46 protein-coding genes and 1 pseudogene (1 of these 47 running past the window's edge) are annotated in these 57,671 nt (G+C 47.0%); 23 read left to right on the forward strand and 24 right to left on the reverse strand.

The annotated features are described in order from the left end of the window. A pseudogene (locus tag H6H02_RS27225) lies at nt 1–299 on the forward strand (hypothetical protein); the annotation flags it as partial. Nucleotides 300–418: 119 nt separating this feature from the next. On the opposite strand, the gene H6H02_RS17875 reads toward H6H02_RS27225, so the two are convergent. Continuing rightward, the gene (locus tag H6H02_RS17875; protein WP_190820186.1) at nt 419–1,264 is read right to left on the reverse strand and encodes a prephenate/arogenate dehydrogenase; all 846 of its coding nucleotides are present in this window, start codon (nt 1,262–1,264) and stop codon (nt 419–421) included. A 646-nt stretch (nt 1,265–1,910) separates the two neighbouring features. Between H6H02_RS17875 and H6H02_RS17880 the strand changes: the two genes are divergently transcribed. The 7 genes from H6H02_RS17880 (at nt 1,911) to H6H02_RS17910 (ending at nt 10,119) form a co-directional block, all read left to right on the forward strand. Then, complete coding sequence (locus H6H02_RS17880; RefSeq protein WP_190820188.1) at nt 1,911–3,491, forward strand: pentapeptide repeat-containing protein; 1,581 nt, start codon at nt 1,911–1,913, stop codon at nt 3,489–3,491. Between the two features lie 98 nt (nt 3,492–3,589). Next, the gene (locus H6H02_RS17885) at nt 3,590–5,218 is read left to right on the forward strand and encodes an ATP-dependent DNA helicase (protein ID WP_190820190.1); all 1,629 of its coding nucleotides are present in this window, start codon (nt 3,590–3,592) and stop codon (nt 5,216–5,218) included. 124 nt (nt 5,219–5,342) lie between these two features. Then, nucleotides 5,343–5,555: a DUF2839 domain-containing protein gene (locus tag H6H02_RS17890; protein ID WP_190820192.1), complete on the forward strand. Its 213-nt coding sequence runs from the start codon at nt 5,343–5,345 to the stop codon at nt 5,553–5,555. Between the two features lie 458 nt (nt 5,556–6,013). Beyond that, nucleotides 6,014–6,358, forward strand: coding sequence for a DUF1815 family protein (locus H6H02_RS17895; RefSeq protein ID WP_190820194.1), 345 nt, complete (start codon nt 6,014–6,016; stop codon nt 6,356–6,358). Nucleotides 6,359–6,473: 115 nt separating this feature from the next. Further along, a complete protein-coding gene (locus tag H6H02_RS17900; protein ID WP_190820315.1) occupies nt 6,474–7,385 on the forward strand; it encodes an alpha/beta hydrolase in 912 nt (303 codons plus the stop codon). A gap of 591 nt (nt 7,386–7,976) precedes the next feature. Beyond that, complete coding sequence (locus H6H02_RS17905) at nt 7,977–8,858, forward strand: Npun_R2479 family HD domain-containing metalloprotein (RefSeq protein ID WP_190820196.1); 882 nt, start codon at nt 7,977–7,979, stop codon at nt 8,856–8,858. Between the two features lie 115 nt (nt 8,859–8,973). Continuing rightward, nucleotides 8,974–10,119 (forward strand): ABC transporter permease, encoded by a 1,146-nt coding sequence (locus H6H02_RS17910; protein WP_190820198.1) that lies wholly within the window; start codon nt 8,974–8,976, stop codon nt 10,117–10,119. Nucleotides 10,120–10,718: 599 nt separating this feature from the next. On the opposite strand, the gene H6H02_RS17915 is transcribed toward H6H02_RS17910, so the two are convergent. The 4 genes from H6H02_RS17915 to H6H02_RS17930 all read right to left on the reverse strand — a co-directional run bounded on the left by H6H02_RS17915 (nt 10,719) and on the right by H6H02_RS17930 (nt 12,893). Continuing rightward, entirely contained in the window at nt 10,719–10,859 is a 141-nt protein-coding gene (locus H6H02_RS17915) for a hypothetical protein (RefSeq protein ID WP_190820200.1), read from the reverse strand. Nucleotides 10,860–10,868: 9 nt separating this feature from the next. Continuing rightward, complete coding sequence (gene tsaB, locus H6H02_RS17920) at nt 10,869–11,567, reverse strand: tRNA (adenosine(37)-N6)-threonylcarbamoyltransferase complex dimerization subunit type 1 TsaB (RefSeq protein ID WP_190820203.1); 699 nt, start codon at nt 11,565–11,567, stop codon at nt 10,869–10,871. A gap of 77 nt (nt 11,568–11,644) precedes the next feature. After that, nucleotides 11,645–12,343 (reverse strand): hypothetical protein, encoded by a 699-nt coding sequence (locus H6H02_RS17925; RefSeq protein ID WP_190820205.1) that lies wholly within the window; start codon nt 12,341–12,343, stop codon nt 11,645–11,647. After that, nucleotides 12,336–12,893 (reverse strand): Npun_F5560 family protein, encoded by a 558-nt coding sequence (locus H6H02_RS17930; protein ID WP_190820206.1) that lies wholly within the window; start codon nt 12,891–12,893, stop codon nt 12,336–12,338. Before H6H02_RS17930 ends, H6H02_RS17925 begins: the two co-directional genes overlap by 8 nt. 292 nt (nt 12,894–13,185) lie before the next feature. On the opposite strand from H6H02_RS17930, the gene H6H02_RS17935 reads away from it, so the two are divergent. Further along, nucleotides 13,186–14,625 carry a phosphoglucomutase/phosphomannomutase family protein gene (locus tag H6H02_RS17935; protein ID WP_190820208.1) on the forward strand — a complete coding sequence of 480 codons (1,440 nt, stop codon included), beginning with the start codon at nt 13,186–13,188 and terminating at the stop codon, nt 14,623–14,625. A gap of 22 nt (nt 14,626–14,647) precedes the next feature. Continuing rightward, the gene (locus H6H02_RS17940; RefSeq protein WP_242040764.1) at nt 14,648–14,965 is read left to right on the forward strand and encodes a LapA family protein; all 318 of its coding nucleotides are present in this window, start codon (nt 14,648–14,650) and stop codon (nt 14,963–14,965) included. 36 nt (nt 14,966–15,001) lie between these two features. Here H6H02_RS17940 and H6H02_RS17945 read toward each other — a convergent pair whose 3' ends face one another. The 4 genes from H6H02_RS17945 to H6H02_RS17960 form a co-directional block, all read right to left on the reverse strand. Further along, a complete protein-coding gene (locus H6H02_RS17945; protein ID WP_190820210.1) occupies nt 15,002–15,574 on the reverse strand; it encodes a thermonuclease family protein in 573 nt (190 codons plus the stop codon). A 289-nt stretch (nt 15,575–15,863) separates the two neighbouring features. Next, nucleotides 15,864–16,793, reverse strand: a complete 930-nt coding sequence (locus H6H02_RS17950; protein ID WP_190820212.1) for a DUF4351 domain-containing protein — start codon at nt 16,791–16,793, stop codon at nt 15,864–15,866. Between the two features lie 24 nt (nt 16,794–16,817). Further along, entirely contained in the window at nt 16,818–19,781 is a 2,964-nt protein-coding gene (gene polA / locus H6H02_RS17955; RefSeq protein WP_190820214.1) for a DNA polymerase I, read from the reverse strand. 283 nt (nt 19,782–20,064) lie between these two features. Continuing rightward, nucleotides 20,065–20,910, reverse strand: coding sequence for a DUF4114 domain-containing protein (locus tag H6H02_RS17960; protein ID WP_190820216.1), 846 nt, complete (start codon nt 20,908–20,910; stop codon nt 20,065–20,067). A gap of 543 nt (nt 20,911–21,453) precedes the next feature. Here H6H02_RS17960 and H6H02_RS17965 point away from each other — a divergent pair. The 3 genes from H6H02_RS17965 to H6H02_RS17975 all read left to right on the forward strand — a co-directional run bounded on the left by H6H02_RS17965 (nt 21,454) and on the right by H6H02_RS17975 (nt 22,581). After that, the gene (locus H6H02_RS17965) at nt 21,454–21,708 is read left to right on the forward strand and encodes a hypothetical protein (RefSeq protein WP_190820218.1); all 255 of its coding nucleotides are present in this window, start codon (nt 21,454–21,456) and stop codon (nt 21,706–21,708) included. Between the two features lie 35 nt (nt 21,709–21,743). Further along, nucleotides 21,744–21,968, forward strand: coding sequence for a hypothetical protein (locus tag H6H02_RS17970; RefSeq protein ID WP_190820220.1), 225 nt, complete (start codon nt 21,744–21,746; stop codon nt 21,966–21,968). Between the two features lie 319 nt (nt 21,969–22,287). Then, complete coding sequence (locus H6H02_RS17975; protein WP_190820222.1) at nt 22,288–22,581, forward strand: WGxxGxxG family protein; 294 nt, start codon at nt 22,288–22,290, stop codon at nt 22,579–22,581. Between the two features lie 285 nt (nt 22,582–22,866). Here the strand turns inward: H6H02_RS17975 and H6H02_RS17980 are convergent, their stop codons facing one another. The 5 genes from H6H02_RS17980 to H6H02_RS18000 form a co-directional block, all read right to left on the reverse strand. Next, nucleotides 22,867–24,285: an IctB family putative bicarbonate transporter gene (locus H6H02_RS17980; protein ID WP_190820224.1), complete on the reverse strand. Its 1,419-nt coding sequence runs from the start codon at nt 24,283–24,285 to the stop codon at nt 22,867–22,869. Nucleotides 24,286–24,434: 149 nt separating this feature from the next. Next, the gene (locus H6H02_RS17985) at nt 24,435–26,036 is read right to left on the reverse strand and encodes a GAF domain-containing sensor histidine kinase (protein WP_190820227.1); all 1,602 of its coding nucleotides are present in this window, start codon (nt 26,034–26,036) and stop codon (nt 24,435–24,437) included. Nucleotides 26,037–26,499: 463 nt separating this feature from the next. Further along, nucleotides 26,500–27,222, reverse strand: coding sequence for a GUN4 domain-containing protein (locus H6H02_RS17990; protein ID WP_190820229.1), 723 nt, complete (start codon nt 27,220–27,222; stop codon nt 26,500–26,502). Between the two features lie 120 nt (nt 27,223–27,342). Beyond that, entirely contained in the window at nt 27,343–27,837 is a 495-nt protein-coding gene (locus H6H02_RS17995) for an adenylyltransferase/cytidyltransferase family protein (RefSeq protein ID WP_190820231.1), read from the reverse strand. Nucleotides 27,838–27,952: 115 nt separating this feature from the next. Beyond that, a complete protein-coding gene (locus H6H02_RS18000; protein ID WP_190820233.1) occupies nt 27,953–28,636 on the reverse strand; it encodes a response regulator transcription factor in 684 nt (227 codons plus the stop codon). Between the two features lie 637 nt (nt 28,637–29,273). Here H6H02_RS18000 and H6H02_RS18005 point away from each other — a divergent pair. Continuing rightward, nucleotides 29,274–30,704, forward strand: coding sequence for an NADP-dependent isocitrate dehydrogenase (locus H6H02_RS18005; RefSeq protein WP_190820235.1), 1,431 nt, complete (start codon nt 29,274–29,276; stop codon nt 30,702–30,704). A gap of 46 nt (nt 30,705–30,750) precedes the next feature. On the opposite strand, the gene H6H02_RS18010 is transcribed toward H6H02_RS18005, so the two are convergent. The 7 genes from H6H02_RS18010 to H6H02_RS18040 all read right to left on the reverse strand — a co-directional run bounded on the left by H6H02_RS18010 (nt 30,751) and on the right by H6H02_RS18040 (nt 37,577). Next, nucleotides 30,751–31,902 carry a hypothetical protein gene (locus tag H6H02_RS18010; RefSeq protein ID WP_190820237.1) on the reverse strand — a complete coding sequence of 384 codons (1,152 nt, stop codon included), beginning with the start codon at nt 31,900–31,902 and terminating at the stop codon, nt 30,751–30,753. 352 nt (nt 31,903–32,254) lie between these two features. Further along, complete coding sequence (locus H6H02_RS18015; protein ID WP_242040765.1) at nt 32,255–33,418, reverse strand: LptF/LptG family permease; 1,164 nt, start codon at nt 33,416–33,418, stop codon at nt 32,255–32,257. A gap of 187 nt (nt 33,419–33,605) precedes the next feature. Continuing rightward, a complete protein-coding gene (gene lptB, locus H6H02_RS18020) occupies nt 33,606–34,334 on the reverse strand; it encodes an LPS export ABC transporter ATP-binding protein (protein ID WP_190820319.1) in 729 nt (242 codons plus the stop codon). A 103-nt stretch (nt 34,335–34,437) separates the two neighbouring features. Continuing rightward, the gene (locus H6H02_RS18025; protein WP_190820239.1) at nt 34,438–34,950 is read right to left on the reverse strand and encodes an LptA/OstA family protein; all 513 of its coding nucleotides are present in this window, start codon (nt 34,948–34,950) and stop codon (nt 34,438–34,440) included. A 132-nt stretch (nt 34,951–35,082) separates the two neighbouring features. Then, on the reverse strand, nt 35,083–35,484 hold the full coding sequence (locus H6H02_RS18030) for a DUF309 domain-containing protein (protein WP_190820241.1): 402 nt from the start codon (nt 35,482–35,484) through the stop codon (nt 35,083–35,085). A 477-nt stretch (nt 35,485–35,961) separates the two neighbouring features. Beyond that, nucleotides 35,962–36,324 (reverse strand): ferredoxin thioredoxin reductase catalytic beta subunit, encoded by a 363-nt coding sequence (locus H6H02_RS18035; protein WP_190413052.1) that lies wholly within the window; start codon nt 36,322–36,324, stop codon nt 35,962–35,964. A gap of 95 nt (nt 36,325–36,419) precedes the next feature. Next, nucleotides 36,420–37,577, reverse strand: coding sequence for a DUF58 domain-containing protein (locus H6H02_RS18040; RefSeq protein ID WP_190820243.1), 1,158 nt, complete (start codon nt 37,575–37,577; stop codon nt 36,420–36,422). Nucleotides 37,578–37,789: 212 nt separating this feature from the next. On the opposite strand from H6H02_RS18040, the gene H6H02_RS18045 reads away from it, so the two are divergent. After that, nucleotides 37,790–39,010, forward strand: coding sequence for a type IV pilus twitching motility protein PilT (locus H6H02_RS18045; RefSeq protein ID WP_190820245.1), 1,221 nt, complete (start codon nt 37,790–37,792; stop codon nt 39,008–39,010). A 111-nt stretch (nt 39,011–39,121) separates the two neighbouring features. Here the strand turns inward: H6H02_RS18045 and typA are convergent, their stop codons facing one another. Continuing rightward, nucleotides 39,122–40,912, reverse strand: a complete 1,791-nt coding sequence (gene typA, locus H6H02_RS18050; RefSeq protein WP_190820247.1) for a translational GTPase TypA — start codon at nt 40,910–40,912, stop codon at nt 39,122–39,124. Between the two features lie 368 nt (nt 40,913–41,280). Between typA and H6H02_RS18055 the strand changes: the two genes are divergently transcribed. The 8 genes from H6H02_RS18055 to H6H02_RS18090 all read left to right on the forward strand — a co-directional run bounded on the left by H6H02_RS18055 (nt 41,281) and on the right by H6H02_RS18090 (nt 53,968). Continuing rightward, entirely contained in the window at nt 41,281–43,713 is a 2,433-nt protein-coding gene (locus H6H02_RS18055) for a PAS domain S-box protein (RefSeq protein WP_190820248.1), read from the forward strand. 40 nt (nt 43,714–43,753) lie between these two features. Beyond that, nucleotides 43,754–44,203, forward strand: coding sequence for a response regulator (locus H6H02_RS18060; protein ID WP_190820251.1), 450 nt, complete (start codon nt 43,754–43,756; stop codon nt 44,201–44,203). Next, nucleotides 44,200–45,744 carry an ATP-binding protein gene (locus tag H6H02_RS18065; protein WP_190820253.1) on the forward strand — a complete coding sequence of 515 codons (1,545 nt, stop codon included), beginning with the start codon at nt 44,200–44,202 and terminating at the stop codon, nt 45,742–45,744. The genes H6H02_RS18060 and H6H02_RS18065 overlap by 4 nt, the downstream gene beginning before the upstream one ends. Before the next feature lie 193 nt (nt 45,745–45,937). Then, complete coding sequence (locus tag H6H02_RS18070) at nt 45,938–46,960, forward strand: serine/threonine-protein kinase (protein WP_190820255.1); 1,023 nt, start codon at nt 45,938–45,940, stop codon at nt 46,958–46,960. 303 nt (nt 46,961–47,263) lie between these two features. Further along, nucleotides 47,264–47,920: a hypothetical protein gene (locus H6H02_RS18075; RefSeq protein ID WP_242040766.1), complete on the forward strand. Its 657-nt coding sequence runs from the start codon at nt 47,264–47,266 to the stop codon at nt 47,918–47,920. A 110-nt stretch (nt 47,921–48,030) separates the two neighbouring features. Beyond that, nucleotides 48,031–48,615 carry an HD domain-containing protein gene (locus tag H6H02_RS18080; RefSeq protein ID WP_190820257.1) on the forward strand — a complete coding sequence of 195 codons (585 nt, stop codon included), beginning with the start codon at nt 48,031–48,033 and terminating at the stop codon, nt 48,613–48,615. A 368-nt stretch (nt 48,616–48,983) separates the two neighbouring features. Then, complete coding sequence (locus H6H02_RS18085; RefSeq protein WP_190820259.1) at nt 48,984–50,402, forward strand: AAA-like domain-containing protein; 1,419 nt, start codon at nt 48,984–48,986, stop codon at nt 50,400–50,402. Between the two features lie 23 nt (nt 50,403–50,425). Next, the gene (locus H6H02_RS18090; protein WP_190820261.1) at nt 50,426–53,968 is read left to right on the forward strand and encodes an AAA-like domain-containing protein; all 3,543 of its coding nucleotides are present in this window, start codon (nt 50,426–50,428) and stop codon (nt 53,966–53,968) included. Between the two features lie 38 nt (nt 53,969–54,006). Here the strand turns inward: H6H02_RS18090 and H6H02_RS18095 are convergent, their stop codons facing one another. Together H6H02_RS18095 and H6H02_RS18100 are read right to left on the reverse strand one after the other, a co-directional pair. Then, nucleotides 54,007–56,148 carry an EAL domain-containing protein gene (locus H6H02_RS18095; RefSeq protein ID WP_190820263.1) on the reverse strand — a complete coding sequence of 714 codons (2,142 nt, stop codon included), beginning with the start codon at nt 56,146–56,148 and terminating at the stop codon, nt 54,007–54,009. Between the two features lie 149 nt (nt 56,149–56,297). After that, nucleotides 56,298–57,671, reverse strand: the 3' portion of a protein-coding gene (locus H6H02_RS18100) for a PAS domain S-box protein (protein WP_190820265.1). 1,134 nt of this gene lie beyond the right edge of the window; the window shows 1,374 of its 2,508 coding nt (coding positions 1,135–2,508); its start codon lies beyond the right edge, outside the window; it ends in the stop codon at nt 56,298–56,300.

The raw sequence follows: 57,671 nt of genomic DNA on the forward strand, positions 1-57,671 counted from the left end.
CTTGGGGATGTGATTCGATTATTACTAAAGGACTTGTCATTGCTAGCCAGCTCAATATTTTATTATTACTTCATCATTTAACTAAGTTAATATTAAGGATAGGTCTATATAGTTTCATTTTATGGCACACCCTAACCGGCGGACTCAGACGCAGGTGGGCAAATAAACCTTTGAACACTTTTACTGAAGCCTTAGAGGCATTTCGTACAGCGATGTCTTGTCGTTTCATTGAGTGGTTGAACCACAACTGGGACGTATTTATCGCTTATAAAGAGAGTTTAGGCTTTGTTTGGGCTTGATATTTGTTTAAGTCCCACTAATAGATGCCCTGTAAAAGAGAGAAGAAATCAAAATCTTTCTCTTTTCTGGACAAAGGAAAAGTTAGGAAATCCGTCACTTAGGGATTTTTGCCAGAAATCTATTCTGGATTCAAAAACTTCGGTCGTGTCTGCTGGTTGATGGAAAGTTTTTCCTGCAATGAGTTCCAGTCTTCTTGCTCAATTTGAGAAATAATTTGATCGAGGCTGTGGCGATATTGTTGAAGGCTTCGCAGTAATTCCTCGCGATTGTACCGCGCCATCATCACACCTAATTCTGGATTGCCTCCGCCAACGCGACTGGTATCCCGAAAGCCAGAACTCGCTAATTGTTGCGCTAACTCTAGAACGGCTGGATCGGTTTCGTTGATGCAGGCATTAATTAAACCAGCACTGACCATTACCGGCAAGTGAGAAATCCAAGCTACCGCGCGATCGTGGTCTTCTGGACGGCACTGATAGATTTTAGCTTTGAGCGATCGCGCGATTTCCTCGACAATATTCACGGCTGCGGGGGGCGTTGTTTTCACCGGCGTCAGCACATAAGCTTTCCCGGCAAATAGCTGAGTTTGAGCGGCTTCTAAACCACTTTCTGCCGTCCCAGCCATCGGGTGCCCCCCCACAAAGTTCGTCCAAATCGGTTCTAGCGCTTCCACCACCGGCTTCTTGACCGAACCCACATCTGTGATGATGGCGTTGGCAGACAAATGGGGAATGAGCTGCTGTACAGTTGGTGCGATCGCACGAATGGGCGTACACACGAATACCACATCGGCAGATGCTAAGAGTGCCAGATCCACACTTGCATCATCCACAACCCCACGCGCGATCGCATCAACACACGTTTGTTCTCGACGCGCGATTCCTAAAACCTGATAGCCAGCCGCTCGTAAGTCCAAACCCAGCGAGCCGCCAATTAGCCCCAACCCTACAATCCCAATATTCATTGTTCTGTCTAAATACTATTTCACAGTAAGGTTGCCACAAATAACTTGCTGGAAATGGCTACTGGCGCAGACGCGAACTGACAAGTCAGCGCTTCGCTATCGCCGTAAATCTTCTACAATCCAAAATGGTATAAACCTCTTGTTTCTCCCAAAAATGGGGGAAACAAGAGCAATTTGGTTTTCTTCCCGAAACCAGGAGGGCTGGAGACGGTTTCTCTCTGGGACTACTGTACCGATGTTCTAGCATGATGTTCTAGCATACAGTGCCGACTTACCCCACAATCCAATCAGCCACTACTGAGGTTTCAGTCAAAATGCGCTGTACAACATTTTCCTCAGGAAAGCCCTTCCATAACAGCTGAGGTAGGCAGCATAATAGATTTCTTCATTCATCCTTCATCATTTTGAGGATGCCTCACAGAACTTACTTCTAAGATTTACATGAGGGGCACGCTAGATTAGTGCTTGTACAACTTTGTACAACTTTAGATAGATGCCGGGGAAAATCCCGGCTCAACGCAAGCAAAGCCAGGGTTCATCTGCTGCAAACTCACCCAGCCACTCAAAACGACAAATGAACCTCAAGGCTTGCTGGTAGCGCCCTCCTCCTAACCATAAAATGAGAATGCTGGCAAGGTGGCTCGAAATGAATGTCGATGAACTGATAGTAAGATATGCAGCCGGTGCGCGAAACTTCGCGGCAATTGACCTGAGTGAGGCAAACTTGAGTGGCATCAACCTCAGCGGCGCTAATTTGACAGGTGCTAATTTAAGCGTGGCAAATCTCAGCGGTGCCAATCTCGAAGCCGCTAACTTGACTCAAGCCAAACTGAATGTCGCTAGGCTCAGTGGAGCCAATCTTAGCAATGCCATCTTAAACCAGGCAAACTTCAACGTTGCTAACCTGATTCGAGCGGATATGGGGGGAGCGCAGCTCATCCAAGCCGTCTTAATTCGAGCCGAGCTAATTCGCGCGGATCTAAGTGGGTGCAATCTCAAATCAGCGAACCTCAGCGGTGCCGATTTGCGTGAAGCAACCCTCAGAGAAGCCAATCTCAGTCGCGCCAGTTTGAATGAAGCCAACCTCCGGGGTGCCTTTTTGACGGGAGCCAACTTGGAGCAGGCAAACTTAAATGGCACTGACTTAAGCCGCACCGATTTGAGCGGTGCTAATTTCCGAGAGACAGAACTCAGGCAAGCCAATCTCAGCCGTGCCAATCTCAGTGGGGCAGACCTAAGCGGTGCAAATCTGCGTTGGGCAGACTTAAGCGGCGCAAATCTGCGTTGGGCAGATTTAAGCGGCGCAAAATTAAGCGGAGCTAACTTAATCGGCGCAGACCTTAGCAATGCCAATTTACTCAATGCCAGCTTAGTTCACGCCGATCTCACCCAGGCTCGATTGATTAAAGCCGATTGGATTGGAGCTGACTTGACTGGGGCGATTTTAACCGGGGCAAAACTGTATGCAGTCTCCCGTTTCGGTCTGAAAACTGAAGGAGTAACCTGCGAGTGGGTTGACTTGAGTCCAGATGGCGATCGCAGTGAAATTTTTCGTCTCACCACTGAAGAATCAAAAAAGTTCTTCAACGAAACGCTGCCAACTGTCCGAATTATCGTGGACGCACCGTTAGATTTAGAGGCAAATTTAGCGCTAGCCACTACTTATCATCACCTCTCCAAGCATTATCCGGGGATCGTCCATCCTCCCAGTTTGGAAGTCAGCGCTCGAAAAACCATTCTCACTTTCAGAATTGATAGCAACGATCAATTATTTCCCCTTGCTTACGTCGCTATTTTTCCCTTCAACGATGCAGTAGCAACTCAGAGAAATATCAGCGCCCTAGTTAACTTACTTCAATCTCAAAATCAATCATCACTAGGGCATAAAGATGCTCAGCGAATTAGGCAACTAACTGCCGCCCTTACTAAAACTATCAATCAAGTCGGCAGTCTTGATATTTTCAAAATGGTTCCTGAATTGAAAAGAAATTTAAACTTTTTCCAGGCTCCAACCCAGACAGTGTTAAATAATTCTACAGATCAAACCTTGAATGTTTATCATCACCCAGTTTTTGGTAAGCGATTTATGAATCAAAGTCAATCTAATTCCAGCGGTTTGCCGAAAAACAACTCGGTGGAAGCGCAAGGCTCGATTCTCCCTCCCGTAGGTACATTGATCGAATTTGTCAAGGAATTTGATTATTTAGAAAAATTACAGCAAAGTTGAAAAAAAGGTTAGCAGGCAAAAGACAAAAAAAAAGAGAAAATATGTAAAGCAAGTTTTTTTACTTTTTGCTTTCCTAACTCCAAAGTCTCAAATTTAAAGTGATAGAGGTAGAAGTTCATTCCTCACTACGTGCATTCCTTCGGGAGCAGGAGAATCGTTCTTGGCCTCATCATCTGACAATGGCGAGGCTAGTGGCGCGGGCTTTACGATTGGGGCGTTCTGCCCTGATTCAAACGGGGATTTCTTCGCACGGTACGGGGAAGTATCGCCTGAGTTACTTAGCGCCAGCACTGCTATGGAGGAAACCCGTCATCCTGGTGGCTCCGGAATCAGTGCAGCAAAGCTTGTTAGAGGTGGAAATTCCCCAGATGCGACAGTGGATGGGAACGGAAAAAGCTATCCTGACAGGCGATGCATGGCCTGACGCTGACTTTCAGGGACTGCTGTTAATCTCTCCAGAGGTTTGGTTGGCTGACCGCCTCAAAGGGCTGGGTGGGATACCTTTTGGCATTCCAACGATTTTTGATGGTGCCGATGACTTGGAAGAGTGGGCACGCGACCAACTGACTGCTGGCTTGCAACCTAGTGATTGGGACGATTTGATGCTGGCTTTTCCCCGCAAGATAAAGGCAATCCGGGATGCGCGGGTACAGCTAACAAAAGCCGTCTTTCAGCATCCAGCCAATCCTTACGAGTGCTGTCTGATTTCACCTGCTGAGCAAGACATCTTGAGACAGCTCTACGCGATCTTAGGGAATGTAATAGGAGTCGAAGGCAGGGAGAACCTTGTCGAGACAAGAATGGTTCCCTCTGGAGAGGGAGGGAGTGGGAGAGGGGGAGAATTTACTTTCTCACCGAATTTACCTCCGGCTTGGAGAATTTTTTGGCATCGATTGCAAGCAGAAGACCAACTCATGTGGGCAGAAATTGCTCGGAGTCAGGGTCAATTTTCTTTGTATTGCGGTCCTGTTGAGGTGGCAACGGCTTTAGCAAAAATCTGGCACCACGAGCCGGTGGTATTGATTGGTGCGGCACTGGATTTAGAGACAGAAGCGATCGCCTATCGTCAGCGGGTAGGATTGGGCAACTTAACGTGTCTGAAGTTTTCTCCAGATAGGCAGAACGAACTGATTCAGCTATATCTCCCCGATCGGTTGCCCATGCCAAATACACCCCAATTTCAGGGAGTTCTGATTCAAGAAGTCCAGAAGCTAGTTGAGACGATGGATTGGTCGCTGGCAGAGAATCCCAACATTCAAAGACTAGCGGTGATCTTGGTCGAGGATACGCCATTAAAAGCCCAGGTGGCATCTGTGATGGCCGCGGAGTTCGGCTCCCGCGTACAAGTGGAAAAAACCAGTTTGTCAAACAATGGCATTCTGGTTACGGGATGGGAATTCTGGCGGCATCATCAGGAGGTGTTGCCTGCGCCCCAGTTGCTAGTGATGGCAACATTGCCGATCCCTTCTCTAGAAAATCCCCTGGTAGCGGGTCGGGTAGCCCATTACAAGGAACAGCGGAAAGATTGGTTTCGCTTGTATCTGTTGCCGGTAGCTTTGAGTGAATTGCAGCGAGCGATCGCCCCCGTGCGAGAATGCCGAGGCGTCGTTGCTCTCCTCGATGGTCGCGTTAATAACCGCAGCTACGGCTCACAGGTGCTAGAAGCGCTGAGTCCTTTGGCTCGGATCAACTATTTGGACAGCAACTGGTTTACTAGCGATCGCTAGCTTCTCCCAAACCCCTCACCGATCGTCCCTTTGCCTCAATCTTGTAATTTAATGAATAAAATTCAGCGGCGACTTCCACGCCAGCGTTATGATAAACAAATGTCTAAAGGCATGACCAAAAGCGATGGGTGAATCCAAGCGTCGGAAAGAAGCACTCAAAGAGAAGTATGGTCAAGATACCTACATCCTTCCTTGGGTGCCGATTACCAAAACTCAGGCACAACAGTTTGTGAAAGTCTCCGGTCAGGGAGCTTGGTACGGTATCGGCTTCCTGATCCTGTTTTGGGTAACTATCCGCTTCATCGGACCTTCCTTTGGTTGGTGGCAGGTCAACTAGACCTTCCTAAACATCTGGTTGGGTGAAGTGCTTAGAGACGAAGTATTTGATAGATTTGTCTTGCCGATAGGCATTCCCAAAGCCATCAAATGCTTTGTCTCAAACTCTATAAGTAGGCTTCGCCCATAGGACTAGATTGAATTGATTATTCTTATCCTTAGCGATCGCTCCCCTTATACGCAGCAATAATTTTACCCCTCGCAACACTTTGCTGCTAAGTCCGTCTTTAGCTAGAAGCAACCTTTAACATTGCTCTCTAGGATGCAGGAGTATCACACAAACTGTTATGGTTGATACTTGGCTTTTCTAATATAGTCAAGTTAACCTGGTGCAAATCAGGGAGTCGTCTAGCTCTAAATTTTCCAAGCTCCTCAATTAATTTACCGTCATCCTTGGGGAGCAAAATCTTAAGAAAGTATAAAAGGTTTAAACTTAGGTGTGGTGGTTGGAGGACAACCGTGTTTCTACGACTTGCAGAGCAACACCGTCAATTTGTACAGGATCTAGTGATGAACCTTCAAGCTCTGGCGATCGTGCTAGAGCAGCGAGGCTATTTGGCTTCTTGCTATACCTGCGGAGGCCAAATGAATAGCGCATCATTTATGGTTAGTCTCGCTGACAACCATCTAATTCGCTTTTTAGTCTCGGATTATGGGATCACCTGGACAGAAATGCGGGATGACCGTGAATTAATGAAGCTAGAGGGGGCTGAAGCGATTTGTCAGCTACAAGACCTAGCGAATCTAGTCAAATATCAAATCAAACCTTCTGAGTATCGTCCTGCCGTGCCCCAGCGAGGCTAATGGAGTTAGCGTAGCAAGGTTTCGCCACTCTCTTTAGACAGATTAGCTCCTAGGACTGCTAATCTGAAAAGTGAGAAACCTACGTGCTAACCCCTGGCGACGGATGCCGGAAGAGATGTCTATGACTGCCCTTGATTGTGCATGGCAACACCATTTTATTGAGACCAACAACATTCGCTTACATTGTGTCACCCAAGGAGAGGGAGAGCTAGTTATCCTGTTGCACGGGTTTCCAGAGTTTTGGTATTCCTGGCGGCATCAGATCCCAGCACTGGCTCGCCATTTTAAGGTGGTGGTTCCCGATTTACGGGGCTACAACGATTCGGATAAGCCCCTCAGTGGTTATGACCTAGATACTCTTAGCGCCGATATTCGGGGTCTGATTGAGAATTTAGGGTATGTTCGGGCACATATTGTTGGTCACGATTGGGGCGGATTGATCGCATGGCATCTAGCCCAGAAGTTTCCAGACGTTCTGAATCGTCTGGCTATTTTGAATGCGCCACACCCGTACAGGTTTTGGCAGGAATTGACGGGAAACCTGGATCACCTGCGTCGCAGCTGGTACGTTCTTGCGTTTCAAATTCCTGGTTTGCCAGAGTGGCTGATTCAGCAAAATTTAAAAGATTTTGTTAATAACGTGTTTCGCGGACAGGCAGTTCGCAAAGGCGCGTTTTCTGCCGAGGATGCCCAAGTGTATCAGGCAGCATTGGCAAAGCCTGGGGTTCTGGCGGCGGCGATTAACTACTATCGTTCCTCTTTGTCGCCTCAAAATTGGCTGCATCACTGGGGGCGATCGCCCGATCCCGTCACCGTGCCCACTTTGATTTTATGGAGCGAAGAAGATGCCTTTTTGAATCGAAAACTTACCGAAGGCATGGAACGCTTGATCTCGGCTCCTTTTAACCTAAAATTTATCAGTCACTGCGGTCACTGGATGCAGCAAGAAGTTCCCCATACCGTCAATCGAGAACTCTTAAACTTTTTCCGATCCCCAGTGTTAACTGGCAGGAAAAAAAGCTTCTAAATCTCCTGGTGAATCTCTACTGAGAAACTGCTGCCAGTGCGGGGAGGTTGAAATCTGACAACATCTCTCGTGTCAACAATCTTTAACAAAACGCTGGATAGTGCCAAATTAATTGGCGCTATCCAGCGTTTTTGAATGTTAGCTTAGCAAAAGCGAAAGGAAACGAATTGACCCAGAATAGCTCAAAAGCCTTGTAGCCTCGGATTCTTGGGCTACAGAGTTGTCGGCGATCGCGTTGAGACTCACTTTCCTCAAGACACTCGGTGCTGGCGTTAATTTTTCAACAAACTCAGGTCATCAGGCAATATCAAACCCTCGTTTGGCGGTCAAAGAGGGGATTGTGATGAAAAACACAGAGCAACCATGACAGTTGACAACCCCAGTCGCCAAATTTTGTTGCATCCTGGAAGAGTAGGGGTTGTATCTATTTCGTTCGACAGAGGACAAGGTTGTATCCTCGGATTAACGCGATTTATGGCGTAGCGCCACCAGCAAAATGATTGGGTACCGTGAGAGCGATCGCCTCATGCTCAATCATTTCCCAATTCAGCAACGCCCCCTCACTGCACTCAGTACCAGCGAGAACTAAGGATGTTTAACGCTACAGAAATTCTAATTGACTCTTTTGTTCAAAAGATTCGTGAAGGCTACCGACGCACTTACGGCGGCTACAAGCCCGACTACGAAGATATTATTGCCTGGGCGGGGGGTATGGCTCTGGAAAACATTGCCAATAGCGATGCCCTCTATCACAATGTCGAACACTCGATTTTAGTCGCTCTGGTCGGGCAAGAAATCTTGCGGGGTAGACACATCCGCGAGGGTGGGGTGTCCTGCGAAGACTGGTTGCACTTTATTCTCTCCTTGGTTTGCCATGATATTGGCTACGTGAAGGGCGTGTGTCGCCTAGATAGAGACTACGAAAGACTGTATGCGACGGGGCAAGATGCAGAAATGGTTTCCGTGCCTCGCGGATCTTCAGATGCCAGCTTGACACCGTATCACGTAGATCGAGCCAAACTCTTTATTGAAGAGCGCTTTGGTGGTCATAAACTGATTGATGCGGAATTGATCAAGCGCAATATTGAACTAACTCGTTTCCCAGTCCCAAAAGCAGAGGATCATCAAGATACGGTTAATTATCCGGGCTTGGTTCGGGCCTCTGATTTGATTGGTCAGTTAAGCGATCCCCGCTACCTGAAGAAAATTGGGGCGCTGTACTACGAGTTTGAGGAAACTGGCGTCAATCAAGCCTTAGGTTATCGGCATCCTGGAGACTTGCGGCGGAACTATCCCAAATTTTATTGGCATGGGGTATTTCCGTATATTCAAGATGCGCTGCGCTACCTGTCGCTAACTCAGCAAGGTAAACAAATCATTGCCAACCTCTACTCGAATGTGTTTGTTGTGGAACACGAAAGTGCCGAGGATGAGCGGAGGCAACTGGAAGAACAGTTAGTAGTTGGAACTTAGACAGGTGAAAACTCGAGAGTTAGGAGTTAAGAATCAAAATCAGCTTGGAAATACTGAATTCTAGCTTATGATTTAACTTAAAACTCCTAACTCATAATTCCTAACTACTAACTTTATGAACTGGTGGCAAAAACTTAAAAACAATCCCTTAGCTCGTTTTGGCGCTTTAATCCTGTTAATTTTTTACCTTAGCGTCATTGCAGCCGATTTTGTTGCCCCTTATCGTCCGTGTGACTCTTATGACCTGTCGCGTGGTCTGTGTGATGTGCAGCCAAATACATCTCTTCTGCCACCAACTCAGATTTACTGGCGCAACCGAGAGGGACAATTTATTGGACCACACGTTTATCCGACGACTCAGGGACCGACAGATTTAGAGACGGGGGATCGCAAAGTCATTGTAGATTTCCAAAAACCTTCACCCGTTCGCCTGTTTGTCCAGGGACCCAAATACCAACTGTTTCAGCTTCGCCTGCCGCTGCCACCCAAATTTGATGAAGTGGAAATTATTCGCGGTATTCCCTTTAATTGGCACCTCTTCGGCACTCTTGGGGAAGGCAAACTGAATGTGTTAGGCACCGACGAACAGGGGCGCGACCAGTTCAGCCGTCTGCTGCATGGGGGCAGAATCAGCCTCAGCATTGGTCTAGTGGGAATTGCCATATCTTTCCCTTTAGGTTTGTTGGTTGGGGGGATTTCTGGCTTTTTTGGAGGCACAACCGACAGCATCTTAATGCGCTTTGTGGAAGTGCTGATGACGATTCCCAGCCTTTATCTTTTGGTTGCCCTTGCCGCAGTGCTACCACCAGGACTGACAAGTGCCCAGCGATTCTTATTAATTGTACTGATTACCTCATTCGTCGGCTGGGCTGGGTTAGCACGGGTGATTCGGGGACAGGTGCTGTCCATTAAAGAGCGGGAATTTGTGCAAGCAGCACGCGCAATGGGTGCGAAACCGCTTTACATTATCATTCGTCATGTATTGCCTCAGACCGCTACCTACGTGATTATCTCGGCAACTTTGGCAATCCCTGGTTTTATCGTTGCGGAATCAGTGCTGAGTTTGATTGGGCTAGGAATTCAGCAGCCAGATCCTTCTTGGGGGAATATGCTATCGCTAGCAACAAATGCATCAATTTTGGTATTACAACCTTGGTTAATCTGGCCGCCAGCGCTGTTGATTATCCTTACCGTGTTAGCTTTTAACTTACTAGGTGATGGGCTGCGGGATGCTCTCGATCCCCGGAGTTTGCGGCGGTAATTTTAAAAGTTTTTTGCGAATTTGTGTGACATACTTAGCAGAGTTGGTTCTATTTGTGAACGACTCTGCTAAATTTTTTGTTGATCTGGTTAAGCAAATATAGTGAGTGGCAATTACAAGAATCTCTAATTGTTATTTTTTGCTCTTTAATCAACCTCAATAGAAATTGTAAGTTTTGCTGTATTTGTGTACCCTTGAAAACATTTACGGCAGAAAAACTTATGGGGTGGTTTAAAAATCTGTAATTACTGACAGATACAGATTATTTTTCCTTATGCAAAAAATACTTTATTTGTTTGAAGTAAGTTGAGTCAAAGTGACTAAATTTATTTTTTCTTTGCTAGTTTTATTTTAACTGAAAGCTCTGTTTTGATTGCGGCTAATTCTCAAGCTCAAACTGTTATTCCTTTAGAAACTAACATTGTTGATACTATTGGCTCAAGCTCCTCTGAACAGACCCCAGCGTGGAATACAAGTGTTAAATCTGACGTTGGTAATGCTGTCGCTAATTCTACTAATGCTGAGCAAGTTGTTGTCTCTGAATCTGGACTTAAAGCTACTGATTCTAGCTCGCCTGTAGCAGACAGTACAGCCACTAATCAACGAATTCCCATGTCAAGCAGAATTTTTGATGTATCTTCCATGCGGCAGTAGCGCCAAGTGGTAATACATGGAAATTTTTGAGATAGCGTCGAAATTATTGTAGACGTTGCCTGCTTGATATCTTTTAGCGATCGCATCCGCTTATTCTACCCAGATGTTTTCTCCTCAACGGGGTGTTGACCATAAAAGGGTAGCACTTCTGACCAATGGGGACGCCTTCCCTGTTGCCAATCTAGATAGGCTAGTTCTAGTACGCTCGAAACGGTTCCTCCTAGCCCAGCTCCAGCGGCGATATCAATTAGCTGATAGGGATGCCAACTGTCCAGCTTTTGTTGCCATACTGCCGGTGTCATTACGCTATCTAGTAACATCTGAGTGAGTCTCGAATCGGATGGCGATACTTGATAAATGGCGGTAAATAATTGACCCCGTTGAGCTGGTAATTGGACAGCGATCGCATTGTTGAGTGAAGATTCTTCACTGTTTCCGTTGCCTTGTTGTTTACTTTTATCGGCTTCTGACCAAGCCACAGATGCCAGTGTAGAGACGGAAAACAGGGGAATATTCAGCTGTTGCGCCAGTGTCCGTGCTGTAACAACGCCGATGCGAGTCCCTGTAAAGCTGCCTGGACCGATTGCTACACAGATAAATTCCAAATCAGCCCACGTCTGCGGCTGAATAAACTCAGCCAGATGATGGTGTAAATGGGTGGATAAATCGCGTCCTAAATCCCAAATTTGGAAGCGCGAATCTCCAGCAAAGTTGTTTAGTGCGAGACCTAGTTCAGGACTGCTGGTATGCAGTGCTAGTCCATATTTTGTTGGATCGAGCTTCACGGAATTCATGCTCAGTTCAAGGGATCGATAGCCGAGACAGGGAGACACCATAAATCGGCGACCTATACGTGCGTAGCCGCGATTTCTTAATTATTAATGGCGTTGATTTGGATGTCAGAAATTGCTTGACCCGTCAAGCAGTGCCAGTGGCAGGTGAATAAATCTGGCTCTTGGACGCTGATGCTAGCGATCGCGGGTTCCCCCGGAAAAGGCAAAAGTCGGTCAAAAACAATTTCTTGCTCTTGAAAGCCGAACTGCAATAAATAAACAGCCGGTGGCGCTGATAAAAATTGGAGTAATTGATGACTTAGTTGGTACAGTGGCTGACGCCAGATATCCGATAGATGCACCGGCTGACGATAACATTTAAAAGCCGGTTCTGAACGCCTACTTTCATCGTCCTCAACCATACCAATTACCTCGCCGTAGAGTGGCCCCTTTGCCGTGAGAACGATTGGCAACCAGAAATCACCCACACCCGTCAGATGTCCTAATTGCTCTACCGACTGGCGTAAACCTGTCACGTCGCGGCAAGCCTGATAGAGGGATTGGGCTGGAAATTCCAAGTTTTCCGGCAAATTTAGCGTTAAAGGACACCAAAGGATTTCCGCTTGGTTTTGCCAGTCCGCGCAGACAGAGGCGATAAATCGCGTCTCTACAACTTGTATCGCTGTCGATACTGGAGAATTGAGCGCGGTTTGCTTGAGGGCAGACACCATTTTGGCTGTTGTGGGCGATGCCGCAAGCTCATCAGCAGCATCAACCACAATCAGAACTTTACGCATGACCAAAGGTTGGAATCGGGCTATTACGAACACCTGCACGGGGGAAACTGGGCAGATCGAGTCCGGTCGTCGTGCGACGGGTTCTGACAGCTAGACGGTAACTCACACTTTGCAACTCAGCATGGAGTTGACGATTTTCCCGTTGCAGCATCGCTACTTTCTCCCGCACGGGTGCCATGCGTTCGGCAAATTTCTGGCGATAAATCTGTGGCAACTCCTGCACCACTTGCTCTAGCATCCGGCTGCGGTCGGTCAATTCCTGTACAGACTGCCGCAATTGATAAATTTCGGTGTCGCGGGTCGTAATCTGTTCCTGATAGAACGTTACCTGCTGCTCGACCTCTTGCAGTTGTTCTCGCAGCGCTCTCATCTGAGCCATGTGCCGCTCAGACACTTCCGGTCTGGGCATAAAGTTGGCATTGCCCTTAACCAGCCGGAATAGTTCTTGAGACAACTGTTGAACCAGTTGGTCTCGCATCTGCAACTCTTCGCGCAGGCGAGTTGCGTCAGATTGAAGCGTTTGTAGGTTTGGCGTGTCGGTCTGGCTCACAATGGCTTATGGCTCCTCTTGAAATGATTTTCCTGATGGCAGGCGCGAGGCAAGAGCGGATTGCTCATATTGCTTTTGCAGCTAATTTACCATTTGCAACAGGAATTAACACCTGATTGGTACTCTTGTTTGCAATTAAGGATTGGGTCTATCGTATCCTCAGATTCAGCTAGATTTTCTGCCGGTGCGAACAAGTCGTTCGGTTTTTACAAGCCATTTGTTCGTCAGCAGCGAGATTGAAAGGGATAGGCGTCTTGTAGTATTTAGGTGGAATCAAGAGGAAGTGGTTAAGATGAGTGCAGCCAGCAGTTCAAACAAGATTAAATTTGGCACCGATGGATGGCGGGGGATTATCGCCGATGACTTTACCTTCGCTAATGTGTGTAAAGTAACGCGGGCGATCGCAAGTTATCTCGAAAATGCCTATTCCAAAGACCGTCCCGTCTTAGTAGCTTACGATACCCGTTTTTTAGCCGACCAATTCGCCCGGACTGCCGCTGAAGTTTTGGTAGATGCCGGGTGGACGGTGAAAATTGTCGATCGAGATTGCCCGACACCAGTCATTGCTTACAACGCTAAGCTTCTCAACTCTGCTGGGGCACTGATGTTCACCGCCAGTCATAACCCGGCTCCCTATTGCGGCATCAAATACATCCCCGATTACGCAGGACCGGCTACGCCGGAAATTACGGATACAATCGTAGCAAATATTGAAAGTGCTACGGATGAACCGCCGAGTGGCAACAATGCCAATAAGATTTCCACCTTTGATCCCAAGCCAGATTATCTCCAGTTTATTTACACCCTGCTGGATGTAGAGCGAATCAAGAGCGCAGGGCTAAAAGTGAAGTATGACGCTCTCTACTCGACTTCTCGCGGCTACCTGGATACTGTCTTAGAGCGCTGTGGTTGCGATACAGAGTCATTCCACACCTACCGCGATGTTCTCTTTGGTGGTGGAATGCCAGAACCGAAGGGAGAGGAATTGATTGGACTCGTCGAAGCAGTGAAAAAAGACGGGGCAGATTTAGGTTTGGCGACGGATGGAGATAGCGATCGCTTCGGCATTGTTGACGAACAAGGAAACGTGCTGACGCCGAACACGGTGCTGCTGTTGCTGGCGCGTCACCTAGTCAAGAACAAAGGTAAAACTGGTGCAATTGTCCGCACCGTTGCCACCACCCATCTGCTGGATAACCTCGCCGCTAAGTACGGCTTGGAAATCTACGAAACAGCAGTAGGTTTCAAATACATCGGCGAGAAAATGCGCGAGACGCAGGTATTGATCGGCGGTGAAGAATCAGGCGGATTGAGCATTATCGGGCATATTCCTGAAAAAGACGGGATTTTAGCCGATATGCTAGTTGCAGAAGCGATCGCTTACGAAGGCAAGCCTTTAAGTCAGCTAGTAGAAGAAGTAATCGCAGAAGCCGATGGTCCTCTGTACAACAAACGTCTCGATTTGCACTTAAATGACGCCCACAAAGCCGCTGTCATCGATGATTTCACCAAAAATCCCCCAGCAGAAGTGGCAGGAATTAAAGTGAAAGAAGTAGGGCGCAAAGACGGGATTAAACTCTACTTAGAAGAAGGCAGTTGGATACTCCTGCGTCCTTCGGGAACAGAACCGCTAATGCGGGTTTATCTGGAAACGAACACTCCAGAAAAAATGACCCAAATTGCCCAGCAAATGGAACAAACTATTAACCAACTGGAACCCGTCACAGTCTAAATGATCGGTAGGAGCAAGGGCATTGCCTTGCTCCTACTTGGTAGCAGGAACTTACTTAGTCGCCATTATCAACATGAAAGCCCTTACCAACCTGCTCACCTCGCTGATTTTAGCCAGTTCCATCGCAGCGATCGCACTCTTGTCCATTCAAAACATCACGCCGGTATCGGTGAAATTTCTGACTTCCCAGTCGATCCGGATGCCGGTTGGCGTCGTACTGGCGTTTAGTGCTGGCGCAGGAGCGATTGGGAGTGCGATCGTGCCCATTGTTTGGGGATCGCCTTCTAGTAATCAGTCTCAATCAGAAGATGCCAGTGAGTATGCTGACGAAGACTTTTAATGGTTATTGTTCATTGCAATTAACCATGAGCCTTTGCTACTTACTCTCACTGCGATACTCCCACGGCGGCAGAAATTTGGAGTCACGCCAAATGCCGCGCCGACTCTTTTTCGCCTCAGCTTCTGCTTGCTCAACGATAGCAGCGCTAGGGCAATCTTTTAGATATTGACGATACACCAGAACCAGTCCCTCTTTTGCCAACACTTCCTGAATAAAAGTGCCATCGGGCAGGCGCACTTCGCTAACTTTGCGCCCATATCTGTCAGTATCGGTTACAGTTAAGCGAACGCGATCGCCTCCTTGCTGTACCAATTCTTGTAATCGCTGCTGGGTTTTTATTCCCCACTTGAATTGGTTTTGATCTGCTGCTTTTTTGCTTGCCTTTTCCTTACTGGAATGGGGAACTTCCGGAGCATCCACACAAGCAAAGCGCACGTTGATGTTTTTCCCACTGCGATCCGTCACGGCAAGAGTATCTCCATCGCTGACTCGCTTAACCGGGTAAGTAGGAGAACCAAAAATAGCTTCACATCCCACCAATCCAAGGATGAGAACAACTGCACCAGTCCAGACGAGAGAGTTTTGGATAAGTTTGCGAGTGCCGGTCATTATAAATATTTACTACAAAAGAAAAGTCCATTAGGACAGACGTTTCCATTGTCCAATAGTTTCGGAGTCTGTTACTAGCTTTTAGCAGTGGGGATGGTGAAGGAAGATGCGATCGCGCTTTTAACCAACGCTTTGCTTGTTTCAACTACCAGCTTTTCTTTCACCATACTGAGTTACCCGTCGAAACATTTTTAACCCATACTCCAGCAACTCCCGCAGCATTTCTATCTAATCATCTCTCCAAATTGGCTCGTAATGCTTCCCTAGAGGTGTCAATACTGGCAGCTTATTATCCTTGAGATAACTCCGATGACGCTTGATGTAACCAAGCTTCTAAATCCGCCGAAGATGAAAAATCTAAAAGCGCCTCTGCTAAATCCTCTAACTGAGTCAGCGGTAATTGCTGAATGCGATGTTGTAACTCAGGAGGAACTGCACCAATTCGCCGTGGTAGCTGCCGCATAACCAGCGACAGTGTTGCTTCCTGCTTTCCTTGTTCAATGCCTTCTTCCATCCAGCTAGTGACAATTCGCATAATGACCTCCTGCTCAGTTGGCTCTATCCTAGCAATGTCAGCTCGTAGAAGCCTTTCTTCTTCTGAACTTAAGCGTAGATAAGTGTCAATAAAACCGGAAATTAATTGCATTTTGGCGGGGTCTAGCCTCAAAGTAGCCAAAAGACGCAGACACTCAAATTTTACCCGGCGGCGATCGCTTGGCTCTATATTCATTTTTGCCATTAGCGCACTAGCAACTGGATTGGGTTGCTGCACAAAATCCCGCCAATTCAGCTGATTTAACTGAATGACATCATAGTTGAACTGCAAAACAACTTTATTGGGAAAAGCCACCTGATAAACGTTAGGTTCTGGAGTTTTGGGACTGTTATAAGAAAACACCACCACAGGATACACAGGCAGATCGAATTTTTCAGACAAACGGGAGAAATAGCGGAACATCCGCTTGCCAAAGTCAGTTTGATATTGTGCTTGGTTCTCTACATGAATTAGGAAGAAAGATTCCTGACCTCGAAATTCAGCCTTGACGATTAAATCAGCTTCATAACGTTCGCCAGCAGTAACATCTGTAAAGACTTCTTTATCTAAAAATTCTATGGAGTCGCGTTCCAGATAAGTTGCTACTTCTGGCAAAAATAACTCTATGAACTCCCCAAAAAAGGTAGTGAGGAGTTCCTTAAATAAGCGGTCATGGTCGCTCATCCGCGTTTTTGAAGTTACGATTCTTTACTTCGTTTCCATCCAATTCTGCCCTGCACGCACATCAACGACTAAAGGCACACTTAAAGAAACCGCATTTTCCATTGTGGAACGAATTTTAAGCTGTAATTCTTCCCATTCAGAGGGAGGAACTTCAAGCACTAATTCATCGTGAACTTGCAATAGCAAACGCGCCTGATAATTCTGCAAAACTGCGTGCAGTTTATCCATTGCAATCTTGATGATATCGGCGCTAGAACCTTGGATTGGAGCATTAGCGGCGGCGCGTAGCGAACCGGCGTCAGCTTGTCCCAAATTACGGAGTTTGTCAAGGTTAATTTCATCAGGATTGCTACCTTGGAGCTTGCGGAGACTGCCGCCCTCAAAGTTAAAGTAACGGCGGCGTCCTAGAATAGTCTCGACATAACCGTGAGCGATCGCTTCCCGCTTCACCCGCTCCAAATATTCAAATACCTTACGGTAGCGCTCGTTAAACCGATCGATAAACAATCTGCCTTCGGTTGCCTTCACCCCAGCTTCCCGCGCAAATCGCTGCGCCCCCATCCCATAAATGACGCCGAAGTTGATAATCTTCCCCAATCGGCGCTCTTCAGATGTCACCGTATCCTTCTCCAACAACAGCCGAGCGGTGACACTGTGAATATCTTCATTTTGCTGGTATGCCTCAATCAGCACCGGCTCTTGGCTCAAGTGAGCCAAAATCCGCAACTCAATTTGCGAATAGTCAGCAGCAACCAGTAGCCAGCCAGTTTCTGGCACAAATCCTTTGCGAATCCGCCGACTAAAAGCTGTGCGGATGGGAATATTTTGTAAATTGGGATTAGAAGAAGACAATCGCCCTGTTGTCGTACCTGTCTGATTAAAATTCGTATGCACCCGCTGGGTATCTGGACGTATCAACAACGGTAAAGCGTCCACGTAAGTAGACTTCAGCTTAGAGAGGGTACGATACTCTAAAATGGCATCGACCAGTGGATGATCGCCTTGCAGTTTTTCCAACGTTGCCGCATCTGTAGAATAACCCGATTGAATTTTACGAGACTTTTTAGTATCTAACTTGAGTTTGTCGAATAAGATTTGGCTCAGTTGTTTCGGTGAACCCAAGCTAAATTTTTCCCCGGCTTCCTGATAAGCTTTCTGCTCAATCGCAGCTAAATCCTTTTCCAGTTCTTGCGATAGTGTCTGGAGATAAGCTGGATCGATGCGAATGCCCACATATTCCATCTGAGCTAAAACTGGCTCTAAGGGTTGTTCTACTTCCCGTAACAGCCGGTGAAGAGCTGGGACTTCCTCTAATTTTTCTCGTAGCTTTAGTACCAACTGGAATGTGGCATAGACTTGCATCCCGCAGTAATAGGCTACCGTCTGAATATCCATATCGGCAATCGTTTTGCCTTTAGGCACCACCTCCGTATAATTGCTGATACTTAGCTCCAGATGCCGCAGGACTAAGTCGCTGAGGTTGTGGCTGTTTTCTGGATTTAGCACGTAACTGGCAAGCATCGTGTCAAACACCACCCCAGCCAAGTTAATTCCCTGACAGCGCAACACCAGCCGGTCAAACTTGGCGTTCTGCAACGATTTGGGATAGTCAGCACTTTCCAGAATCGGACGCAACGCTTCTAAGACAGCCGTTTTATCCAGATTTTCACCAGTTTTGTGACCCGTGGGAATATAAGCAACTTCAGACGGATCGATTCCCCAGCAGCAGCCAATCCCCACAAGTTGAGCGTCTCGTGGCTCTAGGGAATCCGTTTCCGTATCCCAAGCTACTGGGTTGTCAGGGTTGGTGCAACTTTGCAGCTGCTTTATCAGTTCTGTCAGTTTTTCTGGAGTATCAATAATTTGGGCGCTAATCTTACTCGCAGCATTTGTGTCTGCCTTGCTAGCCGCTTCGGTGTCAGCGGCACTGAAAAACCAGGAATCGCCATCATCAAAAGTGATTTGTTCAAGTTCTTCTTTAGATTCAACGGGTTTAGCTTCCTCTGCCACACCGCCAAATGCCTGCTGCAACTGCTTGATTCGGCTCAAATAAGTCCTAAACTCTAACTTTTCTAGCAGCGGTTCTAGCTCGGCGTTATCAAATCCCTTCAACGGGCAGTCTTCTAAACTAACGTCTAGAGGGACATCAAGAACGATCCTTGCCAAGTGCTGGGAACGGTATGCCTCTTCTTTCCCGGCTTCCAGCTTCTGTTTGACCGCTCCTTTAATCTCATCCAATGAGGCATAAATCCCATCCAGGGAGCCGTACTCTGTCAGCAACTTCACGGCTGTTTTGTCGCCAATGCCCTTAACACCAGGGATATTGTCGGAGGCGTCGCCACACAGAGCTTTGTAATCGACAACCTGCTCTGGTGTAATGCCCTTTAGTTTCTCTTTAACTTCCTCTGGCCCAAATTCTACTGGCCCTGTATTACTGCCACGTTGCCAGAAGGTTTGACCAAGATAAAGAACGCTAATTCCCTGTGCAGTGTTAACCAGTTGAAATAAATCTCTGTCACCCGTAACAATCTTTACCCGATACCCGGCGGCACTCGCCTTTTGTGATAGCGTTCCCAAGACATCATCTGCCTCATACCCCGGTGCCGTCACAATTGGCAGATTGAAGGCATCTAAAAGGTCGTGGAGATTTTTCAGGTCAATGATAAAGTCTTCTGGCGTCTCAGCACGGTCAGCTTTATAGGTATCGTCAGCTTCGTGGCGGAAAGTGGGTAAGCCGAGGTCGAATGCGATCGCCATCGCCTGAGGTTGCTGGGATGCTATCACTTCTAGTAACGACTTGAGGAAGCCAAAACAAACACTGGTAGGAATCCCAGTCTTGGTTTTTAAGCCTCCATCCCGCCCTTTAGCAAAGGCAAAATAGGCGCGGAAGGCTAACGAATGACCATCAACCAGGATGAAGACAGGTCGCATATCGGATGAGCTAGCAGCGGAGTTAGAGGGGTTGGAGGCAGAGGTAGATTGAGACATAGCCTTATTTTAGCTAGCGCCATAGAGCAGATATTCTTTACGATGGCTCAGATTGCTCACTTCACGCGAACAAGCCGTTAGATATCTCATCCCACGGCTCAGCCTGACTGATTTTAACTACCCCTGGGGAAAATATCCTATCTATGCGCTTAGCAACTAGCTATGCCAACAGCGAAGCTGCTGCTAGATAAACTTCCCAAAAAAAAAGCCCGCAGGCGCAGGCTAGAAATAAGGGTTATCGACTAATTGAACTTGCAAAGATTCTCAGCAATAAGCCAGGGGATTAGCCATTGATTTGGCTGTTGCGGCGGCGACGCAGACCAAACATACCTAACGTACTCGCAGCTACCAGTGCCAACGTTGCAGATGGTTCAGGTACGCTTTGCAGACTTTGATTGCCGATATCGACGATGAAAACTGTGTCGTTGAAATCCCGGTCAGATGCTGGAGTCACGCCAGTCTCGCTTCCATCTCCGTACAAATCTTCAAAACCGATCACTAGGTAACGGGAGTTAAAGAGATAGCCTTTGGCGTGCTGTAGCCCATCAGGGTTAGAAGCATTAAAAGCAGAATTGTAAATGCCGTAGGAGTTGTCGGTGCCGTACAAGCTATTAGCGTTCAACTGGAAGTTCAGGGTTGTACCTTTGCTGAAGTTGCCTAAGTTAACCCAATCTCCTTGCTTCAAATTAGTAAAGCTGCTTTGGTTTTCTCTAATGCTTTCTGTGCTATTGAGTTCCCAGAAAGCCAGCCCATCTTTGACAATGTTGCCGTTGCTGTCAAGTGCTTGATAACCCAACTGATTGTTATAATCCGCCCCTTCATTAACGAAGTAAGCACGAACATCCGTGTTATTTTGCAACGTTAGTTTGCTTAAATCAAATGATTGACCGCCTAAAAGGCTCAAGTTAGGAAATGCGTGTTTTTCTTGAGACTTATTTATCTGCGTGTTTAAGCTATCGATAAGCGTGCTGATGTTTGAAAAATCATCAGATTGGCTCAATGTATTCTTTGTGGGTGCAGTATTTCCAGAACCCCAGTTGATCTCAGCCGATGCCGGTGCAGTTGCAGAGATGACGCCGGTCAGGGCAGCAGCAGCGGCGAACAGACTAGAAATTAGTTTGATTTTCATTTGAGTACCTCTACCAGGCGATGAACGACTTCACCTTATCCAACCGGCAAATACATCTAAAATAATTGAGTTTATTTTTACTTTAGAAGCCCGGTGCAGATATGTGTTTTCTTTTCCTTGTCTATTAATAACTGAAGTTTTAATTCTTTGTCTATGATTTTTGAAATTCTTTTTGACCTCTTTACACTATTCGCTATTTACGCAAAACCCTTAAATATACTTACAAAGCCACTAATTATTTATAAATTAATCAGTAGTATTATCCTCAGTTCTTAGAAATTATTTTTAAATTATGTCGGTAAATATTCTGAAACCTATTAAGGGATTTTGCGGATAGCGCTTTTTGTTTGGCAGTGATAACTGTAAAAGTTCATTATTATCAAGAATGGAGAATTTCTAGAGTTAGGTAAAAATACCAGCAGGAGCTGGTAATACGCACGAAGCTGACAGCCTACGCAGATTACGTAACCGTGAGTTCGGGGTAGGGCACAGGCAAAACAGGTAAGCTGAAAGTGCTGAATTCTCCACCCATCTGCTTGTCCTATGCTCAGTGAAGAAGAAAAGTTCTACGGCGTCGATGACTGGTGCCAAAAGTTTGAACCCGGTTGGCAGCCACAATGGCTTTGTGGATGGGCTGCAACACGGTCAACGAGAACGTTTAGCCTATTATTGCGGAAGCAGTCGATGATTGGGACAGTGATTGATATCAATACAAGTGACAACTTAGCAGCGATTTCCGCCTTACGGAAGCGGTCGATGATGGAGACAGTGATTGACCCGTGGAAGAACATTTCTTAGCGCGAGCATTCTCATGCCCTCTGGGGAGTATCCTGATGTGTGTAAATATCCCTAGAGAAAAGCAAATCGTGGTCTATGCCAACCCCCTTTTTCTCAAGGAGGTAGAAGTGGCGAGAGCTTTTACCAAACCCAATCCGGATGGTGCGCGGGCTTTAGAACCCTTGCCTTGTGGGTTTAGTTTGTTAAGAAGCGAATTCCATTTGCCCTTTTCACAAAAATCTGATGCTCTGTCACCGCAGCTGGGTCAACTTTCTGGTTAAACTGGTGTGCGGATTGACTGCAAGAGCCACCAACCCCAGAAGCCCTTTATCTCCATCGACGACAATTTACTACCTGCTGTTTAACCCAAATTCACGTTAATTAGGAAGCTTATTCTTGATCCCCAGCCTGAAAAAGTTAAGTTTGCTTTCACGTTAAAAGTTATTTAATTATAAAGGGTAAGAAAGTGCTGGAAAGAATAGGCATTTTCTATCTCTATAGTTAGAGACTAGAAGTTTTTAGTTTATAGCCGTAGGTTGATTCTGCTTTGAAGAGAAATATATAAGTTTGTGAGTGAAGAACTGACAAGGAGCCTTTTTGATGAAACGAGCTGATTTGTCTAAATTTATTGGGGCTGGCGTTCTCTCCTTAAGTATGGCGGTTCTGCCTTTGACAGTGCCTGCTTCTGCTCAGACCAACACTGACACAAATACAACTACAGATACCGTTCCTAGCCAAGACGTTAGAACCGTTGAGAGCGATCGCAATTTTGATTGGGGTTGGCTGGGCTTACTGGGACTTCTTGGTTTAGCAGGTTTGGCGGGTCGTAAGAATGAAGAAACAACCCGTTACCGTGACCCCGATCCAGTAAGTCGTACCGGTCACAGAGAGTAAAAGAACGGATGGCTTATACGAAAATTAAAGCCACTAAAAAAGGCAAAAGAAAGAAGGGGGAAATCTTTTCTTTGCCTTTTTGCTTTTGAAATTTTTTAAACCTGTTTGGATTCAATATAAATCAAAGTCAGGGTCATTAGTCTTTAGTCATTGGTACAACTCCATCCACTCTAGGAATGTCGTTTGGACAAGAGTTTGCGAGTCCTTTTTTTTCGTTCGTATTTGGACGGAGTAGGTGCCGAAAAAAGTCTAAAAACTAATGAATAATCAAACAGGGAAATCGGATTAACTGTGTTCCGTTATCGTCTGCGGAGTGCGATCGCTACCCGGTGAGAAGGTGTAATAACTAGCAATCAACGCCACCATCATCCACCAAAGCGTATTTACTTCCGGTCTATACCAGACTGTATCTACCAAACCATGTCCTAATAGACCAAATATCGTAGCGATTGCCGCTATCAGCCAAAAACCCTCACGCCTGCCCAGTTGTCGCAAACGATTTAGCTGTAGCCACCCTTGGTTAAAGGTGACAACCAGTAACCACATAAAGCAGCAAAAACCAATCAAACCAGTTTCTACAGCCAATTCCAGAAAAACTGAATAAGCACTTAAGGCAGTATAACGGGGGCGCTGATAAAGGGGATAAATTTTGTTAAAAGCCTCGTTGCCAGGGCCAATTCCCAAAATTGGGCGATCGCGGATCATCTCAACCACCGCCTCCCAAACGTTGACCCGGAAATTGTTACTGCTATCCTGGCTGCGATTGGCAAAAATACTAAAAGCGCGATCGCGCACTGGTTCGACAAATAGGATCGCTACCGCTAGCACTAGCGCTAAACTTCCTAGCAGAATCGGCAGCGACCAAGTCCGCCAAAAAGGAGGTAGATGCTCGCTGATCCAGTAAAGCAGCATCAGCGAGAATACGAAAAGCAAAAGTATAAAGCCAATCCAGCCGCCACGACTGAACGTGAGAATCAAACAGGCAGAATTGACTGCGAACATCGTCAGCGCCAAGGCTTTACGACTCCAGCCCCGCCAAGCAAAAATAGCAGCCAGTGACAAAGCGATCGCAGGCAAAAGATAAGCCGCAAGTAAATTGGGATTACCCAGATAGCTATAAACTCGCGTTGTTTTAGACATGGGAGACGTTGGATCCGTCCAAGTTGCCAGTGCCTCCGCCCCGAAAAACCATTGTCGCAGCCCATAGACACTAACAATCAGCGCGATGTGGAGATACACCGCGATCAGGATAGAACGCAGTCGAGGCGATCGCAGTACCCGCGCCATTAGCGCAAAAAATAGTAAATACAGCGTTAGCTTGCCCCAGCCTTTCAAAGCAGCCATCTTCACGGGCGACAAAGCCGTTGCTACAGTGGAAATGCCCCAGTACAGCAACACCAGCCAGTGAATTGGAGTAACCTTAGACGCTTCGCCCGGTACATAACCCGCCTCATCCGAGAGCGTCAGCAGTATCCAAAAGCCAGCGCAGGCAGCTAACAACACGCCAACCAGCGCTGTTGACACAAAAGGAGCCAACGCAAAGACTAAAGCCACCAACAAGGCTCCCAATGGCTCCGCCCACTGCACGCAAAAGCTACTCTGCCGCCAGCTTCGCAAGCTACCGACCAACCGATGCAAATAGCTTGCACTTTGCCACTGATACAGGGGCAAACTGGACAAGGTAAATTGTTGCCAAACAGTCATGTGATAGGTCAGGGGTAATTGATTATGGGTGATTGGTATTGGTCACATTCGTGATTTGTCATTGTCCATTGAAGTTGCTAAGAACAATTAGCCATTTCCCAGGACCCATTACCAATTACCCAAGTACATAGTTTATAGTCTCTAGTCCGTCAATCATCACCAATTGTTTCCAACGCATCCACCTGTGGCAAGCTGACTACATAGCGATATCCCGCCTCTGGAGAGCCTTGAACAGAAATGTGCCCGCCATGAATTTCTGCCAATAAACAGCTCAGTAACAGCCCCAAACTTTCACGAGAGCCATTGCCAACCGATAAATGGGACAGCCCTTCCGGGACAGCAGAATTACCGGCACGAGAACCCTTCAGCAGCAATTGATTCGTTGACATGAGGGACGGCACGGAGGATGGCTCTTGAATATAAGCAACACTCGCTTCTGAGAAAGCGGGTTCTGAGTGATGATTCGGCGACATATCAGACTGGGCATAAAACTCAATCTGAGGTAGACCATCTCCTAGCCAGGGGTGAGAAACCCAGACCGCAATATTCAGCTTTTCGATTTTGCGAGAGACATGAATGCGAACCACGCCCCCAGCATTGCCTGAGTTAATTAGATTAAAAATCAGGTAGTAAAGAATTTGCCGTACTTTATCCTTGTCAAGCAACCAGATGCGCTTTCCAGGCTCTACAGATAGACGAATCTGTTGCTGTCGCCCAGAGGCAATCTGTTGCAGGTTATTAATCGCCTGTTGACACAGCATTTCGATGTCCACAGACGTGAAATCGAGTTTTTGGCTAAACTCATCCAACCCTCCCAGAGACAGAATTTCATCAACCAGCGAAACTAAGTGCTGACCGCTGTTGTGGATAATTTCCAGATATTCCTTCTGCTTAGTCGTTAATGGCCCATAAACTTCGCGACCCAAAACACTTGCCATCCCCATAATTGAAGTTAGTGGAGTCCGCAGTTCCTGTGATAGCTGGGATAGGAGTTTGACTTTAACGGAGCTAGTTGCAGAGGGGCTAGGGGTTGAACGGGTCAGAGACAACACTTCATCCGCATTGGCATTAGTCGAGGCGGCATTGTAATCCAATTCCACTTCTTTACCAAGCCCTGACTGCCCGTTAGGCGACGGTTTGGCAAACCAGTGGCTGGAGTTGGTACGATGCTCTACAGGACCTAATTGTCGCGTTTCTAAAAACAGACGGTTTCTCTCAAATTCACTCAGACTCCAGCGAGCCATGAGTTCCAAAAAGTCAATATCTTTGCTGGTAAAGTTACGAGGCACTAAATCCATGACTGCCAGGGTGCCCAGACAGATTCCCGTAGAGGATAGCAGTGGTGCCCCTAGATAGGCGCGAATGCCATAGTGCTGCACAAGAGCAGTTTCCGCAAAAGCTCGATTTGTTAGCGTATCGCCAGCAATCAAAACTTGATGACTATCAACCACATAAGCGCACAAAGATTGATGGCGTGGGAGTTGCCGGGACGTGGCGAGATCGTTCATCAACCCTAATCGTGATAAACCCACAGCTGCTTTGATCCGCTGCTTGTCTTGAGCCATTAAGCTTAAAATGCAAATCGGCGCTTCCAAAAATCGGGCTGCTGTTTGAGTAGCTTCCTCGAACACTGGAACCATCTCTGCTTCAAGTAGACCGAATTCTCCCAAAGCAGTGAACCTTTGTTTTTCTCGTGCTGCCGGTGTCAAACCATCCAAACGACAAAAAAGTCTGCTTTCTGGGGCTGCCATTACCATCCCTACTCCCATACGCTTTGCTTGTATGACTATATTTAATATCCCGCTACACTTAGCGTTCCCGAAGAATGCCTCTAACAAACACGTTAAGCAGAGAGTTTTGCTTTTCGGCTAAAAAAGGACTGAGGCTGAATGACACGGCTGAAGCGAAATTGACTTTTATCGTCGGTTAGACCATAAGAATATCGGGGGTTCTCCCGCCCTGGCGACGTAGTGTTTGAGGTCACGCAGGCGCGTTCATGCCGTAAGGCTTTAGCCTTCAAGGGAGAGGAAACCAATAAAAATCAGGGGGAGCGTTGAGTTTTGCTCTTATCTCAAGCCAACGGTGATTCGACTGGGAAGTGAGGAGGGGAAAAAAGAGTGAAAAGTAGAGTCATTTCTGCTGGCAAGAGGCTTTCTTGCTTCATTCACTCATCACTCTTGTTCGCTGAGTCTTGAGTCCTGAGCCTTGAAGTTTTCAACTTGACCAGGCGGGATGAGATAACAAGGCGGCAATCACCCGGACACCCCGCAGCTGATTTGAGAGAGGCAGATGACCCCTAGGGGCGCTGAGATCCCAGGTGAACTCGTTGGGGTATCGAGTCCAGTTATTGCCGCTCTTCCAGCCAATTTTGGGCCAGAACTTTAAGAAGTCTTTGCCGACACTTAGCCAAATTTCCCGCTGCACGGAAAAACCGAATTTGCCTTCTGAGTGTAGGAACCACAGGCTATTGATGGTTTGTAAATCGGGAATCGGGAAGTTTTCTACCTCTGTAAAGTACAACCATTTTCTCTGTACAGCCTGAGTCCCTGCCAATTCACACAACTTTTGCAAGGTTAGGCGGTCAGCAGCAAGAAAGTCCTGTTGCAACAGCAGGTGTTGCAGGGAGCTATAGTCAATGCCACGTTCTGAATGTAAGGGGATAATGCCGGTGGGGAAATGAGTTTGGAGAAATTCAGTTGCAGCAGGAACGTTGGCGTTGTAGAGCGTCTGGTAGGCTTTGGCTGTAACTAAATTGGTAGGAGCTGACTGGCTGTTACGTAAAAATTCCATCAGTACCTCTAAACCGGCATTACCCGCTTTTAGAAGTTCTGGGAGGAGTTGTAGTTGCGTTTTTTCAGAACCCGACTCAAACTTGCAGCGTAGGTCGGTAAGGTCTTGGCTGGTGTATGGTAGGTCGGCAGTCGTTTGGTCTGTCATGAAGCAAGTCATTTCAGGTTGCTGTTAGTTATTCGTCATTAGTCATTCGTCTCTAGTCTTTAGTCTTTAGTCAATAACTCATGACCAATGACTGTTGACTTTTGACTTTTGACCAATGCGCTAATCATTTGAGTGCAGGATGCGGTTAATCATCGCTGTGGTCGAGGTGGGAATTTCCACTTTGACCAATTCAATCTGACCTCCGTATGCCTGAACGGCAGGTGTTTCAGGCAGGGTTTCCAAGCTGTAGTCGCCTCCTTTGACATAAATATCAGGCTTGAGTGCTTCAATTAAGCCGGTGGCGGTCAATGAGTGGAAAATCACTACTCCATCCACGGGTTTAAGGGCGGCGAGAACTTCAGCCCGCTGCTGCTCTGGCACGATAGGTCGGGGAGGCAATCCCTGCTGATGGGGCTTGATGGCACGAACGGACTGATCACTATTTAACCCCACGACGAGCGATCGCCCCAAGGATTTTGCTACCTGTAAATATCGAACATGACCTGTATGAAGTAAATCAAAGCAGCCATTGGTAAAGACGAGCGGTCGCCATCGACTGGGATCTGCCGCGATCGCTTGACTTAATTCTTTTAATGTATATACACCTAAAATCATGGCTAATGAGAGTTTTGAGTTATCAAAAAATTTTTTAATTCAAAATTCAGAGGTGAGCGATCGCTTCTGTACAACTTACAACTTATGACCCATTATCAATTACTGGCTTCATCCCTCACTGCTCTTCATGGGTGGGAGGTCGGTATCCGTGTTCAAAAGCAAAGCGAACCAGTTGAGAGCGATTCTCTAGTTCCAGCTTACTGAGGATGTTGCTGAGGTGAGTCTGAACGGTACGCGGACTGATAAACAAGCGATCGCTAATTTGTTTATTGGTAAATCCCTGAATTACCTCCCAAAAAACTCTTTGCTCTGCGGGTGTTAACGGAAGCGGCTCGCAGGTGGCAGAACCCAATGTTCCGAGGGTTGCTGTTGCTGCGGTGGAACTGGTTGCCATCTGCTGCATCAACCGTACCATTTCCGCATGGATGCGGCGCGATCGCTCTAGCTGAGCTTCAATTTTTGCAACTAATTCCCTAGGATCGAAGGGTTTGGTTAGATAATCATCTGCCCCAATCGTATGACCTTGAATTCGGTCTTCTAGCTCTCCTTTACCTGACAAAAAGATAAACGGTACCAATTGCCCGATCGGAGTTGTTCGCAGGCGTCGGCAGAATTCCAACCCGTCCATCTCCGGCATCATCACATCGCTCACCACCAGATCCGGTGGAGCTTTTTCAAAAGCGCTTAATGCCTCCATACCAGAACTTACATCCTGAACCAGATACCCCTGGTTTTGCAGGTAGCGTGTCAAGACAGTTCGCAGGGTTCTATCATCATCAACGAGCAAAATTTTTTTCATCGTTACTCTAGATCGCCTTTATGGGGCCATATCAGCCTAGGTCTGCAAACTGAATTCATCCCGCTTTGATGTGAGTTGAGGTTTTTGCGAAAAGGGCAGAAGCGGCTTGTGCAGCATATCTCTTTTTTATCTCAGCTTGACATTCTCTGGCAGGGTCAAGAATTTCTTAGCCAGGAGTCGTGAGATTGAAGGACTAAAAACCAGCGATCGCCCTCAGTCTACTTTATTATCAGCATAAAGTATCAGCATAAAGACTGATGACAGAATGCGCTTAAGGTTATCCAAAAATCAGCTATTCGACCCATTCTAGTAAAGCGGTTTGGCTTTCTCTTTGCTAGATGGATGACAAAATTTTGATTTGAAGTGCTACTTCCTTCATCCTAGTAGCAGTTCTAGAGACTACCGTTAGGTCTAATCCTTTTTAGCTCTCCTGCTTGCCCGGTTGAAATTTTTGCCGCTACCCCTTAGTAGAGCCTCCCAGCGCCCCTGCTTCAGCTTGGATGATTTGTGGTCATCATGGCAATCAAACCGCCTAAACTGCAAAAAAGCTTAATTGAAACTTTTGCAAATCAGCCGATTTGGTAGTCTTCCTGTCAAAATATTGTCTGGCTCAGACTAGATCCAACAAGAGTGCAATATGTACGAAAAAATCACTCCCCCTGACATGGGCGAACGTATCATCTTCAAAGATGGCGAACCCGTTGTTCCAGACAACCCGATTGTTCCTTTCATTCGCGGAGACGGCACGGGTATCGACCTCTGGCCCGCCGCCCAGAAGGTCTTTGATGCTGCTGTCCAAGCTGCTTATGGTGGCAAGCGACAAATCAGCTGGTTCAAAATTTATGCCGGGGATGAAGCCTGCGAGAAGTACGGCACCTACCAATATTTGCCCCAAGATACCCTAGACGCCATTAAAGAATACGGGATTGCTATCAAAGGGCCGCTAACAACCCCCATTGGGGGCGGTATCCGGTCGCTGAATGTGGCATTGCGTCAGATTTTTGACCTTTACTCCTGTGTCCGCCCCTGCAAGTATTACCCAGGCACCCCCTCTCCCCATAAAAGCCCAGAGAAACTCGATGTCATCATCTATCGAGAAAATACAGAAGACATCTACCTGGGAATTGAGTGGCGTCAAGGCAGCGAAATTGCTAACAAGTTGATTGACATCCTCAATAATGAGCTAATTCCAGCAACGCCAGAACATGGTAAAAAGCAAATCCCCCTAGACTCTGGAATCGGCATCAAGCCAATTAGTAAGACGGGTTCCCAGCGCCTAGTGCGCCGTGCAATTAAGAATGCCCTACGGCTACCCAAGCGTAAACAGATGGTGACGCTGGTGCATAAGGGCAACATCATGAAGTACACCGAAGGCGCTTTCCGCGATTGGGGTTACGAAGTAGCGATCGCTGAATTTCGCGCCGAGTGCGTTACAGAACGAGAATCGTGGATTCTGGACAACAAAGCCCGTAATCCAGAGATTACCTTGGAAGAAAACGCCCGTCAGATTGAGCCTGGGTACGACGCCCTTACGGCAGAGAAAAAAGCCCAAATTACCCGTGAAGTTGAAGATGTTCTCAATGCTATCGGGGAAACCCACGGCAACGGTCAGTGGAAAGACAAGGTGATGGTGAACGATCGAATTGCCGATAGCATTTTCCAACAGATTCAGACTCGACCGGATGAATATTCCATCCTGGCGACGATGAACCTGAATGGTGATTATTTGTCAGATGCAGCGGCAGCAATTGTCGGTGGGCTGGGGATGGGACCAGGAGCCAATATTGGCGATCGATGCGCCATCTTTGAAGCGACTCATGGCACCGCACCAAAGCACGCTGGACTCGATCGGGTAAACCCCGGTTCGGTCATTTTGTCAGGCGTGATGATGTTGGAATTTATGGGCTGGCAGGAGGCAGCTGACTTGATTAAGCATGGCATCGGTCAGGCGATCTCTAACGGCGAAGTTACCTATGATTTGGCTCGACTCATGGAACCGCCGGTGGAGCCTCTAAAATGCTCAGAATTTGCCTCCGCCATCATCAAATACTTCCAAACTAATGAGTAAATAGGGATTAGCAATTAGCGAATAACCAATCGCTAATTGCTAACAGCTATGGATTTGAGAAAGTATTAATCTGACCCCCACCAATGTAGCGCCCTGGAACACGACGAGGAGTCGTAAAGTTAGGCTGGCTCGATTGGTTGGATTGCGATCCCGAATTACCCATGTTGGAGCCAAAGCCAGAGTTGCTGTTAAACCCGCTTGTCTGAGTGGTCGCTCCCGATGGGTACTGGCCATAGTTACTGGTAGTTATTGGTGCTACTGGTGGTGCTATCTGTGGTGTTACGGGGACCGCAGGTGCGGCAACGGGAGGCAGTGCCTGGGGCTGGCTTAAATAGGTGTAAGAATTCGGAGTAGAAGAACCCTGAGTAGTGCTGCTAGTTGTGACTGAGGGAGAGTTATAGCCTGTAGTATTTGCTAGGGCGCTTGCTGGTGGTGGTGCCATTTGCCCACCGGATGTGGAATTGGGAAGCGCCTGTTGAGAAGGATTTCCCGATGGCGATGCATTTGCTGCTTGGGTTGCCGAATTTTGATTCAACGCTTGTTGCAGGAGGTTGACTGGCAACGTGTTTTGGTTCGGGTTAGTGAGGTTGGGGACACCAAAGCCCAGATTCGGAGTGGAGGTTGTTGTAGGAATTGCCACCTGTTGATTGGGGGGTGTCAATCCCAAAAATTCTCCAGTATTGGGCTGGGGGCTAGCATTTGCTCCCCTATTGAAGAAATCTTGTGCTGATGTCAGAAAAGGATTGTTCAAGCTTTGCGGAGCTTTGGGGATTCCGGCGATCGCTTGAGGCTGATCCGTCGATTCTGGATTAGAGGCAGTAGACGGGTTGCGAGTTAGTTGCTCAAATAAACCCTGTGGCTCGTTTGGATCTGGAGTTTTTCCTTTTCCCGCCTTAGCAGCGCCACGATTAAATTCTTGCATTAGGGCGGGCAAGTTATCTATATCAGCACCAATCGCACTGCTTTCTTGAGAAAGGTTTGGGTCATCCGAGGGATTAGCTGCGGAATCGACTTGCTCATTCTCCGTTTCTTCATCGACAGCGCTGTTCAGCCACTCTGGATTTACCCAGTACTCCCATACCCCTAGTACTAGCATCACCATTGCGATCGCCGATCCCCAAAACGCAGGGCGCGTGAATGTCCGTAACCGTGCTTTGAAATAGCGGATGGAGGCAGGGACTTTTTTGGAAGATGACATAGCTATAGTGCAGATCGACTTGCACAAGGGGTTGTAAGTCGATTTTATACGCTATTGCCTTGAACTGGAACTGTCTTAATATACAATTTGTTAAAAAATTCCCTTCATTCGTGTAAATTTTCACCTAAGCTTTTAGTTTACTAAACTTTAAAATTAGGAAAGGAGAACAGATATGCCTCTACCAAGAACCGGCGGATTTATAGATATGCTTACGCCATGTGCAACTTTTTCTCTCCCCAATTAATTAGGAAGAGAAAAACAGTAACTTGCACCGTGCGTTCTGCTTCACTATTGATCAATATCTTGATAAAGAGCTGCTCCTAAATGATTGACGATTGATCACCCTGAACGTTTAACGGGCAGCTCGAAGCAGGAACCACGCCCCCGCTCCCAATCCAAACAGATTTGGCAACCAAGCAGCAATCACCGGAGAGAGGAAGTTACTCAATCCCAGAGCATCACCGACGGACATTAACAAATAGTAAGCAAAAATTACTATCACGCTAATCCCAAAACCTGTCGCTTTACTGGTGCGAGTCGGTCTATTGGCTAGAGCGGCACCCACGATACCAAACACCACACAAGCAAACGGTAAAGCTATTTTTTGGTGAATGCGGATTAGAAGCTTGCGAATTTTTTGCTGATTGCCACTGAGACGTTCTAATTTTAGACGTTCTCTGGCTTGTGCAAGATTCATCTCGCCGTAGTCGCGCCCAGAATTTGCCAAATCTAGGGCGGTACGAGGCAGCTGCAATTGTTGGTGTTCAAACTTTAAAATATTGCGGTAGGAAGCATCGGGAGAGATTAAATAAATCGTGCCTTTGAAAAAATCCCAGGTATTTTGTCCTGGGTTCCAAGCAGCAGATTGTGACGTGACAATTTGATTAAGCCCCTCCTGAGACCAATCTAAAATTGTCAATCCCTCCATCTTTTGCCCGTCAAATTTTTCTGCATAGAACAGGCGTTTTAGCACTTGCTCTCTTTGACCATTGGGTAGCTTGACTTTCGTATATTCTGGATAAAAAATATTGCGTTCTTGGAAAGATGGCTTTTCTTTATTTAGAGCTTTATCTAAACTAACTTTGGCTTGATAGTTCGCAGCGGGTACTACATACTCATTAAACGTAAATGCGATGCCGGTCACAACAAAACTCAGGACGATCGCTGGTAGCACCAGGCGATAAATACTCACTCCGCAGCTACGCAGGGCAACCAACTCGCTGTCAGCGGAGAGACGACTATAGGTTAATAAGGCAGCCAGTAGCACTGAGGCGGGAAAGGCATACGCCATAAACTGTGGCAGACTTAACAGCAGGACTTTCAAAACGAGCGATGCGGGTAGACCTACATCCACAGTCCTTCGCATCAGGTCAAATAAACTGCCAATCGTTACCCCGATGGAAGAAAAGAATCCCATGCCAAATAGGAAAGGCGCGACTAGCTCGGTGCCAATATAGCGATCCATTACCGAGACTGTCGAAATCAGAGGGTAGAGCGGATTGAAAGATTTGGTCATTGGTCAAGGAGCGATGGGTAATGGCTAATGGGTAATTTGTAATGGGTAATTGGGGAAGAGTTTTAAGTTTTAGAAATGCAGAGATCGCGTCTGAATTTTGAATTTAAGATTTTCTTGTGATTCAAAATTCCATGTTTCTCACTCATTACTCTGGGATTACCAATTCCCAATTCCCAATTACCTAAGACTATCTCTGGAAGTCATCTCCTAAGTAGTACTGTCGCACTAAGGGGTTATTGTAGAGTTCTTCAGCGTTGCCAGATGCGAGGATTTGTCCGTCGCGCATGATGTAGGCTCGATCGGTGATGGCGAGGGTTTCGCGGACGTTGTGATCGGTGATCAAGATACCCATGTAGCGATCGCGCAGTCCGGCAATAATTTTTTGAATCTCCGATACGGCAATCGGATCGACACCGGCAAACGGCTCATCCAATAGCAAAAATTTTGGTCCTTCTCGCCCAGATGCTAAGGATCTCGCCAACTCGGTGCGCCGACGTTCTCCCCCAGACACGCGAATCCCTAGTGTATTTGCTACTTTTTCTAGCCGAAACTCTTGCAGCAAGCCATCTAGACGGTTTTGCCACTCGCGACGAGGCACGCCTGTTTGTTCCAGCACTAGGAGAAGATTGTCTTGGACGGTGAGGTTGCGAAAAATACTGGCTTCCTGAGCAAGATAGCCAATGCCTAAATGCGCTCGTTTGTGGATGGGTAAGGTGGTGATGTCCTGGTCATTCAGCCAAACCGTGCCCTGATCGGGTTTTTCCAAGCCAGTTGCAATGTAAAAGGTCGTCGTTTTACCGGCACCGTTGGGACCGAGTAGCCCCACGACTTCTCCTTGCGCTACTGAAAGGTTGACGCGATTGACGATCGCACGTTTGCCGTAAGACTTGTGAATATTCTCCAGTACGATTTTCATCATCGAAATAGCTAATTGTTCGTTGCTAATGGCTAACTGCTAATTATTAAAAGCCATTAGCGATTAGCCATTCGCGATTCGCGATTAGCCATGTGACAAATGGCTAGCGACTATTCGGCGTTTTGAAGGCTGGCTTAGGATTGACGGCGGGAGCCGGTGGCGCTACGGATGTAGTTGGAGAATTTGGATCGGCGACCAGATAAACTGATTCTACCTGCCGATTGGACTGAGGCAGGGCAACAAAGCGTCCTTCATCGATCAGATAGGTGATTGTCTCGCCTCGGAGACTATTGCCTTGTTGCAGGACGTAGACGTTACCACTCAGAACGATCCGACGCTCTTTGCTGAAATACTGCGCTTGGGCAGCAGTTGCCTGAATCTGCCGCGAGGGGTAATACATTTGCACGTTGCCACGAGCCGTTACCACGCCTGTTTTCGAGTTAGCTTCTTGCACATCAGAACGGACGGTGAGGGCGCGTCCATCATCGGCGGTTTGGGCTTGGGCGGTTTGGATTTGGGTGGGGATAGCGATCGCTCCTGCTAAAACAGCTGGAAGCATCAGCACTAATCCCAGACGACGCATTAGACTTTGATTAAATTGAAATGAGGACATCATGGGTCTTGCGGAGACATCAAAGACGGTGATCGGCTCTTGTGCCTAGTTTACTCTTTCTAAAGGATCGATCCAGAACAAATCCAGCGAGAACTAGGCACAACAATCCCGACGTTTCTGAGTCTTGAGAAGTTTCTAACCCTCTATTCGCAGTATTTTTGGCAACTGTGAGGCATTCTCGTCTTGTTGCATCTGCTCTACAAAATCAACCACGTTTTCTGCTCCAGCTTGTTGCAGTGCCGTCAACAGTTCGGCACTCTGTTCCCGCAGTTCGGTGACATCAATTCCACTGTAAGCCGGTTCGTATGCCTCTAAGCGGCGCATTCCCTCTCCCAGTAAAATAACTGCACCGCGCCAGTTAAGGTTGCCTAGGTGATAACATCCAACGGCAATTTGCAGCACTCCCTGATAAAATCTTTTTTCCGGCTCGCTGGCTTCCATCCACAGAGCCTCTAAGGTGTCGTGGCAGGCGTAAAATTCGCGCTGATTAAACTCTTCGATCCCTTGCCAAAATTCAGATGGGATTTCTTCAGTCATTAGTCGAGAACTCTATCAATCATTTCATCACTCTGTCGTTTTCGGTTCCCACCGTCAAGCATTTTTCCTGGTGGTTAGGTTTGTCTCCAGGCGTCATAATCTCTAACCGCTCCAGAAACCGCTCCAGACCAAGATGCTTATGAACAGCCGCTTCGCGAGTGGTTGGTGGAAAACATCCAGAATCAGCGATCGCTTTAAGTTTTTAACAAGTAGTAAAAACTGCTGAAAAACGAGTTTATTAAAGTTTAAATAAAGCTAAAGTAAGCGGAAATTTAAGAGAATCTTTTTTGCAAGTGGGAGACTTTATCTCAAAAACATCCAGGAACGGGTGACTAGCACAGACATTACCTAGACATTGCATAGACATTATAGGTTTGAGGCTCCAGCTAATCGGTAATCCATGATTGGTAATCGGGCTAAAGAACATTCCTACCTAATTAGCAACTTTTGAATTAGCGACTAGCTGAACAAATCTCGTTACATACTATCGCGTACAGCTTTAATTTCTTCCAGGGAGATTTCCTGCATCTCACCCCGAAACTCGTTATCTTCTGTCAGAAATAACATGCAGTGGCACTCTTTTCGCTCTCGCATCGGTACGCAAGGACAATTCCAGAAAGTTGCATGTACCTCTGCTTCTTTATCTTCGTAGTGGCGACAGGGGCACAAAGGGGCACCTAGATCATCTTTATGCTTGGCGAGTCCTTCAATCACTACGGCTGTTACTGAAGGATCGACGCAGAAGTAGGTGCCAGTACGCTTGGCGTAAGTTTCGGAGAAATGGCGCATCGCCTCTAGACTTTTTTCGCTAGATTTTGTTTCAGTTTCTGATGGGTTCATAAAATGAGATGACGCGAGATCGACAGGTGTTTATGCATTGTATCTTAAGCCTTTTCCCCAAGGAGGTTGGCTGGGATCGATGCAATCGGGCAAGCTTACTTCAGAGGGGATTGTAGCTGAAGGTGTAGCGGCTGCTCGGTATTGATGACAATGCCAGAGGAATTGCGATTGACGGGCATTGCAGGCTCAGTTGAAGGCTCCGGCATCCAGATCATCCAGCGGCTACCGGGGGGTAAAGCGCTTAGGGTAAGATGATTCGGAGTCAGCCAGATTAAGGGAAGCGTGGGTGGATCTCCAGCACGGGCATCTTCTCCAGCGTAGGTTGCGGCTAAAGTTTCTAAAACCACGCGATGACCTTGCACCAAACCTGTGGACGCTGTCCAAAGTTTTACACTTAACTGACGCCCACTGGCATAGAAGTACAGGGATGCCGCAGCAATGACTGCTTGTTCAAAATGCTCTGGGTTCCAACTGGTGGAGCTATCGAGGCAGATAATGACTTCTTGTCCACCCGTAAAGACTTCTAGTTCGCGCACCTGGAATTCACCGTAACGGGCGCTGGTTCGCCAGTGGATTAACCGAGTGGGATCTCCAACTCGATAGGGGCGAAGCGATCGCGTGACTCCTTCTGTGGCAGCTTGGGAACGGCGATCTAAACTCAGAAATAGGGGACTTTTCTCTTGCCCAATTTCATCCACCATTGGGCAGTTGGTCAGGGGTAAAACGGTGGGATAAACAAATGCCGTAGCCGCAACTTCACGCTGGCGACGACACCAGAATAATCCTACAGGGGCAGCAGTTCTCAGTTGTACTGTGTTCCACCGATAAACCCCGCGTTTTTGTGTGGGTAGGTAGTAAATCCAGTGGTGAACGCTATGAGGAGAAATCGTTTCAATTGCCGTCTGTACAGGCTGTCCCAGTACGAAGGGGAGAACGTCCCGGACTAAGAGTAAGGTTTTGGGATGGTTAACCGGATTTTCAATTTCTAATTCAATGGTTAGATCGTCGCCGACGCTGACGGGCTGGATAGGGCGTCGGGTGACTTGAAGATGACGAAGCGATCGCACGGAGAGAAAGGCGGCGATTCCCAGTAGTGCCAAGCTGAGACCACTAATCACATACAGCCACCCCGCCATTGTGTTCGTGGCGGCTCCAAAAAAACAGATGGAGATGATTCCTAGTATCCACCCGGCGTAGGCTGGTGTCACCCAGCGAGTTTCCAGCCAGTCTGCTATTCGATAACCGATATTCATAAACAGCGCTGCCCAGTCTAGACTCTAGCTATCCCAGCACCTTAACAAAATTGTGATTACAAATAAATAAGAGATTTTACACCTGTCTGGGAATTTTTTAGAATTAAGGACATTCACGGTTGACTTAAAGAAAATTTTTAAAGGCAAGATCAATTAAACTGTGGTTTTACCGATGCTGCCAGACCCAGTGAGTACCCAGGGGAAACAAAAAAATGACCAAAGCCAATGATGCTGAAGCGACTCGCGCACACGCTCCTTCACGCATGCCACCACCACTACCGCCACCACCGATTCCTCCGCAGATGCAGCCTGGGAGACCCCCAGAGGTTAGCAGCGCAACTTCCATTAAACAGATGGTAAAAGATGCCTATGCTCAAAAGGCCTCTGACATCCATATTCGAGTCGGGCAAGTTCCTAGATATCGGATTCGAGGCCAGATGGTAGAGGCTGAGGGTCAGCTCAAAGTGACACCAGAAATGTTTGAGCAAAACCTTGCCGAGATCCTGACTCCTGCTCAGCGAAAACAGTTTGCAGAAACCAAGGAACTGGATACGGCAATTTTCTATCCAGGTTTCGTGCGTTGTCGGGTGAATTGTTTTGAATCCCTGATGGGCGGAGCGATGGTTCTACGGTTGATCAGCCTGGAGATCCCTTCTATTGATAGTTTAGGCTTACCGCAAATCCTCAAGGATATTGTGAGCAAACCGCAAGGATTGATTCTGGTGACAGGTCCCACGGGATCTGGTAAATCGACTTCCTTAGCGGCGATGATTCGTCATCTGAATGAGACGACGAATAAGCATATTGTCACAATTGAAGACCCGATTGAATTTGTCCACCCTTCCCAAAAGTGCTTGGTTAGTCAACGGGAAGTGGGTTTACATACCAATGAGTTTCACGGGGCACTGCGGTCAGTTCTGCGGGAAGATCCAGACGTGATTCTGATTGGGGAAATGCGCGATCGCATTACCGTTAATACCGCTCTGCAAGCTGCCCAAACAGGTCACTTAGTCTTAGGTACTCTGCACACTCGCAATGCTATCAACGCGGTTAACCGTTTGTTGAACTTGTACAACGCCGATGAACAGCCAGCGATGCGAATTCAGATTACCGATTCTTTGGTGGCTGTGATTGCACAACTGCTGCTGCCAACCACGGATAGTCGTCGCACAGCAGTCCACGACATCTTGATCAATACCCCGGCGATGCAGGATTACTTGCTCAAGGGTGAAGATGAGGAAGCTTATCGGTTGATGCAAGATGACTCGTTTGACGGAATGCAGGTGATGAATCAGGCGCTTTACGACCAAATGCTAGAGGGTCGGATTACCCTAGAAGCGGCATTAAGTGCTTCCCCAGATCCCAACGATCTAGATCGCCGTATCCGCACTGGCGGAATTGACGCTTCTAACGCAGCTCGTACTTGGATGTAAGCTGAGTTTTACACAAAAGCTAGGGCGATCGCTCTAAGAAAAAAGCCCGCCGTTGCGGGCTTTTTTCTTGTAGCCCCAGGCTGAAGCTTGGGGCTACTGTTGTCGAATAATTTACCGCTTCGCCAACTTCTTTGTCATCTTCCGCAGACGAATTGATTTAGGAGTGACTTCCACCAATTCATCTGAACCAATGTATTCCAAAGCACGCTCCAAACTCATATCGATTGGCGCTTGCAACTGCACTAATTCATCACCGCCAGAAGCACGGTGGTTCGTCAGCTGCTTCGCCTTGCAGACATTAAGTTCCAAATCTTGAGAACGGTTGTGTTCCCCGACAATCATGCCTTTGTAAACTTTGGTGCCCGGAGTGATAAAGAATGCACCCCGATCCTCGGCATTCTTCATCGCGTAGAAGGTAGCAACCCCTTCCTCAAACGAAATTAAAACACCGTTGCGGCGAGTTTCCATATCGCTGCTGATGGGGCGATAGTCTAGGAAGCTGTGGTTCATAATCCCTTCGCCACGGGTGAGGCGCATGAATTCACCCCGGAAGCCGATTAAACCACGGGCGGGAATTACAAATTCTAGCTGAGTGCGACCAGTGGCACTCATCTGCATATCTTGCATTTCGCCCTTGCGCTGCCCCAAACGCTCGATACAGCCACCGCTGGCTTCTTGCGGGACATCCAGCACCAAGCATTCGTAAGGTTCGCACGGTTGACCGCTGACTTCGCGGAAAATCACTTGCGGCTGGGAAACTTGAAATTCATAGCCTTCCCGGCGCATGGTTTCAATCAAGATGCCGAGGTGAAGTTCGCCTCGACCGGAAACCAGTAATTTATCGGGAGAGTCGGTATCTTCGACACGCAGGGCGACGTTCGTTTCAAGTTCGCGCAACAGGCGATCGCGTACTTGCCGTGATGTCACCATCGTCCCTTCCTGTCCAGCAAAGGGCGAATCGTTCACCGAGAAGGTCATTTGCAAGGTAGGTTCATCCACCTTAATCAGCGGCAAAGCTTGCGGTTCGTTCGGACAAGTAATTGTTTCGCCAATATTCGCATCGGCAAAACCAGCCACCGCCACAATATTTCCCGCAGAGGCTTCTGCCAAATCAATCCGCTTTAAGCCTTCAAAACCCATCAACTTGGAGATTTTGCCTTTCACAATGGCGCTGGTTTCCGTCACCAAAGCCACTTGTTGCCCCATCCGGATTGTGCCGTTATGGATTTTGCCAATCACAATCCGACCCAGATATTCAGAATAATCCAGGGTTGTCACTTGCAGTTGTAAAGGCTTATTCGGATCGCCTACAGGTGGCGCGACATGGTGCAGAATTGCCTCAAACATGGGCTGCATATCCATGTTGTCGGATTCCAGGTCATTTTTGGCATAACCGTTGATACCAGAGGCAAACAGATAAGGGAAATCGCACTGATCGTCATCTGCGCCTAGTTCCAAAAACAGATCCAAGACTTTATCAATTGCGCCGTGGGGATCAGCTTGAGGACGGTCGATTTTATTCACAACAACGATTGGGCGCAATCCCTTCTCCAGGGCTTTTTTCAGCACAAATCGCGTTTGGGGCATGGGGCCTTCATTGGCATCTACAATCAAGATACAGCCATCCACCATGCCTAACACCCGCTCGACTTCACCACCAAAATCGGCGTGTCCGGGGGTATCAATAATATTGATCAGGGTTTCTTTATATCTGACGGCGGTATTTTTCGCCAAAATTGTGATGCCTCGTTCCCGCTCTAGGGCATTGGAATCCATGACGCAATCAGGAACGTCTTCGCCTTCGCGGAAGATGCCAGATTGCCGGAGGAGGGCATCAACGAGGGTTGTTTTGCCGTGATCGACGTGGGCAATGATTGCGACGTTACGAATAGGGAGCGTCATAGAAGCGTGCCAGAGAGGGTGTTGAGATTGAAATAGATGTCTCTTGGCTTCATTAACAGAATTTGGGATTTAACATGAATGCTGTAAAGAAGCCTTAACAATTCTAGCCTAATCGCCCGAAACATGGCGCTAGTTTCATGCATCCAACCCTACCCTTCGGACGATGGGAGGGGCAAAGCCTTACATTCTTTTCAGCTTTCTTTTTAGCCTTTCGTAAGGCACAGACATAACAGACGCTAAGCGGCGCAATGATTGCGGTAGCCGTGTGAAACGAATCACTGTCCAGAAACGCGATCGCCCTTAGCCTAACTAAAGATAAGAATTGGCGAGGCAAAGATTATCACCAACAACAACATGAGGGAGACTTCATGCCAAATTTTTTAAGAACCCTTTTAACTTCAGGAGGGTTTATTCCCCACGGACACTGCTATCTTTGGAAGCCAGATTTAGTTTGGCTTCATGTTGCTTCAGATGCTTTGATTGCGCTGGCATATTATTCAATTCCATTCATGCTGGTCTATTTCGTCTACAAAAGACGAGATGTGCCTTTTAACTGGATTTTTCTGATGTTTGGCAGCTTTATCATCGCCTGTGGCACCACTCATCTAATGGAAATCTGGACGCTGTGGCATCCTACTTACTGGCTAGCCGGATGGATCAAAGCTTTTACTGCAATTGTCTCCCTCGGTACGGCGGTGCTGCTGTCAGAATTGATCCCTAAAGCGCTGGTTCTCCCTAGTCCAGAAGAATTAGAAGCGGTAAACCTGGCGCTGAGAAACGAAATACTAGAGCGTCAGCAAGTGGAGGAAGCGCTACGCGAAAGTGAAAGACGGTTCCGCGCCATTTTTAACCAAACATTTCAATTCATTGGATTACTGAAACCGGATGGCACTGTCTTAGAGATTAATCAGACAGCGCTAGAGTTCGTTGGAATTCAGGCGGCGGATATAGTTGGTCGTCCATTTTGGGATGAAGTTTGGAACCTACCGACCGAATTCCTGAATCAGTGGAAAGCAGCGATTACCGAAGCAGCAAACGGTAACTTTGTTCGTTTTGAAGGGAATCTGCCCACTCCTCAAGGCACAATGTTTGTTGATGCCTCGCTCAAACCTGTGAAAGACGAGACAGGACAAGTCGTGCTATTGATTCCCGAAGGTCGGGAAATTACCGAGCGCAAAACTGCTGAAGAAGCATTGCAGCGAGCTTATGATGAACTAGAAATTCGGGTTCGGGAAAGAACGGCAGAATTAACTACTATCAACGCATCGTTAGAAGCTGAAATTGCTGAGCGAAAACAAGCGCAAGCAGCGCTACACCAGCGAGAACAAGAACTCAAAGCGCTAGTTGAAAATACTCCAGATATCATTGCCCGATTTGATCGAGATTTACGTCATACCTATGTCAATTCAGCAATAGAAGTGGCAACAGGAGCACCGCCTGAGGTATTTATCGGCAAAACGAATCGAGAATTAGGGATGTCTGAGGATCTCGTTTGCCATTGGGAAAGCGTTATTCGCCAAGTTATTGAAACGGGTCAACAGAGTGTTGTTGAATTTCAGTTTTCGACACCGAATGGGCTGAAATATTATCAATCTCGCCTCGTAGCGGAACTTACGAAAGACGGTTTAATCAATTCTGTTCTCAGTATCTCGCGAGACATCACTGGACTGAAGCAGGTGGAGGAAGCGTTGCGAAATAGCGAACAACGATTCCGTGCCACTTTCAATCAAGCTGCTGTCGGTATTGCACAGGTAGAGATGAATGGACGATGGCGACTGGTGAACCAAAAGCTTTGCGACATTACTGGTTACACCCGCGAGGAACTTTTAGAGCGAACTTTTCAAGAGATTACTCACCCTGATGACCTCAATACTGACCTTGAATACGTCGGTCGAATGTTGGCTGGCGAGATTTCAACCTACTCAATGGAAAAGCGCTACATCTGCAAAGACACCTCCCAAATCTGGATTAATCTGACCGGATCGGTTGTTCGTGATGATGCAGGTGAACCTAGGTACTTTATTGCCATTGTGGAAGACATTAGCGATCGCAAACGATTCCGGCAGGAAATTCTACAACTCAATCAAGACTTGGAACGCCGGGTGGTCGAACGGACTGCACAACTCGAAGTCGCCAATCGGGAACTAGAAGCTTTTTCTTATTCTGTGTCCCACGATTTACGTGCGCCGCTGCGGAGTGTTGATGGCTTTAGTCAGGCGCTTTTGGAGCGCTATGCTGACACGCTGGATGAGAAAGGCAAACACTATCTGAATCGGATTCGTGCAGGCAGCCAGCGCATGGGAGAACTCATTGATGACCTGCTAGAGCTTTCGCGGGTGACACGTACCGAGATGCGGAGGACGGAAGTTGACTTAAGCGCGATCGCTTCTCAGATTGCCATTGAGCTAAGACAGACGCAACCGGAACGGCAGGTTGAATTTGCGATCGCTCCCGGCATCGTTGCACAGGGCGATGCGCGGCTTTTACGAATTATTCTAGAAAACCTCCTTCATAACGCCTGGAAATTTACGTCAAATCGCTTATATGCTTGTATTGAATTTGGCATCATACTACAGACAGACTCTCAAACTGCCTATTTTGTGAGTGACAATGGTGCTGGCTTTGACATGGCTTACGCCAACAAATTATTTGGAGCCTTTCAGCGCCTACACTCAATGACTGAGTTCCCTGGAACTGGCATCGGGCTGGCAACTGTTCAGCGGATCGTTCACCGCCACGGTGGTCGAGTATGGGCTGAAGGCGCAGTAGAACAAGGCGCAACTTTCTATTTCACGCTCTAGGGTGGGCAGAATTTAAACTTACTTCTAAACGGAAAATAAATTGAATAACCGACACATCCTATTGGTAGAAGATAATCCTGATGATGAAGAGCTTACTTTACTGGCTTTAGATGAAAGCGGTATTTCCTACAATATTGTGGTAGCCCGCGATGGAGTAGAGGCACTGGATTATCTGTTTGGTACGGGTAAGTACGCTGACAGGGACATCTACAACCTACCAGCAGTCGTTCTACTGGATATAAAGATGCCCAAAATCGATGGTTTAGAAGTGTTGCAACGACTGCGTGCCAACGAACTGACAAAACTCTTGCCAGTCGTCATTCTCACGACATCAACAGAGAAGCAAGACCTCCTCAAGGGTTACAGCTTTGGTTGTAACAGTTACATCCGCAAACCTGTAGATTATGTACAATTTATGACAGCAGTAAGGCAGTTGGGAATGTATTGGCTGCTTTTAAATGAAGCCCCACCGCTGCTAGGAATAGGATGAATCAACCGCTGCGAGTTCTCATCGTTGAAGATTTAGAAGATGATGCTGAATTACTGCTCAACGCCCTAGAGTGCGGTGGTTATGAGCCAGTTTACGAGCGGGTAGATACAGCCGTTGCCATGAATGCAGCGCTGGATAAACAACATTGGGATATTGTCATAGCAGACTACTCAATGCCCAATTTTAGCGCTCCCGCTGCTTTAACTTTGTTGAAGGATAAAGGGCTAGATTTGCCCTTCATTATTGTTTCCGGCAACATTGGCGAGGATGTTGCAGTCGCGATGATGAAAGCTGGAGCGTCTGACTACCTGATGAAAGGCAAGCTGGCGCGATTAATTCCCGCAGTTGAACGCGAGTTGCGCGAAGCAGTTGAGCGGCGCAAACGACGCGAGGCAGAACAAGCTTTACGTGAGAATGAGGAAAACTTTCGCTTACTCATCGAAAATGCATTAGACATCATCGCCGTTCTAGATACTGACGGCACTGTCTATTACAATAGCCCATCCGTTGAGAAGGTTTTAGGTTACAAGTCGGAAGAGTTAATTAGCAAAAATTTCTATAATTTTATTCATCCTGAAGATGTAGCAGAGGTTATTAATACTCTCAATCAAGCAGTTAAGAAACCAGATATTACCCTATCTATAGAATTTAAATTTCTACATCAAAATGGCTCTTGGCAAATATTAGAAGCAATTTGCAAAAATTTTATTCCCCAGTCAGGAATCGCTAGGGTAGTTGTCAACTGCCGAGACATTACGGAACGGAAGCGGGTAGAAGAAGTTCGCATTGCTTTGGAAAAAGAAAAAGAACTAAACGAAGGGAAATTTTACTTCGTTTCAATGATGGCTCATGAGTTTCGCAATCCCCTCAACACAATTCTCATGTCTGCCGAACTCCTTGAACATTACAACTATAAGGCGACTGAAGAGCAAAAAAATTCATACTTCGATCGCATTCGCTTGGCTGCCAAACACATGACACAGTTATTAGAGGATGTTTTGACAATTAGTCGAGCAGAAATTGGGGAATTAGAGATTAATGCAGAGCCTTTTGAGTTAAGACAATTTTGCCACGATTTGATGGAGGAAATTCAGTTTACGACTGGAAAGGAACACACGCTCATCTTTGTCAGTAAATGTAAATGTAGCCAGGTATGCATGGATCAAAAACTTCTATGGCATATTCTGACAAATTTGGTCTCGAATGCAATTAAGTATTCACCGCAAGGGGGTACTGTCCAGCTTGAACTTTCTTGTCAAAATGGGCAGGCAACGATTCAAATTAAAGATGAAGGAATTGGCATTCCTCCAACCGACCAAGAACGACTGTTTGAAGTGTTTCATCGAGCCAAAAATGTTGGCAAGATTCCCGGTACAGGGCTGGGATTATCAATTGTCAAAAAATTCGTGGATTTGCACGGCGGTCAGATTTCCGTCAGTAGTGAAGTTGGGGTAGGCACTACTTTTACTGTGCTGCTGCCATTGAACAGTCAGATGTCAACCGAGGAGTTAGACAATTCGACTGCGTATTTTGCCAATTAAACTGTCATTTATCGCAGTTCTCAACTACCGAGCTTCACAGTAGAGTCTCACCCTCGTGAAGATTGCTGGTTGCTTGGGCTAAAGCGCGATCGCTTGTATTTGTCCCTTTGGTATAGTACACTTGTACCAAGTTAAATTTAATACATCTTCAGACCGCGCCAAAATCGATACAAGCGCAAGGGAGTCAGAAATAATGGCTTGGAATCCTGGGCAGAAGTTGCAAAACGGCAAGTACACCATTGAAAAAGTGCTAGGGCAGGGTGGTTTTGGAATCGCCTATTTGGTTAAAAACAAAAAAGGCAATTTGCTTGTCATCAAAACCCTCAACCAGTTTCTGCAACGCCAACACGACTTCGGAAAATTTCAGCAGGATTTCCTGAATGAAGCGGTGCGGTTAGCCAAATTCAATCATCCTCATATCGTGAAAATTGATGAGGTCATTCAAGAGGATGGGCTGTGGTGCATTGTGATGGAATATATTGCTGGAGAAAGTCTAGCCCATCGAGTTTGGCAGAAAGGGGCAATGCCCGAAACGGAGGCATTCCGCTATATTCAGCAGATAGGTGACGCCCTGACGCTGGTTCACAACAATGGTTTACTGCATCGGGATGTTAAGCCACTCAACATCATGCTGCGCTCTTGTAAAAATGCTGATGTTGTCACTTCTGAGATGGAGGGCGTCTTTGAAGCGGTGTTAGTTGACTTTGGCATTGCCCGCGAGTTTACCCCAGATATCACCCAAACGCAGACAGAATTTTGCTCTAGCGGCTTTGCACCGATTGAGCAGTATGACTGGCGCTCAAAACGTGGCGCTTACACGGATGTTTATTCTTTAGCCGCGACGCTTTATACCTTATTAACTGCCCAAGTACCTACGCCTTCACCGATGAGAGCGTATGGGATGGAACTCACACCACCCAAACAGATTAATTCGCTCCTCGGCGATCGCGCAAATTACGCGATTGTTAAAGGGATGGCTTTAAAACCCGAAGATCGCCCTCAGTCAGTGCAGGAATGGCTGGCATTGTTGGGAATCCCAGCCAGAAATGCTAATGCTAGTCCTCTTGTCCAATTGCAGGAGCGATTGCGTGAAGCCCAAGAAAATAAGTTAAAAGATAGCGATGAGTGGCGAGAGCGATTCCGGAAGGCGCAAGCAGACAGGTTAAAAGATCATCATAATTGGCGCGATCGCTTGCGGAAAGCTTGTCAAAAGTGATGAGCCACGGATAGCTCTGATAGCGGAATCTTGAAATTGTCAGGAGCGGGATGCGATCGCATACTGATCCTCATTGCAACCAGATAGACTCTTCCGTCGTTTTTGGACGCTGACGCCTGGAAAAACGATAATTTAGATCAGCGCATCCTCTAGACCATTGGGAACCTAGAGCGATCATTTTGGCGTCAGATCCAGGTAAGACTGAGAAGGTAAGGCTGCCAATTTTTGTTCTTTGACCCTATTGTGGGATGAAAGAGCGGCTTTTTATGAGTAAATACCTAATGCAAAAAAAAATCTAAGGACATGGTGAAACGGTCTCACCGAATGATATTGATGAGTGGCTTGATTTTTGCTGGTTTAGTGTTTGCCAAACCAGCACAGGCATTAGTTTTTCCTCAGGGCTTGCCGAAACCACTGGTAGTACCAGCCAACCTTTTTCTCAGCGCTCAGCCTTATTTACCTTCACGAAGTTTAGAACAAATACCACCCGAATTGCTTCCGGAGCCGACTCTAGAGGATTTTACTGCCGATCTTTGTCAGGATCTTCCTCTCGGTGTTGGTATTCCCGGCTTTCAACCAGGGGTACATAAGAACGTTGTCCAAGGAATCCTCGGTAGTCCCACCGTAACGACGAGAGGCTACTGGCCGAATACTCGTGCAATATCCTATCAATTAATACCCGATCAGGTGAGCCTAGGTTTTTTATTTGATAAAACGTCTGGACGCATCCGTCAAACCGAAGCATCTTTTGCCCAATGGGTGAATACCGAGATAATGCTGGTGACACTGGATAGTATGTTGGGTTGCAAGCTCAACGACACCATCAAGCAGGGTTTGCAACAGGTGCAGCAGCGTCAGGCTCCCAAATTCTTTTTTTCGCTAGAGTCTCTTCGGGGAGTGATTGAGCGAGATAGACGCGATCGCGTTTATATTGGCATTTGGGAGGCAGGCTTACACTAAAGATGAGTCGTTGAGAATTCGTAATGGGTCATGCGTCATTCGTTCAGTAGCTAAAAACCAAGAACTAAAAACGATTGCTCGTTACCCATTACCCATTACCCAAAATTTACATGATTCTTTCACAACGCTTTATCGATGCCCTCACCTTTGCCACCACCTTGCACGCGAACCAAATTCGCAAGGGTTCGGGTGTTCCCTATATTTCCCATTTACTCGGCGTCACCAGTATTGCTTTAGAGCATGGGGCGAATGAAGATGAAGCGATCGCTGCCCTACTCCATGATGCCATCGAAGACCAAGGCGGTGCCGCGACACGAGAAGAAATTCGCCGTCGGTTTGGAGATACGGTGACGGAAATTGTCAACGGTTGTACCGATGCTGACACAACACCTAAACCCCCTTGGCAGCAACGCAAAGAAGCTTATCTTGCCCACATTCCGACTGCTTCAACCTCAGTGCGTCTTGTCTCCGCAGCCGATAAACTCCACAATGCTCGCTCGATTTTGACTGATTATCACATTGTGGGCGAGGCAGTTTGGGAACGCTTCCAAGCAGGCAAACAAGGAACGCTTTGGTATTATCGCTCTTTGGTTGACGCATTTCGCCAAGCCGGTTCATCACCGCTGATTGATGAATTAGAACGGGTAGTTTCAGAACTAGAACATCAGGTAGACAAGGCGAGTGAGGCTGCTTGACTGAGGTTGCTTGACTGACCACCCTCTTGAAACCCTTGCCAATTCGTCGGTTAGCCCCGTGCAGGAGCGGTATTATTACTTTTACAAGAGGCTAGAATGCTTTTGCCATGCTTGTTTGGTTTGCTACCTAATTCTTAAGTAAAGACGCCCTAATTCCTGCACCCAACATCTTGACTACAGGAAGATCCAGCGAATGCGGGTACAGAAACCGTCATATTTTCACTTCATTTTACAAGTGATAACCACAAAAATTATCTATTTTTATTGGAAAAAAGTAAGAATATTAAAATAGAATTTTTCGGTTTTAGGAACCGACGATTCTGAACACAACTTGCTAGATGCAATTCTACGTCAAATGATGTCATCGCATGAATGTAGATGAAGTTCTGGAAGCCGTAGAAAAAGTTCTGCTTTCTCGGCAACTCACCCCTATTGAGCAATTAATTCTGCGTCGCTCTTGGTTGGGAGACGATTATCGTGAAATGGCACAGGATTCTGCTTACAGTATCCCCCACCTCAAAGAAGTTGGCTCCCAGTTGTGGCAGGCTCTCTCAGCAGTACTCAGGCAGAGAGTAACGAAAAAAAATTTGCATTTACTTGTCAACCTGCACCAGCAAAACTCGACTGGTGAACAGCAAAATAGAGTGCAAGAGTTGCCAACAGACACAGAAATAGAACATAATTTTTCAGATAATATTCTAGCCTCTGAAACAGAGACCGAGCAGAAATTTCCAGGGGGGCCTGTACCGCTAGATTCTCCTCTCTATATCAATCGTCCCCCGATTGAAGAACTCGCTTACACTGAGATTACCCAGCCTGGATGCCTACTCCGCATCAAAGCACCCAAGCAGATGGGGAAAAGTTCGCTCCTGATCCGGATTCTGGCTCGCGCTACAGATGTTGGTTACAAAACTGTCTCCTTGGATTTTCAGGAAACCGACGAAGCTATTTTTACCTCCCTCGACAAATTCCTCCGTTGGTTTTGTGCCAATGTCAGCAGACAGTTGGATCTCAAACCCCGATTGGACGAGTTTTGGGATGAAGATATGGGCAGTAAGGTTAGCTGCAAAATATATTTTGAAGGTTATCTATTCAAGAAGATTAACAGCCCCTTAGTTTTAGCTTTAAATGAAGTAAATCGAGTTTTTGAGCATCCCAAAATAGCCCTAGATTTTCTGCCAATGCTGCGATTTTGGCACGAACAAGCACGGGCAGTTGACGTTTGGCAAAAGCTCAGAATTTTGGTTGTTCATACTACAGAAATTTATATTCCGCTAAAGCTGAATCAATCTCCTTTCAATGTTGGGGTATCCATTAGGTTGCCACAGTTTTCAAGCGAACAGGTGCAAGATTTGGCACAGCGTTATGGACTTGATTGGAGCGATAATGTAGAGACTCTTTCCCCTGCGTTAACATACCGCAAAGCTTATGCATCTCTCCTGATGGAAATGATGGGCGGACATCCCTATTTGGTAAGCGTAGCACTTTATCACCTGCGTCGAGGAGCGATGACATTAGAGGCGTTATTGCAAGTGGCTCCTACACCGTCTGGGATTTACAGCGATCATCTACGGGGTCATTTGGCAATGCTTCAAGATGAACCACAATTAGCATCAGCTTTGCAACAGGTTGTGACTGCTGACAAGAGGGTGCAATTAGAAGCGATCGCTGCCTATAAGCTAGAAAGCATGGGATTGATTCAGATGGATGGGGATCGGGCAAGTCCTAGCTGCCAGCTATATCGTCTCTATTTTCGCTCCCAGTTAGGAGAGAAAAAGGAATGCTAATATAAGCCCAAAAATACTAATCAATGAAATATCAAGTCGGCGGTAGTTTAACTAGCAAAGCACCCAGCTATGTAGAGCGAATTGCGGATACCCAACTCTACGACGCCTTAAAACAGGGTGAGTTTTGCTACGTCCTCAATTCCCGGCAAATGGGTAAATCTTCTCTGCTGGTGAGAACGCGCCATCGCTTGCAACAAGAAGGGTTTAAATGTACTGCTGTAGATATGACTAATATCGGCAGTGAAATTATTACGCCGACTCAGTGGTACAAGGGAATTGTTGCCGATCTGTGGTCGGGTTTTAACTTGTTAGAAAAACTTAATTTGAAAGCTTGGTGGCGAGAGCAAGAAGATATCTCCCTACTCCAAAGGTTGAGCCGATTTCTTGCCGATTTGTTATTGGTTCAATTTCCGAATGAAAGACTATTTATCTTTATTGATGAAGTTGATAGCATTTTAAGTTTGGATTTTCCGGTCGATGACTTTTTTGCCTGGATTCGGTTCTGCTACAACCAACGAGCCATCAATCCAGAATACAGACGGATTACTTTTGCAATTTTTGGTGTAGCAACCCCAAGCGATCTAATTGTCGATAGAAATCGTACCCCCTTTAATATTGGGAAAGCGATAGAACTAACTGGCATTCGACTGCACGAAGCTCAGCCATTGGTGAAAGGATTAGAGGTAAAAAAAGGAAACTCGCAAACCGTTTTAAAAGAAATATTAGCCTGGAGTGGAGGGCAACCCTTTCTCACTCAAAAGTTGTGTAACTTGGTCGGGAATCTTGTTGACACGCGATTGAGCGAGTCTGAGACGATGAACAGCGTTCTGACCATTCCCCCAGGAAATGAAGCGTTTTGGGTAGAAAACCTGGTGAAGACACGCATCATTCACAAATGGGAAAGCCAAGATGAACCAGAGCATTTAAAGACAATACGCGATCGCCTCTTACGAAACGAACGAAAAGCGGGACGATTGCTCGGAATTTATCAGCAAATCCTGCAAGGCAGGAAATTACCAGCCGATGACAGCCAAGAACAAATCGAATTACTGCTATCGGGTTTAGTCGTAAAACACGAAGGTTACTTGCAGGTAAAAAACCGAATTTATCAAGAAGTATTTAATCTCAAATGGGTAGAGAAACAATTAGAGCAACTGCGCCCTTACTCTCAAGCCTTCGATGCTTGGATTGCTTCAAAACAAAAGGATGCATCGCGGCTGTTGCGCGGGCAAGCTTTAAAAGATGCTCAAATGTGGGCGCTGGGAAAAAGCTTGAGCGACTTGGATTATCAATATATCGCTGCCAGTCAAGAACTCGATCGCAAAGAAGTCCAACTGATTCTAGAAGCAGAACGCACCAAAGAAGTGGAAGCGCGATTAAAAGAAGAACAAAGACGATTAAATCAAGAAAAAGAAGCTGCCAAACGCCAAAAAATCTTGCTGTTTGCAGTCAGCGTGGCATTTTTTATTGCCTGCGGATTAGGAGTAATAACTTATTTTCAGTATCGCCGTGCAACAGAAAGCGAACGTCAAGCTAGGATTAGCGAAATTCGAGCGATCGCATCTTCTTCTGAGGGATTGTTTGCCTCAAACCAAGGATTAGACGCTCTGATAGAAGCCATCAAAGCTAAACGAAAATTACAAAGATTAGGATTGGCAGATTCCAGTATCGATCGCACAGTTGAAAATGCACTCAGACAAGCCGTTTATCAAGCAGATGAATACAACCGTTTTTCCGGGCATCAAGCGGCTGTGATGGCAGTCGATATCAGTCCTGATAGCAAGCTAATTGCCTCGGCAAGCGTAGATAAAACCGTTAAACTTTGGCGACGAGATGGAACGGAAATTGCCACTCTCACAGGTCATCAAGCGATCGTTCGCAGAGTCAAATTTAGCCCAGACGGTCAGCTAATTGCTTCTGGAAGCGACGATGGTACTGTAAAACTTTGGAAGTTGGACGGCACTTTGCTAAAAAATTTTCAGGGTAACAGTCTTGCCGTGTGGGGAGTTGCTTTTAGTCCTGACGGTCAAATAATTGCCTCTGCAAGTCAGGATAACACTGTGAAACTCTGGAAGTTAGACGGTACTTTGTTAAAAACTTTTCCAGCTCGTACTGGTAGTGGTAGTACCTTAACTTCAGTCGCATTTAGTCCCGATGGTGAAATAATTGCATCCACAAGTGGAGATAAAACAATAAAACTCTGGAAACTTGACGGTACTTTGCTGAGGACACTTGTAGGTCATACTGCTGTCGTATCTTCAGTGGCGTTTAGTCCCGACGGTAAAACAATTGTTTCGGTAAGTGGAGACAAAACCATAAAAGTTTGGAAGCTTGACGGTACTTTGCTGAGGACGCTTGTAGGTCATACTGCTGTCATATCTTCAGTGGCGTTTAGTCCTGACGGCCAAAAAATCGTCTCTGGAAGTCGCGATAAAACTGTCAAAATTTGGAATATTGACGGCACAGAACTGACTACCTTCAGCGGTCACAGCGCGTCGATTTGGGATGTAGCTTGGAGTCGCGACGGCAGCTTTATTGCTTCGGCGGGTGCAGAAAATACCGTCAGATTGTGGGAAAGTAAAAATCCCTTACAGACAACTATTACTGCCCATAAAGGTGCAATTTGGGGAATCGATATCAGTGCTGATAGTTCTACGATCGCTACTTCTAGCGAGGACGGTACAGTTAAACTTTGGAGTCGGGAAGGCAAATTGTTGGCGACTTTCACTGGAGAAAACTCGGTACTCTATGGTGTTGGTGTTGCTAGCAGTGCGGATGGCAAGTTAATTGCTGCTACCAGAAACGACGATAAGGTGAATATTTGGGAGCGAAATGGGAAAGCGATCGCAACTTTAACAGGTCATCAAGCTAACGTCTTTACAGTCGCTTTCAGTCCAGACGCTCAAATTATTGCTACGGGAAGCCTGGATAACACAATTAAGCTTTGGCGGCGCGACGGTACATTATTGCATACCATGACCGGACATCACACTCCTGTTTGGCAGGTAGCATTTAGTCCCGACGGTCAGTTAGTTGTCTCCGCCGGAGGAGACAGTACTGTAAAGTTGTGGAAGCTTGACGGTAGTTTAGTGAGAACTTTCCCAGGTCACACTACGGCAGTTTGGAGACTTGCTTTTAACCGTCAAGGTAATATCATCGCTTCTAGCAGTGGAGATAAAACCGTTAAGCTTTGGACAATTGACGGTAAATTACTCAGAACGCTTTCAGGTCACACAGCAGCAGTGTGGGGAGTGGGGTTTAGTCCCGACAGTCAAATTATTGCTTCTGGCGGTGTAGACAACACGGTGAAGTTGTGGAAACTCGACGGTACGGAACTAACCACGCTTAGGGGCCACACTGCGGCAATTAGGGGAGTAGCGTACAGTCCTGACGGAAAGTTTGTCGCTTCCGTCGGTGAGGATAACACGCTGAATCTGTGGAATGTGGAGCGAATTCTCCATCTGGATTTGTTAAGTTATGGTTGCAATTGGGTACGGGATTATCTGCGGACGAATGCAGATGTGGAGGAAAGCGATCGCTTTCTTTGTGATGGAATTCAATCCTGATTTACATCAGGTATTCACCATAAAATAATCCCTTGACCTCAGATGGCGCTGAGATTGTAGCACGACAATGCGGCGATTAAGGTTTCAGCTCCCATGCTATCGACTGGCTTAGAAAACAAATATCCTTGCCCAGATTCGCATCCCATCGTCCGGAGTTGTTGCATCTGTTGAGCCGTTTCGATGCCCTCCGCGGTGACATCCATTCCCAAATTATTCGCCAGGGTCACAATCGCCCGGACAATCGATAAACTTTCGCCACCGATACCCATCCGGCTAATAAAAGAACGGTCAATCTTCAAAGTATTGATCGGAAAATGAAATAACCGGCTTAAAGAAGAATAGCCGGTACCGAAGTCATCAATCGATAGCTCAATGCCAAGGACTCTCAAATATTCCAGCATCGCGATCGCATCTTCATTGTCTGCGATCGCGCTTTCGGTAATCTCTAACTTTAAACTGTAGGGATCGCACTCTGTATTCCGCAAAATCTGGTCAATCTTTTCAATTAAATCAGGTTGCAAAAACTGCCTGCCAGACAAATTGACGCTCATTTTCAGTCCCCGTTGGTTCGGAAATGCCGACTGCCAGTGTTGCAACTGACTGCAAGCCTCTCGCAGCACCCACTCACCTATCGGCAGGATCAGCCCCGTTTCTTCCGCCACGGGGATAAACTGCTCTGGGGAAACTAAACCGCGTGTGGGATGCTGCCAGCGCACCAACGCCTCGAAGCCAGAAATTTGACCCGTTGCCAGCGATACAATCGGCTGATAGTGCAGCCGTAACTCTTGGCGTTCCAGAACGTGTCGCAGATCCGTCTCCATCTGCAATCGGGCAACTGCTTGGTGGTGCATGGTCTTGTTAAACACCGCATACCGCGCCCTCCCCAGCGTCTTTGCTCGATACATGGCAATGTCGGCATCGCGCAGGATGTCTTCTGCCTGGTCATAGCCCAGCATACTCAAAGCAATGCCAATACTGACGGTGCTGAATACTTCTTGCCCCTCGATCTGCAATGGTTTTCGCAGTTCCCTTTGCAATCGATTGGCAATCCGAGTGACTTGGCTTAGGTCTGGTAAATCTGCTAGCACGATGGCAAACTCGTCTCCACTTAACCGCGCTACGGTATCTTCTGGGCGCACCGCTGCCTGGAGAATTTTAGCGATCGCTACCAGCAATTGATCTCCAGCGACGTGTCCCAGGCTATCGTTAATCACCTTAAATCGATCGACATCCAAAAACAGGACGGCAAATAAATAGTCCTGGCATTGATTCGCCCGTTCCAGGGTTTGTCGCAACCGCTCCATAAAAAAAGCTCGGTTGGGCAAACCTGTCAAAGCATCGTGATAAGCTGCATGGAATAATTGCGTCTCGACTTGCTTGCGCTGGCTAATATCCCGTTGAATTGCTAGGTAATGGGTAATCTCATCTTGTTCATTTTTGATGGGTTCGATGTGCCACTCGTTGTAAAACTCCGTGCCATCTTTGCGATAGTTAATCGCTTCGCCATAAAATACTTTCCCCTCGGACAGAGTTTGCCGCAGTCGGTCGAGAAGCCTCCGATCGGTTTTTGGTCCTTGCAAAATCCTCGGTGATTTACCGATGACTTCCTCTGGGATGTAGCCAGTCATTCTCGTAAACGCGCGATTGACAAAGACGATTTCTGGACCGGGAAACATTAAGTGAGTGGAAGTAATTGCGATCGCATCTTCCGCAAATTCAACCGCTGCCGCCAGTTGTCGTAACCTTTCGTCGGTTTTTTGCCGTTCCGTAATGTCAATCGCCACACCCACTAAACCAACCACTTCACCTGTTTCATTTTTCAAGGGGGTCGTGCGGTTTTCGTACACTAGATTGCCTAGAGAGGTAATCCAGGTCGCCTCTTTTCCTGCCAAAACGTTGCGAATATTGGCTAAGATGTCAGGCTGGTCTTTGTAAAGGTCAAAGATCGACTGCCCGATTGCCTCACCGGCTTTCAATCCGAGAGCCTCTAGCCCCTTGCCTTCAGAAAGCGTAAAAATCCCATTGCGATCCAGGGCATACAAGATAATCGGTGCATTTCCAACGCTGGCGCGTAGCAGCTGTTCATTACCTAATCCCAATGAACTGAGGCAATGTTGTGGCGATACACTCATACTCAAACAGCCGCCCTTCTTAGCGTTATCAATCCGTTCACATCGCATCGTCCCGATCCTCTGGGATTGGGAGATAGGTTTCTGCTTGATAAGTTCCATATTTTTTCACTAGAATTTTTCTAATATTTATTTACTATTTCTTAATATTTCCGGCTTGGGATCATCTGCTACCGAATCAGTGCATCCCTAGCCATTCATTACGCAACTTGAGAGGGAGCCATCGGGAGGGGTGTTGCAGATTCGGAACACTGCTGTAGCGGAATTTCTAAAATAAACTCTGTCCCTTGTCCGGGCGTTGACAGACACTTCAATTGACCTCCATGACGCTCCACGACCACTTGGTAGCTAATAGACAACCCCAACCCAGTCCCTTCTCCTACAGGTTTGGTCGTAAAAAAGGGGTCAAAGATGCGTTTTTGGACGGATTCAGGAATGCCGCCACCATTATCTGCAATCCGGATGACCACTTGATTTTTGTTGTTAAGGGTCGTGCAAATCCGAATCGTCGGTAAGGGGGAAGGGGTGATGGGGAATGAGCGATCGCAACTTTCTTCTCCATGACTCATCACCCATGAAGCCTGAACGGTTTCCCGTTCCAGAGCATCAATGGCGTTGCTCAGGAGATTCATAAAGACCTGATTGATCTGCCCAGCGTAGCACTCGACCTGGGGTAAGTCGCCGTATTGTTTGACAATCAAAATGCCTGGTTTTCCTCCCTGCGGCTTCAATCGATGCTGCAAGATCAACAGGGTACTGTCGATGCCTTCATGCAAATCCACCGGCTTTTTCTGGCTCTCATCATGACGGGAGAAATTCCGCAAGCTCAGGACAATTTGGCGAATGCGTTCCGCCCCCATTTGCATAGAATCCAGTAGTCTTGGGAAATCTTCAACCAGAAACTCCCAATCCATTGCCTCGGCTTCTGTTTGAATTTCTGCTGCTGGCTGAGGATAGTGCTGCTGGTAGAGGTTTAACAAATGCAGCAAATCTTGGGCATACTGCAAAGCCGGGGTCAAATTCCCATAAATGAAGGAGACAGGGTTATTAATTTCATGAGCAACACCCGCCACTAACTGCCCCAAACTAGACATTTTTTCGCTTTGGATCAACTGGGTTTGGGTTTTCCGCAGCCGATGCAGAGCTTGTTTAAGTTTGGTCGTTTTTTTCCTTAATTGTGCTTCTGATTTTTGTAATGCTTCCTCAGCTTGCTTGCGTTCGACCAGTTCGGCTTCCAGTTGCTCAAATAGCGTCGATTGCTGAATTGCGATCGCTAGCTGCACACTAAGCTGTTTGAGCAATTCCACTTCCGATGCCTGCCATTGCCTGGTTCCGGTGCAGTTTTGGGCAACGAGCAGCCCCCATAATTGAGGGTTGGATGAGGAGTAAGGGTTGGATGAGGAGTGAGGAGTGGATGAGGGAACAGGGCTGGTTGAGGTGTGAGGGCTGAGGAAGAGTCCTTTCACTTCCGTCTTGTTTTGCACAATGGGGACGACCAGACTGGCTTTTACCTGAAACTGTGCTAGCCAATCAATCTGACACTGACTGAGATTTGCTGTGTCGATATTCTCAAT

This window comes from Coleofasciculus sp. FACHB-1120 (assembly GCF_014698845.1).
Classification (GTDB): Bacteria; Cyanobacteriota; Cyanobacteriia; order Cyanobacteriales; family FACHB-T130; genus FACHB-T130.

Coding starts and splice junctions, on each gene's coding strand:
- H6H02_RS17875 (WP_190820186.1), bottom strand. CDS start 1,264: ATGAATATTGGGATTGTAGGGTTGGGGCTAATTGGCGGCTCGCTGGGT.
- H6H02_RS17880 (WP_190820188.1), top strand. CDS start 1,911: ATGAATGTCGATGAACTGATAGTAAGATATGCAGCCGGTGCGCGAAAC.
- H6H02_RS17890 (WP_190820192.1), top strand. CDS start 5,343: ATGGGTGAATCCAAGCGTCGGAAAGAAGCACTCAAAGAGAAGTATGGT.
- H6H02_RS17900 (WP_190820315.1), top strand. CDS start 6,474: ATGTCTATGACTGCCCTTGATTGTGCATGGCAACACCATTTTATTGAG.
- H6H02_RS17905 (WP_190820196.1), top strand. CDS start 7,977: ATGTTTAACGCTACAGAAATTCTAATTGACTCTTTTGTTCAAAAGATT.
- H6H02_RS17910 (WP_190820198.1), top strand. CDS start 8,974: ATGAACTGGTGGCAAAAACTTAAAAACAATCCCTTAGCTCGTTTTGGC.
- H6H02_RS17915 (WP_190820200.1), bottom strand. CDS start 10,859: ATGCGATCGCTAAAAGATATCAAGCAGGCAACGTCTACAATAATTTCG.
- tsaB (WP_190820203.1), bottom strand. CDS start 11,567: ATGAATTCCGTGAAGCTCGATCCAACAAAATATGGACTAGCACTGCAT.
- H6H02_RS17925 (WP_190820205.1), bottom strand. CDS start 12,343: ATGCGTAAAGTTCTGATTGTGGTTGATGCTGCTGATGAGCTTGCGGCA.
- H6H02_RS17935 (WP_190820208.1), top strand. CDS start 13,186: ATGAGTGCAGCCAGCAGTTCAAACAAGATTAAATTTGGCACCGATGGA.
- H6H02_RS17945 (WP_190820210.1), bottom strand. CDS start 15,574: ATGACCGGCACTCGCAAACTTATCCAAAACTCTCTCGTCTGGACTGGT.
- H6H02_RS17950 (WP_190820212.1), bottom strand. CDS start 16,793: ATGAGCGACCATGACCGCTTATTTAAGGAACTCCTCACTACCTTTTTT.
- polA (WP_190820214.1), bottom strand. CDS start 19,781: ATGTCTCAATCTACCTCTGCCTCCAACCCCTCTAACTCCGCTGCTAGC.
- H6H02_RS17960 (WP_190820216.1), bottom strand. CDS start 20,910: ATGAAAATCAAACTAATTTCTAGTCTGTTCGCCGCTGCTGCTGCCCTG.
- H6H02_RS17965 (WP_190820218.1), top strand. CDS start 21,454: ATGCTCAGTGAAGAAGAAAAGTTCTACGGCGTCGATGACTGGTGCCAA.
- H6H02_RS17970 (WP_190820220.1), top strand. CDS start 21,744: ATGTGTGTAAATATCCCTAGAGAAAAGCAAATCGTGGTCTATGCCAAC.
- H6H02_RS17975 (WP_190820222.1), top strand. CDS start 22,288: ATGAAACGAGCTGATTTGTCTAAATTTATTGGGGCTGGCGTTCTCTCC.
- H6H02_RS17980 (WP_190820224.1), bottom strand. CDS start 24,285: ATGACTGTTTGGCAACAATTTACCTTGTCCAGTTTGCCCCTGTATCAG.
- H6H02_RS17985 (WP_190820227.1), bottom strand. CDS start 26,036: ATGGCAGCCCCAGAAAGCAGACTTTTTTGTCGTTTGGATGGTTTGACA.
- H6H02_RS17990 (WP_190820229.1), bottom strand. CDS start 27,222: ATGACAGACCAAACGACTGCCGACCTACCATACACCAGCCAAGACCTT.
- H6H02_RS17995 (WP_190820231.1), bottom strand. CDS start 27,837: ATGATTTTAGGTGTATATACATTAAAAGAATTAAGTCAAGCGATCGCG.
- H6H02_RS18000 (WP_190820233.1), bottom strand. CDS start 28,636: ATGAAAAAAATTTTGCTCGTTGATGATGATAGAACCCTGCGAACTGTC.
- H6H02_RS18005 (WP_190820235.1), top strand. CDS start 29,274: ATGTACGAAAAAATCACTCCCCCTGACATGGGCGAACGTATCATCTTC.
- H6H02_RS18010 (WP_190820237.1), bottom strand. CDS start 31,902: ATGTCATCTTCCAAAAAAGTCCCTGCCTCCATCCGCTATTTCAAAGCA.
- H6H02_RS18015 (WP_242040765.1), bottom strand. CDS start 33,418: ATGACCAAATCTTTCAATCCGCTCTACCCTCTGATTTCGACAGTCTCG.
- lptB (WP_190820319.1), bottom strand. CDS start 34,334: ATGAAAATCGTACTGGAGAATATTCACAAGTCTTACGGCAAACGTGCG.
- H6H02_RS18025 (WP_190820239.1), bottom strand. CDS start 34,950: ATGATGTCCTCATTTCAATTTAATCAAAGTCTAATGCGTCGTCTGGGA.
- H6H02_RS18030 (WP_190820241.1), bottom strand. CDS start 35,484: ATGACTGAAGAAATCCCATCTGAATTTTGGCAAGGGATCGAAGAGTTT.
- H6H02_RS18035 (WP_190413052.1), bottom strand. CDS start 36,324: ATGAACCCATCAGAAACTGAAACAAAATCTAGCGAAAAAAGTCTAGAG.
- H6H02_RS18040 (WP_190820243.1), bottom strand. CDS start 37,577: ATGAATATCGGTTATCGAATAGCAGACTGGCTGGAAACTCGCTGGGTG.
- H6H02_RS18045 (WP_190820245.1), top strand. CDS start 37,790: ATGACCAAAGCCAATGATGCTGAAGCGACTCGCGCACACGCTCCTTCA.
- typA (WP_190820247.1), bottom strand. CDS start 40,912: ATGACGCTCCCTATTCGTAACGTCGCAATCATTGCCCACGTCGATCAC.
- H6H02_RS18055 (WP_190820248.1), top strand. CDS start 41,281: ATGCCAAATTTTTTAAGAACCCTTTTAACTTCAGGAGGGTTTATTCCC.
- H6H02_RS18065 (WP_190820253.1), top strand. CDS start 44,200: ATGAATCAACCGCTGCGAGTTCTCATCGTTGAAGATTTAGAAGATGAT.
- H6H02_RS18070 (WP_190820255.1), top strand. CDS start 45,938: ATGGCTTGGAATCCTGGGCAGAAGTTGCAAAACGGCAAGTACACCATT.
- H6H02_RS18075 (WP_242040766.1), top strand. CDS start 47,264: ATGGTGAAACGGTCTCACCGAATGATATTGATGAGTGGCTTGATTTTT.
- H6H02_RS18080 (WP_190820257.1), top strand. CDS start 48,031: ATGATTCTTTCACAACGCTTTATCGATGCCCTCACCTTTGCCACCACC.
- H6H02_RS18085 (WP_190820259.1), top strand. CDS start 48,984: ATGAATGTAGATGAAGTTCTGGAAGCCGTAGAAAAAGTTCTGCTTTCT.
- H6H02_RS18090 (WP_190820261.1), top strand. CDS start 50,426: ATGAAATATCAAGTCGGCGGTAGTTTAACTAGCAAAGCACCCAGCTAT.
- H6H02_RS18095 (WP_190820263.1), bottom strand. CDS start 56,148: ATGCGATGTGAACGGATTGATAACGCTAAGAAGGGCGGCTGTTTGAGT.